This is a genomic window from Citrobacter sp. 50677481, from assembly GCF_001463265.1.
GTDB lineage: Bacteria > Pseudomonadota > Gammaproteobacteria > Enterobacterales > Enterobacteriaceae > Citrobacter_A > Citrobacter_A sedlakii.
The window spans coordinates 172,698-229,652 of record NZ_LNHZ01000027.1 but is presented as its reverse complement, the minus strand read 5'-3'; the positions used below and the strand labels follow the sequence as shown (position 1 = coordinate 229,652).

Annotated in this window: 56 protein-coding genes and 1 riboswitch (2 of these 57 running past the window's edge); of the genes, 27 read left to right on the top strand and 29 right to left on the bottom strand. The window is 54.8% G+C overall.

The genetic code is table 11. From position 1 onward, the window contains the following. The 3 genes in view from APU02_RS06815 to APU02_RS06805 are tightly spaced (at most 50 nt apart) and all read right to left on the bottom strand, a layout consistent with a single transcriptional unit that may run on beyond the window. A protein-coding gene (locus APU02_RS06815) for a fimbria/pilus outer membrane usher protein (protein WP_157845133.1) crosses the window boundary here: on the bottom strand, positions 1–344 show its 5' end (the start). 2,167 nt of this gene lie to the left of the window's left edge; the window shows 344 of its 2,511 coding nt (coding positions 1–344); the start codon lies at positions 342–344; the stop codon falls past the left edge of the window. A gap of 29 nt (positions 345–373) precedes the next feature. Beyond that, complete coding sequence (locus APU02_RS06810; RefSeq protein ID WP_042287655.1) at positions 374–1,051, bottom strand: fimbria/pilus periplasmic chaperone; 678 nt, start codon at positions 1,049–1,051, stop codon at positions 374–376. Between the two features lie 50 nt (positions 1,052–1,101). Then, entirely contained in the window at positions 1,102–1,635 is a 534-nt protein-coding gene (locus APU02_RS06805) for a fimbrial protein (RefSeq protein ID WP_239692852.1), read from the bottom strand. Positions 1,636–1,981: 346 nt separating this feature from the next. Between APU02_RS06805 and APU02_RS06800 the strand changes: the two genes are divergently transcribed. Beyond that, positions 1,982–2,644 carry a winged helix-turn-helix transcriptional regulator gene (locus APU02_RS06800; RefSeq protein ID WP_042287756.1) on the top strand — a complete coding sequence of 221 codons (663 nt, stop codon included), beginning with the start codon at positions 1,982–1,984 and terminating at the stop codon, positions 2,642–2,644. A gap of 76 nt (positions 2,645–2,720) precedes the next feature. Beyond that, the gene (locus APU02_RS06795) at positions 2,721–3,353 is read left to right on the top strand and encodes a winged helix-turn-helix transcriptional regulator (RefSeq protein WP_060569617.1); all 633 of its coding nucleotides are present in this window, start codon (positions 2,721–2,723) and stop codon (positions 3,351–3,353) included. Here the strand turns inward: APU02_RS06795 and dhaR are convergent. Further along, positions 3,350–5,260: a dihydroxyacetone kinase operon transcriptional regulator DhaR gene (dhaR, locus tag APU02_RS06790; RefSeq protein WP_060569616.1), complete on the bottom strand. Its 1,911-nt coding sequence runs from the start codon at positions 5,258–5,260 to the stop codon at positions 3,350–3,352. The genes APU02_RS06795 and dhaR overlap by 4 nt on opposite strands. A gap of 221 nt (positions 5,261–5,481) precedes the next feature. Here dhaR and dhaK point away from each other — a divergent pair, with 221 nt between their 5' ends. From dhaK to dhaM, 3 genes are read left to right on the top strand one after another with little or no spacing between them, the layout of a single operon-like run. Further along, positions 5,482–6,552 carry a dihydroxyacetone kinase subunit DhaK gene (gene dhaK, locus APU02_RS06785; protein ID WP_060569615.1) on the top strand — a complete coding sequence of 357 codons (1,071 nt, stop codon included), beginning with the start codon at positions 5,482–5,484 and terminating at the stop codon, positions 6,550–6,552. 10 nt (positions 6,553–6,562) lie between these two features. After that, positions 6,563–7,195 (top strand): dihydroxyacetone kinase subunit DhaL, encoded by a 633-nt coding sequence (gene dhaL / locus APU02_RS06780; RefSeq protein WP_060569614.1) that lies wholly within the window; start codon positions 6,563–6,565, stop codon positions 7,193–7,195. 10 nt (positions 7,196–7,205) lie between these two features. After that, on the top strand, positions 7,206–8,627 hold the full coding sequence (dhaM, locus tag APU02_RS06775) for a dihydroxyacetone kinase phosphoryl donor subunit DhaM (protein ID WP_060569613.1): 1,422 nt from the start codon (positions 7,206–7,208) through the stop codon (positions 8,625–8,627). Between the two features lie 57 nt (positions 8,628–8,684). Here the strand turns inward: dhaM and APU02_RS06770 are convergent, their stop codons facing one another. After that, on the bottom strand, positions 8,685–10,040 hold the full coding sequence (locus tag APU02_RS06770; RefSeq protein ID WP_042287672.1) for a glycoside-pentoside-hexuronide (GPH):cation symporter: 1,356 nt from the start codon (positions 10,038–10,040) through the stop codon (positions 8,685–8,687). Positions 10,041–10,364: 324 nt separating this feature from the next. Between APU02_RS06770 and APU02_RS06765 the strand changes: the two genes are divergently transcribed. After that, positions 10,365–12,071 carry an alpha,alpha-trehalase gene (locus tag APU02_RS06765; RefSeq protein ID WP_060569612.1) on the top strand — a complete coding sequence of 569 codons (1,707 nt, stop codon included), beginning with the start codon at positions 10,365–10,367 and terminating at the stop codon, positions 12,069–12,071. A 48-nt stretch (positions 12,072–12,119) separates the two neighbouring features. Here the strand turns inward: APU02_RS06765 and APU02_RS06760 are convergent, their stop codons facing one another. From APU02_RS06760 to emtA, 3 genes are all read right to left on the bottom strand, one after another. Then, a complete protein-coding gene (locus APU02_RS06760; RefSeq protein WP_239692854.1) occupies positions 12,120–14,231 on the bottom strand; it encodes a TonB-dependent siderophore receptor in 2,112 nt (703 codons plus the stop codon). A 135-nt stretch (positions 14,232–14,366) separates the two neighbouring features. Then, positions 14,367–14,621: a GlsB/YeaQ/YmgE family stress response membrane protein gene (locus APU02_RS06755; protein WP_042287677.1), complete on the bottom strand. Its 255-nt coding sequence runs from the start codon at positions 14,619–14,621 to the stop codon at positions 14,367–14,369. 188 nt (positions 14,622–14,809) lie between these two features. After that, positions 14,810–15,421, bottom strand: coding sequence for a membrane-bound lytic murein transglycosylase EmtA (gene emtA / locus APU02_RS06750; protein WP_042287680.1), 612 nt, complete (start codon positions 15,419–15,421; stop codon positions 14,810–14,812). Positions 15,422–15,568: 147 nt separating this feature from the next. Between emtA and ldcA the strand changes: the two genes are divergently transcribed. Both ldcA and APU02_RS06740 read left to right on the top strand, forming a co-directional pair. Then, positions 15,569–16,483, top strand: a complete 915-nt coding sequence (gene ldcA / locus APU02_RS06745) for a muramoyltetrapeptide carboxypeptidase (RefSeq protein WP_042287682.1) — start codon at positions 15,569–15,571, stop codon at positions 16,481–16,483. A gap of 95 nt (positions 16,484–16,578) precedes the next feature. After that, a complete protein-coding gene (locus APU02_RS06740) occupies positions 16,579–18,315 on the top strand; it encodes a potassium/proton antiporter (RefSeq protein ID WP_060569611.1) in 1,737 nt (578 codons plus the stop codon). A gap of 50 nt (positions 18,316–18,365) precedes the next feature. Here the strand turns inward: APU02_RS06740 and dadX are convergent, their stop codons facing one another. Together dadX and APU02_RS06730 are read right to left on the bottom strand one after the other, a co-directional pair. After that, entirely contained in the window at positions 18,366–19,436 is a 1,071-nt protein-coding gene (gene dadX, locus APU02_RS06735) for a catabolic alanine racemase DadX (protein WP_060569610.1), read from the bottom strand. A gap of 12 nt (positions 19,437–19,448) precedes the next feature. After that, a complete protein-coding gene (locus APU02_RS06730) occupies positions 19,449–20,747 on the bottom strand; it encodes a D-amino acid dehydrogenase (RefSeq protein WP_042287690.1) in 1,299 nt (432 codons plus the stop codon). A gap of 322 nt (positions 20,748–21,069) precedes the next feature. On the opposite strand from APU02_RS06730, the gene APU02_RS06725 reads away from it, so the two are divergent. Then, positions 21,070–22,602: a SpoVR family protein gene (locus APU02_RS06725; protein ID WP_042287691.1), complete on the top strand. Its 1,533-nt coding sequence runs from the start codon at positions 21,070–21,072 to the stop codon at positions 22,600–22,602. Between the two features lie 81 nt (positions 22,603–22,683). Here the strand turns inward: APU02_RS06725 and fadR are convergent, their stop codons facing one another. Continuing rightward, entirely contained in the window at positions 22,684–23,403 is a 720-nt protein-coding gene (fadR, locus tag APU02_RS06720; RefSeq protein ID WP_042287694.1) for a fatty acid metabolism transcriptional regulator FadR, read from the bottom strand. A 226-nt stretch (positions 23,404–23,629) separates the two neighbouring features. On the opposite strand from fadR, the gene nhaB reads away from it, so the two are divergent. The 3 genes from nhaB to APU02_RS06705 all read left to right on the top strand — a co-directional run bounded on the left by nhaB (position 23,630) and on the right by APU02_RS06705 (position 26,299). After that, the gene (gene nhaB / locus APU02_RS06715) at positions 23,630–25,174 is read left to right on the top strand and encodes a Na(+)/H(+) antiporter NhaB (RefSeq protein ID WP_042287696.1); all 1,545 of its coding nucleotides are present in this window, start codon (positions 23,630–23,632) and stop codon (positions 25,172–25,174) included. A 141-nt stretch (positions 25,175–25,315) separates the two neighbouring features. Further along, entirely contained in the window at positions 25,316–25,846 is a 531-nt protein-coding gene (gene dsbB, locus APU02_RS06710; protein WP_042287698.1) for a disulfide bond formation protein DsbB, read from the top strand. Positions 25,847–25,957: 111 nt separating this feature from the next. Continuing rightward, positions 25,958–26,299: a DUF1971 domain-containing protein gene (locus APU02_RS06705; RefSeq protein ID WP_042287700.1), complete on the top strand. Its 342-nt coding sequence runs from the start codon at positions 25,958–25,960 to the stop codon at positions 26,297–26,299. Between the two features lie 23 nt (positions 26,300–26,322). Here APU02_RS06705 and APU02_RS06700 read toward each other — a convergent pair whose 3' ends face one another. The 3 genes from APU02_RS06700 to APU02_RS06690 all read right to left on the bottom strand — a co-directional run bounded on the left by APU02_RS06700 (position 26,323) and on the right by APU02_RS06690 (position 27,885). After that, positions 26,323–26,769 (bottom strand): YcgN family cysteine cluster protein, encoded by a 447-nt coding sequence (locus tag APU02_RS06700; protein WP_060569797.1) that lies wholly within the window; start codon positions 26,767–26,769, stop codon positions 26,323–26,325. A gap of 93 nt (positions 26,770–26,862) precedes the next feature. Then, complete coding sequence (locus tag APU02_RS06695) at positions 26,863–27,522, bottom strand: fumarylacetoacetate hydrolase family protein (protein WP_042287702.1); 660 nt, start codon at positions 27,520–27,522, stop codon at positions 26,863–26,865. Positions 27,523–27,591: 69 nt separating this feature from the next. Continuing rightward, positions 27,592–27,885, bottom strand: a complete 294-nt coding sequence (locus tag APU02_RS06690) for a YcgL domain-containing protein (RefSeq protein ID WP_042287705.1) — start codon at positions 27,883–27,885, stop codon at positions 27,592–27,594. A gap of 126 nt (positions 27,886–28,011) precedes the next feature. On the opposite strand from APU02_RS06690, the gene minC reads away from it, so the two are divergent. Genes minC through minE form a run of 3 tightly spaced genes read left to right on the top strand, consistent with a single transcriptional unit; the run spans position 28,012 to position 29,825 of the window. Next, positions 28,012–28,719, top strand: coding sequence for a septum site-determining protein MinC (minC, locus tag APU02_RS06685; protein WP_042287708.1), 708 nt, complete (start codon positions 28,012–28,014; stop codon positions 28,717–28,719). 23 nt (positions 28,720–28,742) lie between these two features. After that, a complete protein-coding gene (gene minD, locus APU02_RS06680) occupies positions 28,743–29,555 on the top strand; it encodes a septum site-determining protein MinD (protein WP_042287710.1) in 813 nt (270 codons plus the stop codon). Between the two features lie 3 nt (positions 29,556–29,558). Then, positions 29,559–29,825, top strand: a complete 267-nt coding sequence (minE, locus tag APU02_RS06675; protein ID WP_001185666.1) for a cell division topological specificity factor MinE — start codon at positions 29,559–29,561, stop codon at positions 29,823–29,825. 127 nt (positions 29,826–29,952) lie between these two features. Here the strand turns inward: minE and APU02_RS06670 are convergent, their stop codons facing one another. Continuing rightward, positions 29,953–30,870: a LysR substrate-binding domain-containing protein gene (locus tag APU02_RS06670; RefSeq protein WP_042287762.1), complete on the bottom strand. Its 918-nt coding sequence runs from the start codon at positions 30,868–30,870 to the stop codon at positions 29,953–29,955. Positions 30,871–30,973: 103 nt separating this feature from the next. Between APU02_RS06670 and APU02_RS06665 the strand changes: the two genes are divergently transcribed. Continuing rightward, positions 30,974–32,065, top strand: a complete 1,092-nt coding sequence (locus APU02_RS06665; RefSeq protein ID WP_060569609.1) for a tartrate dehydrogenase — start codon at positions 30,974–30,976, stop codon at positions 32,063–32,065. Positions 32,066–32,109: 44 nt separating this feature from the next. Here the strand turns inward: APU02_RS06665 and rnd are convergent, their stop codons facing one another. The 5 genes from rnd to APU02_RS06640 all read right to left on the bottom strand — a co-directional run bounded on the left by rnd (position 32,110) and on the right by APU02_RS06640 (position 38,520). Further along, complete coding sequence (gene rnd / locus APU02_RS06660; RefSeq protein ID WP_082636786.1) at positions 32,110–33,243, bottom strand: ribonuclease D; 1,134 nt, start codon at positions 33,241–33,243, stop codon at positions 32,110–32,112. A 69-nt stretch (positions 33,244–33,312) separates the two neighbouring features. Continuing rightward, positions 33,313–34,998, bottom strand: coding sequence for a long-chain-fatty-acid--CoA ligase FadD (gene fadD, locus APU02_RS06655; protein ID WP_060569607.1), 1,686 nt, complete (start codon positions 34,996–34,998; stop codon positions 33,313–33,315). Between the two features lie 204 nt (positions 34,999–35,202). Next, positions 35,203–35,784, bottom strand: a complete 582-nt coding sequence (locus APU02_RS06650) for a Slp family lipoprotein (RefSeq protein ID WP_060569606.1) — start codon at positions 35,782–35,784, stop codon at positions 35,203–35,205. Between the two features lie 72 nt (positions 35,785–35,856). Next, on the bottom strand, positions 35,857–36,552 hold the full coding sequence (gene tsaB, locus APU02_RS06645) for a tRNA (adenosine(37)-N6)-threonylcarbamoyltransferase complex dimerization subunit type 1 TsaB (RefSeq protein WP_060569605.1): 696 nt from the start codon (positions 36,550–36,552) through the stop codon (positions 35,857–35,859). A gap of 57 nt (positions 36,553–36,609) precedes the next feature. Next, complete coding sequence (locus APU02_RS06640) at positions 36,610–38,520, bottom strand: ATP-dependent DNA helicase (protein WP_042287723.1); 1,911 nt, start codon at positions 38,518–38,520, stop codon at positions 36,610–36,612. Between the two features lie 128 nt (positions 38,521–38,648). Here APU02_RS06640 and APU02_RS06635 point away from each other — a divergent pair, with 128 nt between their 5' ends. Continuing rightward, positions 38,649–38,993: a RidA family protein gene (locus tag APU02_RS06635; protein ID WP_060569604.1), complete on the top strand. Its 345-nt coding sequence runs from the start codon at positions 38,649–38,651 to the stop codon at positions 38,991–38,993. A 4-nt stretch (positions 38,994–38,997) separates the two neighbouring features. On the opposite strand, the gene APU02_RS06630 is transcribed toward APU02_RS06635, so the two are convergent. Continuing rightward, positions 38,998–39,177, bottom strand: coding sequence for a YoaH family protein (locus tag APU02_RS06630; protein WP_042287725.1), 180 nt, complete (start codon positions 39,175–39,177; stop codon positions 38,998–39,000). Positions 39,178–39,250: 73 nt separating this feature from the next. Here APU02_RS06630 and pabB point away from each other — a divergent pair, with 73 nt between their 5' ends. The 4 genes from pabB (at position 39,251) to APU02_RS06610 (ending at position 45,523) form a co-directional block, all read left to right on the top strand. Next, positions 39,251–40,612: an aminodeoxychorismate synthase component 1 gene (gene pabB, locus APU02_RS06625; protein WP_042287727.1), complete on the top strand. Its 1,362-nt coding sequence runs from the start codon at positions 39,251–39,253 to the stop codon at positions 40,610–40,612. Positions 40,613–40,615: 3 nt separating this feature from the next. After that, complete coding sequence (locus tag APU02_RS06620) at positions 40,616–41,194, top strand: CoA pyrophosphatase (protein WP_042287729.1); 579 nt, start codon at positions 40,616–40,618, stop codon at positions 41,192–41,194. 1,216 nt (positions 41,195–42,410) lie between these two features. Further along, positions 42,411–43,775, top strand: a complete 1,365-nt coding sequence (gene sdaA, locus APU02_RS06615; protein WP_042287775.1) for an L-serine ammonia-lyase — start codon at positions 42,411–42,413, stop codon at positions 43,773–43,775. Between the two features lie 149 nt (positions 43,776–43,924). After that, entirely contained in the window at positions 43,925–45,523 is a 1,599-nt protein-coding gene (locus tag APU02_RS06610; protein WP_060569603.1) for an EAL domain-containing protein, read from the top strand. A gap of 6 nt (positions 45,524–45,529) precedes the next feature. On the opposite strand, the gene yoaE is transcribed toward APU02_RS06610, so the two are convergent. After that, on the bottom strand, positions 45,530–47,089 hold the full coding sequence (yoaE, locus tag APU02_RS06605) for a CNNM family cation transport protein YoaE (protein WP_060569602.1): 1,560 nt from the start codon (positions 47,087–47,089) through the stop codon (positions 45,530–45,532). A gap of 442 nt (positions 47,090–47,531) precedes the next feature. On the opposite strand from yoaE, the gene manX reads away from it, so the two are divergent. The 5 genes from manX to mntP all read left to right on the top strand — a co-directional run bounded on the left by manX (position 47,532) and on the right by mntP (position 51,716). After that, positions 47,532–48,500 (top strand): PTS mannose transporter subunit IIAB, encoded by a 969-nt coding sequence (gene manX / locus APU02_RS06595; RefSeq protein WP_060569601.1) that lies wholly within the window; start codon positions 47,532–47,534, stop codon positions 48,498–48,500. Between the two features lie 57 nt (positions 48,501–48,557). Next, complete coding sequence (locus APU02_RS06590; protein WP_042287787.1) at positions 48,558–49,358, top strand: PTS mannose/fructose/sorbose transporter subunit IIC; 801 nt, start codon at positions 48,558–48,560, stop codon at positions 49,356–49,358. Positions 49,359–49,370: 12 nt separating this feature from the next. Continuing rightward, positions 49,371–50,222, top strand: coding sequence for a PTS mannose transporter subunit IID (locus APU02_RS06585; RefSeq protein ID WP_024132703.1), 852 nt, complete (start codon positions 49,371–49,373; stop codon positions 50,220–50,222). A gap of 57 nt (positions 50,223–50,279) precedes the next feature. After that, positions 50,280–50,738 carry a DUF986 family protein gene (locus APU02_RS06580; protein ID WP_042287791.1) on the top strand — a complete coding sequence of 153 codons (459 nt, stop codon included), beginning with the start codon at positions 50,280–50,282 and terminating at the stop codon, positions 50,736–50,738. A gap of 195 nt (positions 50,739–50,933) precedes the next feature. Next, a riboswitch (yybP-ykoY riboswitch) is annotated at positions 50,934–51,036 on the top strand. Between the two features lie 113 nt (positions 51,037–51,149). After that, the gene (gene mntP / locus APU02_RS06575) at positions 51,150–51,716 is read left to right on the top strand and encodes a manganese efflux pump MntP (protein WP_060569600.1); all 567 of its coding nucleotides are present in this window, start codon (positions 51,150–51,152) and stop codon (positions 51,714–51,716) included. Here mntP and rlmA read toward each other — a convergent pair. The 6 genes from rlmA to mgrB form a co-directional block, all read right to left on the bottom strand. After that, on the bottom strand, positions 51,713–52,522 hold the full coding sequence (gene rlmA / locus APU02_RS06570) for a 23S rRNA (guanine(745)-N(1))-methyltransferase (RefSeq protein WP_060569599.1): 810 nt from the start codon (positions 52,520–52,522) through the stop codon (positions 51,713–51,715). The two genes, mntP and rlmA, sit on opposite strands and share 4 nt — an antisense overlap. Positions 52,523–52,585: 63 nt before the next feature. Further along, positions 52,586–54,331: a peptidoglycan glycosyltransferase FtsI gene (gene ftsI / locus APU02_RS06565; RefSeq protein ID WP_060569796.1), complete on the bottom strand. Its 1,746-nt coding sequence runs from the start codon at positions 54,329–54,331 to the stop codon at positions 52,586–52,588. A 219-nt stretch (positions 54,332–54,550) separates the two neighbouring features. Continuing rightward, entirely contained in the window at positions 54,551–54,760 is a 210-nt protein-coding gene (cspE, locus tag APU02_RS06560) for a transcription antiterminator/RNA stability regulator CspE (protein ID WP_001062678.1), read from the bottom strand. 39 nt (positions 54,761–54,799) lie between these two features. Next, positions 54,800–54,916, bottom strand: coding sequence for a DUF2627 domain-containing protein (locus tag APU02_RS06555; protein WP_042287799.1), 117 nt, complete (start codon positions 54,914–54,916; stop codon positions 54,800–54,802). 655 nt (positions 54,917–55,571) lie between these two features. Further along, entirely contained in the window at positions 55,572–55,859 is a 288-nt protein-coding gene (locus APU02_RS06550; RefSeq protein WP_042287801.1) for a YebO family protein, read from the bottom strand. 74 nt (positions 55,860–55,933) lie between these two features. After that, positions 55,934–56,077, bottom strand: a complete 144-nt coding sequence (gene mgrB, locus APU02_RS06545) for a PhoP/PhoQ regulator MgrB (RefSeq protein WP_042287804.1) — start codon at positions 56,075–56,077, stop codon at positions 55,934–55,936. A 158-nt stretch (positions 56,078–56,235) separates the two neighbouring features. Here mgrB and APU02_RS06540 point away from each other — a divergent pair, with 158 nt between their 5' ends. Further along, on the top strand, positions 56,236–56,475 hold the full coding sequence (locus tag APU02_RS06540; RefSeq protein WP_042287807.1) for a YobH family protein: 240 nt from the start codon (positions 56,236–56,238) through the stop codon (positions 56,473–56,475). 111 nt (positions 56,476–56,586) lie between these two features. Here the strand turns inward: APU02_RS06540 and kdgR are convergent, their stop codons facing one another. Next, positions 56,587–56,955 carry the final stretch of a DNA-binding transcriptional regulator KdgR gene (kdgR, locus tag APU02_RS06535; RefSeq protein ID WP_042287810.1) on the bottom strand. It continues 423 nt past the right edge of the window, so the window shows 369 of its 792 coding nt (coding positions 424–792); its start codon lies beyond the right edge, outside the window; the stop codon is at positions 56,587–56,589.

Here is a 56,955-nt window from a genome sequence, read left to right as displayed (position 1 = left end):
ATTAACCCCGGATAGACGTCAGTTCTCACCCCGTAGCGCTGTAAAATAACGTCGCTCAGGCAGGGTTGAAGGTTTCCGTCATCATCCCTGACAAAGTCGACCTCCCGGGTCTCCCGGAGCTCTCCGTTAAGGAGAATATCGACCCGATAGGTTCCTTCTGCCTGCTGACCCGTTTCAAAACCAGAAAGGTCAATTTCCCCGGATGCGCTTTGGGTTCGTTCAAGTAACGCCGGGTTGAAATAATCTCTTCCCTTCGCCTCATTCAGCACAGCTGAAATCATTAATGAGATAAACATCGCCAGTCGGATCGGGGGAAGGTGATTTCTGTAATTTGCTATCATCATTGACTTTATTCCCCGACAGCCATCCCTGGCTATATTGCAGCGCGATGCGCGTCGCCTGTCCCGCCATAATCGTTAATGATTTTAAAGGTGACGGCGCCGCCACTGACGCCGGACGGCAGCGCGAAACGGGCGGTACTTTCCGGCGCAACGAATGTCACATCGTTCACTTTTTTACCTGCCACGGTAATTTCATTAAAATTAATAAAGTATGCGGAAGGATTTTTTACCTGAATAAACTTTCCGTCCAGCCGCCAGATTAATTTCTCTGCCTGCGCTTCCGGCGTCGACTGACGCAGTTGACCGGGACGATAAATGAGCTTTATTCGTGTCTTTACGGCGATTTGCAACGTATTGTCCTTTCGCGCTGCCGACGGGATTGACTTAATGTTCAACCAGAACAACGATTCTTTATTTTCCGGCAAATTTCCGCTGCGGATAATTCGCATTACGTTTTGCTGACCGTTATCCAGACGATAAAGCGGCGGCGTAATAATAAACGGGGCTTTTGTTCGAGCCGCATCCGGTAATTCAATCCACGATTGAATTAAATACGGGATGGTATCGGGATTACTGACGCTCAAAGAGGCCTCTTTTTTTTCACCATCATAAATAACGCGCGTACCGCCAACGGAAACGCCAGCGTGAGTCATCGAAATACCCATCGCGAAAAACACGGGGAACAGGACGCAACAACGTAATGCATTCATACTAAACCTCTGAAAGGGCCAAATACTGGCCCTTAAACGGCGCAGGTAAATCAGTTATAGTTAACGGTAAAATTGGCGACAGCGTTAGCCGGCCCCGCCATCACAGTGGCGCTGGTGGCGACATAAGCCGCGTAAAAATCCAGATGATTATCCGCGGTACTGGATAATGGATACGAATAGCCGTTCACCTCGTTCAGCCCAAGGTTGCTTTTATCCGCTGTTTTCAGTCGAATTGCCACGCCACTCGCCGCACCCGGATCCGGGTTTATCGCCAGTAAACTGTTGTCAAACGCATCAACTAAGCCATCAAACTTGACCTTTGCCGACGTCACGCTGATCGGACAATTGATCAATCTTAAGGTGAATTTCGTTGTCGATGCCTCATCGCCAACGCTGACAAAAGCCGTTTTGGAAACGCTGCCCATATCCACCATCAGGATATTATTGGAACCAATATCCACGGTACATGCGGTATCGAGAATTTGTCCCATAAAATTAACCGTGCCGTCATAGGCGATGGCATTTGAAATAGTCAAAAGACCTGCGACGGATAACGCCATCACTACGCTATTTTTTTTCATCATTGCTATCCTTAACTTTTGTTTATTTATAATCCGGTTAATTTACCGGTGCGAAAACCGCCTCTTTAGCGAGAACATTTCCGCTATGTCTTTGAAAAATGCCAGGCCATAAGTCAAAACCACGTTATCGGGTTACACGTCATTCCGCTTTCTGCAAGCAGCAACCAAATACGTTGTCATATTGCTTAATGATGATTTTCATATAGCTGCATATATTCGCTCAAGTGATTTTTTGGTGTAATTTTACACTTTATTCCAGATTCACTTATTAATTTGCACTCCCCATAATTACTAAATCAAGCAGTAAGTTACGTTATTCCAATTATGATAATGCCATGGGAGAGCAATGATGCCTGCACGCAAAATAGCTACTGAATCAATTGCATATAAAGACCTGCCGATAAAACCGGTAAAACACATTGAGCGGATAATAGATAAACTTCTGCCGCACGCTAACATATACGAAACAAAACCAAGACAAATAATTAACTATAAGAACAATAACTCCCATCAATGCTTACTCCTGCTGAAAGGAACCATTTCAATATTCAGAACGCGGGATAGCTTTATGTTTAATTCCGAAGTCGCGCCGTTTGTCTTTGGCTTAAGTAATCAACTCTGTGATGCCAGTTATCTTTTTATGCGCAGTGAGGAGTGCTCGCGGGTGGCGGTATTACCCCTGACAAAAGTCAATGAGGTCATTACGAAAGAGAATCTGTGGGAAAGCCTGGCGTCGCTGTTGGTTTACACCGCAGGACGGGTTTACGATCATTGTACGCGTATTACCGCGCCCAGTTCCTACGATATTATTCGCTCACAACTTTATGAGTTAATGAAGGAATCTGTTGAGTTCCGCCGCAACATTACCGCGGCGAACTACATTCAGAGCCGAACCTTTTTGTCACGCAGCAGCATTATGAAAATTCTTGCCGACCTTAAAAAAGGTGGCTATATCATCACGGAACGTGGCGTACTTCTCCAGATACAGCAAAATATTCCCCTGAAATATTAGCCGTAGACTATGCTCGTCAAAGTAAGAACCTGATACCGCAGGTTCTCAAAGCGTTAATCATGACCGGACCGCCATCATGTCGCAGCAATCATCGTTTAATCTTCTCAAGCAGCCTTCCGTTTATGCCCCGGAACTGCTAAAGCAGTTGACGCAGGAGCAGGAATTTCGCTGCTATCCTAAAGGCAGTCGGTTTGTTTTTATTCGCGCGGGCGAGCACTGCTGTCAGTTTATCCGTAGCGGTGTGGTCAGCATTGAAAACCAGGAAAATCACCTGGCGCTCGGCATTGCATCCGCCCCTGTCTCGCTGGGTTTTACCAGCGCCTTATCCGAAAAGCTGCTGCTGCGTGCGCTGGAGCCGTGTGAGGTCGCCACCGTGCCCCTTGATACCGTCATGGCGCGCATTGAGGAGAAACAGCTCTGGGAAATCATGGCGAAGCATATGATCGTCGTGATGAATAAGCTGTTTATACAAAATGAGATGGCGACCGCGCCAACCGCCTATGATCTTCTTTGTAAGCAGTTGCTGGCGCTGAATCAGGAGCCGGACAGTATCCGGGAAAGCGTGGCCGCTTATCAGTTTATTCTCGACAGAACGCATATCTCACGCAGCAGCGTCATGAAAATTCTCTCGGCGCTGAAAAAAGGGGGCTATATCGAACTGAGCCAGGGCAAGCTGATCGCGATTAACCATCTGCCATCACGCTTCTAATCGTTATCACGCAGCGATTTATACTGGCCGACGTCAATGCCATAGACCTTCATTTTTCGCCAAAGCGTCGTCCGGCCAATTTTTAACAGCGCGGACATCTCCTGTACCCGTCCGCCGGTGAGTCTGGCGGCGTGAATAATCGCCTCTTTCCCGGCATCCGCGAACGATAAGCTGGCAGACCGCCGCTCTTCCGCCAGAGGCGCATTTCGCCGTTCATTGAAGACATAGTCCGGCAGGTGGCTGAGGTGAATGCGCCCTTTTTCACTGCGCAGCGCCGTATTCTCAATGACGCTGTTCAGTTCAAAATCATTTCCCGGCCAGTCGCAGGCGACCAGTTGCGCCAGCACGTCATCGTCCATCCTGAGCCGCGTGGAAAAGCGTTTCTCAAGACGGCGTAACCGGTGATCGACCAGCGAAGGAATGCTGCTGCGACGCATCCGCAGCGGCGGAATAGTGATCTCAAAAGCATGTAGCGCATAGTAAAGCTGACGGCTGAAGCGGTTTTGTTCCACCAGCAGCGCCAGATCCGCCGTGGTGGCGGCGATAACCTTCACATCGACCGGCACTACGCGCCTGGCATCGAGACGGGTAATCACGCCCTGTTTGATGACCTGCAGCAGCGCCGACTGCAGTGCCGGGGCGAGGTATTCGATTTTTTCCAGATACAGCGTTCCACCGTTCGCCAGTTCCAGCCGACTCAGGCGTCCTTCGCCCTCCTCACCCGCCGTCGTTGACGCAAAATCCAGTGCCCGTTCGGCATACAGTTGACAGTTTACTGCTATGTACGGCCCTTCCGCCCGCTCGCTGTCATTGTGGATCGCCTGGCTCAGCAACTCCTTACCCACGCCTTCCTCACCGCGCAATAGCACCGGAAAAGCGCCGCGCGCCGCCTGGCGACCAAAGTGGACGAGCCGCTGGGTTTGCGGATCGTTCTGCGCCATTTGCGCAAAGGTATAATTCACTTTGCCCAACTGACTGGTCATGAGCTGGCGCATTTTTTCCACCGGGTGCAACAATAAAATAAAGCCTGCGCCCTGTGCGTCCTGGATCGGTTTCAGGGTGATCACCGCATCCACAAACTGATGCTGGCTTTCGAACGTTGCCTCGACATGATGAAGTGGACGATGTTGCCGGACGGCCCGCACCAGCACTGCGGGCAACGTGAATAACTCCGTCAGGTTTTTCCCCTGGGCTGCCGCTACGTCAAGATGCAGCAACCGCGCCGCCCTTGCGTTGATAAACTGCACGTGGCCCTGGGCATTCCAGGTCATCACGCCATCGTCCATGCTTTCTAACAGACCATTCAGATGGTTAAGGTGACGGTTGGATTCCGCCAGCAGACTGTCGGTGAGCAGAGAATTAGCCACCTCGCGGGCTATCGCCAGCGTGAGCGGCAGATCGGATGAGGTATCGTCGCCCGCCCGGCAAACCAGCGCGATCGAACCGGTAAGACGTCCGTGATTATCAAAAACCGGCGTCGCGCAGACGCACCACGGGCGCAACGCGTGCCGGTAATGATGGGAACCCCGGGTTTTTACCGGCTGCCCAAGCAGAGCGGCCAGAGACAGCGCACAGGTGCCAATAATGCTTTCCGCACAGTAGGTCCCCTCAACAAACCCAAGCGCCGCAAGCTGCTCAAGCGTCCCGGCATCGCCGCAGCAGCTCAACACGCAGGCGCTTTCATCAAGAATAAACAGCCCGCACCGACGCGGCATCATGTACTCCCACGCATCTTCCAGCGCCGCCTGTCCCAGCGTCAGCAGCGCCGCTTTACGCCGGCAAATGGTGTCAAAGGTCAGCCCCTGCGCCCGGTGCGGCCTCGACCAGAAATCAGGGCGCATAATACTGGCACAGCGCAACCATGAAGCGCGCAGAAACGCAGGAATCTCGTCATCAGGTGAAGCCATTGCCGGTTATCTCCAGTCAGGGTGCGCTCGCTCGCATTTTTGCTTGTTTTCCGTCAAATACGTTCCAGAATGAAACATTTCTGCTCAGTTTGGTTCCATTATGAAACATAACACCGATGAATTTTCTTTTTCGCGCGCTGGGGCACAATTGCGCTATCGGCAGCGCGCGGTCGCCGTGATGTTGAACACGTCCTGTCCCTGGAGATAACCCGGAGCAAAAAATGAAAAAGCTAATTAACCGTGTGGAAGACGTACTGAGTGAACAACTGGCGGGTCTGGCGAAAGCCTACCCTACGCTGACCCTGCATCAGGATCCGGTGTATGTCACCCGCGCGGATGCCCCCGTTCAGGGCAAAGTGGCGCTGCTGTCCGGCGGCGGAAGCGGGCATGAGCCGATGCACTGTGGCTATATTGGGCGGGGAATGCTCTCCGGCGCCTGCCCCGGCGAAATATTCACCTCGCCGACGCCGGATAAAATGTTTGAGTGCGCCATGCAGATTGACGGCGGCGAAGGCGTGCTGCTGATTATTAAAAACTACACTGGCGATATCCTCAACTTTGAAACCGCCACCGAACTGCTCCACGACAGCGGCGTGAAGGTCACCACCGTTGTGGTTGACGACGACGTGGCGGTCAAAGACAGCCTGTATACCGCCGGACGTCGCGGCGTCGCCAATACGGTCCTGATAGAAAAGCTGGTCGGCGCGGCGGCAGAGCGCGGCGACTCGCTGGAAGCCTGCGCTGCGCTGGGTCGCAGACTGAATAATCACGGTCATTCGATTGGCGTCGCTCTTGAGGCCTGCACGGTTCCCGCCGCCGGTAAACCATCTTTCACCCTGAACGACAACGAAATGGAGTTCGGCGTGGGTATTCACGGTGAGCCAGGTATCGACCGTCGCGCCTTTTCCTCGCTGGATGAGACCGTGGATCAGATGTTCGATACGCTGCTGGAAAACGGTGCCTATAGCCGTACGCTGCGCCACTGGGATCCACAGCAGGGCGTCTGGCTGGAAGACAAACAAAACAAGCAGCCTTTACAGCGCGGCGACCGGGTAATTGCGCTGGTCAATAATCTCGGCGCGACGCCGCTTTCGGAACTCTACGGCGTCTACAATCGCCTGGAAACGCGCTGCCAGGAGGCAGGAATGATTATCGAGCGCAATCTGATCGGCGCCTACTGCACGTCGCTCGATATGTCCGGCTTTTCCATCACCCTGTTGAAAGTGGACGACGACACCCTCGCATTATGGGACGCCCCGGTTCACACCCCGGCCCTGAACTGGGGAAACTAAGGAGAACGTTATGTCACTGACCAGAACGCAAATCGTCAACTGGCTCTATCGCTGCGGCGACATTTTCAACCAGCAAAGCGATTATCTCACCGGGCTGGATCGCGAAATAGGCGACGCCGACCACGGTCTGAATATGCATCGCGGTTTTAGCAAGGTGGTAGAAAAATTACCCGCTATTGCCGACAAAGATATCGGTTTTATTTTGAAAAATACCGGCATGACGCTGCTTTCCAGCGTCGGCGGCGCCAGCGGCCCGCTGTTTGGTACCTTTTTAATCCGCGCCGCCCAGGTGACACAAGCCCACCAGAGTCTGTCGCTGGAAGAACTTTATCAGATGATGCGCGAAGGCGCAGATGGCGTCATCAGCCGGGGCAAAGCGGAACCGGGGGATAAAACAATGTGCGACGTTTGGCTGCCGGTGGTCGAGTCGTTGCGTCTGGCCTGCGAACAAAATCTGTCCATACCCGCCGCCCTGGACGCCGCCGCCGCGCAGGCGGAAGCCGCCGCGCAAAGTACGATTACGATGCAGGCACGCAAAGGGCGCGCCAGCTATCTGGGCGAGCGCAGCATTGGGCATCAGGATCCTGGCGCAACCTCGGTCATGTTTATTACCCAGATGCTGAGCGCAGCGGCAAAAGAGTAAGGACGGTGTGATGGTAAACCTGGTGATTGTTTCTCATAGCGCCCGGCTGGGTGAAGGGGTCGGCGAGTTAGCGCGGCAAATGTTAATGGGCGAAGATTGTAAGATCGCCATTGCCGCCGGGATCGACGATCCGCAAAACCCTATCGGCACCGACCCGATAAAAGTGATGGCGGCTATCGAGTCTGTTGCCGATGCCGACAACGTGCTGGTGATGATGGATATCGGCAGCGCATTGCTGAGCGCGGAAACAGCGCTGGAACTGCTCGAACCGGCTGTTGCCGCGAAAGTTCGCCTGTGCGCCGCGCCGCTGGTGGAGGGCACGCTGGCGGCCACGGTGAGTGCTGCGGCAGGCGCGGATATCGATAAAGTCGTTGCTGATGCGATGAATGCGCTGGAGGCGAAACGTGAGCAGTTAGGTTTACCTTCCCCAGCCGCCCAGACGCAGGCCGCGCCCTCGCTCGCGCTTGCGGACGGCGAAGCGAAGTCGGTTTCGGTGGTGGTAAAGAATCACAACGGGCTGCATGTGCGTCCGGCGTCGCGGCTGGTTTCGACGCTGTCCGGCTTTAACGCCGCCCTTCTGCTGGAAAAGAACGGCAAATGCGTGACCCCGGACAGCCTGAATCAGATTGCGCTGTTGCAGATACGTTGTAATGACACTATTCGCCTGTTAGCCCGTGGCGAGCAGGCGGATGACGCGCTGGCGGCGTTCAGCCAACTGGCGGCCGCGAATTTTGGCGAGTCGGCAGCAGCGACGGCAATGCAGACTGCGACGGCGGCGGTAACGGGAAAAGCATACCGCTATGCGCCGACGCTGCCCCCCGTCGTTAAAAAGAGCGAATTGAGCGTCACGGCAGAACAGTCACGCCTGCGCAACGCGTTGGATCTCACCCTGCTGGATTTGATGTCACTGGTAACCCGCGTCGAGGCGAGCTGGCCGGGCGATCTGGCGGCGATCTTCTCCAGCCACCATATGCTGCTCGACGACCCGGAGCTGTTTACCCGCGCTTGTGAATTACTGCGAAGCGAGCACTGTACCGCAGAGTACGCATGGCAGCAGGTATTAACGGAGATGAGCGCGCAGTATCGCCAGCTTGATGACGCTTATCTGCGGGCGCGCGATATCGACATTGACGATCTGTTGCAGCGTAGTCTGCGTCATCTGCAACAATGCCCGCTTACGTTGCCTGAGTTTACTGCTCCGGCGATTCTGGTGGCGGACGATCTCTGCCCTTCCACCGTGGTGGCGCTTGACCCTGCGGTGGTGAAAGGCATTTGTCTGCGTGGCGGAAGCCCGCTTGCGCACGGCGCGCTTATCGCCCGTGAAATGGGCATCGCCTGGGTTTGTCAGCAGGGCCATGCGCTGGATGCAGTACAAACCGGCGAGGCGCTGACGCTCGACGTCGCGGGGCAGCGCGTCTTACGACAGAAATGACCCTGCCGGTATCCGGTCCGCAGTGTTCAGTGGGCCGGATACACGCTTACCCTACCGTTAGCCCGCAAACTGACCTTTTTGCAGGTCCTGAACCACAGCATGCATTTTGTCGGCAGTGAGCTGGTAAAACTTAATCGACACCGCGGTGAGTAAATAAAACAGCGCGGGCAACAGCGTAAACAGCATTATCACGCCATCCACGGCGCCGTCCGGCTGGGTGTCGCTGTTGGTGGCGTAACCGTAAAACGCCAGTACCCAACCGATAATCGCACCACCAACCGCAACGCCAAGTTTGATGACAAAAATGTTCGCCGCGACGTTCATTCCGGTGATTCGCCGACGGGTTTTCCATTCACCGTAGTTATTAGCATCAGTGATCATCGACCATTGAATCGCGCCATTGCCGCCCTGAATAATCTGGATCGCCAGATGCGCCAGCAGCGGGACAATCCACCATGCTACCGGCAGGAAATAACAGGCTACGCCGAGCGCGGCGTTGAGAATATTGATCCAGAAAGAGAGCTTAATTTTGCAAAAGCGGGTGCCAAACGGTTTCGCCAGCACCGAACCGAGCATTGATGCAAACATCCCGCCAAGCATAAACCAGGTGATCACATCCGCACCTTTGTTCAGCACCGTGTTAACGTAATACACCACTGCGCCGCCGCGGATCACTACCGCCACCAGCATCATAAAGTTATAGACCGACAAAATACGCCACTGCTCGTTTTGAAAAAGGATTTTCACATCGCGGGCGATGTTCATATTCTCCTCTTTAATCGGCTGAACGCGTTCTTTGGTAGTCAGGAAGCAGATCAAAAACATAACGCAGCCAATCGCGCCAAACAGCGCCATCGCCAGTTGAATACCGCTCGCTCTGTCGCCAGGCGAGAGGTAATCCGCCACCGGCAGAATAAAGGCGGTGCCTAACGCGCCGCCAATCGGCGTAATGGCGAACCGCCAGGATTGCAGCGATAAATTCTCATTGGGATCGGCGGTTAATGCCGCGCCTAACGAGCAGTAAGGAATATTAATGGCGGTATACATTAATGTCATAAATATATAAGCCGCGACGGCATAGGCTATTTTACCGCTGTCGCTAAAATCTGGCGTGGAATAGACCAGTACGCAGCTCACGGCAAAAGGGATACAGATTGCCAGCAGCCACGGACGAAAGCGGCCCCAGCGCGTCGCGGTCGCATCGGCAATTGCGCCCATCACCGGATCGGTAATGGCGTCCAGCAGACGGACCAGCAAAAACATGGTCCCCATTACGGCGGGCGGTAGGCCATAAATATCGGTATAAAAATAGGCCAGAATGGCAACGGAAGAGTCAAAGACAATATGGCTTGCGGCGTCGCCCAGGCTATAACCTATTTTTTCTTTTATGGGTAATTGTTCCACTTCAGACATAATTTATCCTTAATAAAATAATAAAAGCAGCACACAACATCCCGGTGCGTGCATTTCTTCACAGATGCTTTTTTCGGTCTATTATGTTTTTTGATTCATTTCTTATGTTTTTTATCTTCTGTGATCGCTCTTCATAACCTGCGTGCGCTTCGGCTGTTGTTATTATTTTGGTGAATATATTTCCCGCCATTACGTCATACCCGGATAACAAAAATGTCTGTAGCTTCGCAAAATGCGGCTTCAACGACGCGCAGCAGGCGATCCTGAACTACGATTTTCTCATGATAAATGCCGTAATCCGGTACGCACTAAGGAGATTATTCAATGCTTACCCCTGCTGTTCGCCATACAGGCGCGCTATCCTGGGCCATTAAACTGGCGCTGACCGGCACCCTTCTCACCTTTGCCTCATTGTCGGCCAATGCAGAAGAACCGATGACCAACCCGCCGCAGCCGCCCGACATTTTGCTCGGTCCCCTGTTTAATGATGTGCAAAACGCAAAATTGTTTCCCGATCAGAAAACCTTTGCTGACGCCGTACCGAATAACGATCCGCTGACCATCCTTGCGGACTATCGGATGCAGAAAAACCAGTCCAGCTTTGACCTGCGCCACTTCGTCAACGTCAACTTCACCTTACCGAAAGAAGGGGAAAAATATGTCCCGCCAGCGGGGCAGTCGCTGCGCGAACATATTGACGGACTGTGGCCGGTACTGACCCGTTCAACCGAAAGCGCGGGTAAATGGGACTCCCTGCTGCCGCTGCCTGAACCTTATGTGGTGCCCGGCGGGCGCTTTCGCGAGATCTACTACTGGGACAGCTATTTCACCATGCTGGGGCTGGCCGAAAGCGGTCACTGGGACAAAATTGCCGATATGGTGGCGAACTTCGCCTGGGAAATTGACGCCTTCGGGCATATCCCGAACGGTAACCGCACCTATTATCTGAGCCGCTCGCAACCGCCCTTCTTTTCTTTGATGGTCGAATTACTGGCGCAGCATGAAGGCGATGACACGCTGAAAAAATATTTGCCGCAGTTACAAAAAGAGTACAGCTACTGGATGGAAGGCGTCGACACGTTACAGCCAGGCCAACAGCATAAGCGGGTGGTGAAACTGGATGACGGTGCCGTACTCAATCGCTACTGGGACGACCGGGATACGCCGCGCCCCGAATCCTGGGTGGAGGATATCGCCACCGCGAAAAGCAACCCCAATCGTCCGGCCACGGAAATCTACCGCGATCTGCGTTCGGCTGCGGCCTCTGGCTGGGATTTCAGCTCGCGCTGGATGGATGATCCGCAGCAGCTCGGTACGATTCGGACCACCAGCATTGTGCCCGTGGATCTCAACTCCCTGCTTTACAAGATGGAAAAAATCCTCGCCCGCGCGAGCAAAGCAGCAGGCGACGACGCACAGGCCAGTCATTATGATCGGTTAGCGAACGAACGTCAGAAAGCCATCGAACATTACCTGTGGAACGACAAAGAGGGCTGGTACGCCGACTACGATCTTAAGAGCAAACAGGTACGTAATCCGCTTACCGCCGCCGCGCTGTTCCCGCTGTACGTCAATGCCGCCGCGAAAGATCGCGCCCACAAAATGGCCGTCGCTACCCAGGCGCACCTGCTCCAGCCTGGCGGCCTTGCCACTACGTCGGTGAAAAGCGGTCAGCAATGGGATGCGCCAAACGGCTGGGCGCCGCTCCAGTGGGTCGCCACCGAAGGATTGCAGAACTACGGGCAGGAAAAAGTGGCGATGGAGGTGACCTGGCGTTTCCTGACTAATGTTCAGCACACCTACGATCGGGAACAGAAGTTGGTAGAGAAGTATGACGTCAGCAGCACTGGCACCGGCGGTGGCGGCGGTGAATATCCGCTGCAGGATGGGTTTGGCTGGACGAACGGCGTCACGCTGAAAATGCTCGACCTGATCTGTCCGCAGGAAAAACCCTGCGACAGCGTCCCCTCCACCCGGCCTGCCGTTCAGCCGACAAGCGCTGAAAACGCGCAAACACAAGCCACGCCGTAATCATGGCGCGAACCGGCCTGGGGCGCCAGGCCGGTTCGCAGATCTCTGTCAGAAACTGTAGCTGGCGCCAACCTGAACAGTCCGGTCGCGCCCGATCCAACAGTTGGTGCTGTCGTAGCAACTGAAGGTCTCTTTATTAGTGACATTCTGCGCGCTGGCCTTTAGCGTCACGCCGCTGAGCGAAGGTAGCGCTTCGCCCAGGCGGTAAGACATTGCCAGATCGTACTGCGTCGTGCCGCCCAGCTTCCCGGCTGTGTTATCCGGCGAAATCTCCATCGGTCCGGTGTAGCGCGCGCCAGCGCCCAGCGTGAGCCCGCGTAGCGCAGTGCTATCGAAGGTGTAATCGCCCCACAGCGTAAAGGCGTTTTCCGGTACCTGAGTGGGCCGTTTTCCTTCGTAGCTTTCATCTTTCGTATTAATCGCATGGGTGTAGGCGTAGTTGGCGATCAGCGTGACGTTGTCAGCAGGACGACTGATGAGGGACAGCTCAGCGCCTTTTGACTCAATTTCGCCAGTCTGGCGGTAATCCCATGTTGGCGTCGCCGAAAAGACATTTTTCTGACGAATAGTGAATACCGAAGCGGTAAAGGTGGTGGCATAGTCAGCCAGCAGATACTTCACCCCGCCCTCCACCTGTTTGCTGGTGGTCGGCTTCACGTCTTTGGTCGTCAGCGAGCCCTGCGGCGAAATCGGCCTGAAGCCTTCAGAATAGCTGATAAACGGGGATATTCCGTTAGCAAAAGCGTACAGCGCGCCAATACGTTTGGTCACCCGATCCTGGGAGATCCACGTTTTCTCGCCGTTCTGCAGCGCGTCAGTGGTCGTCGAGCGATAGTCATCGTAGCGGATACTGGCCAGCAGGTTTACGCCGCCAAAGACGATCTGGTCCTGGAGATAGTAACCATTTTGTTGGTAAGAAAGACGATTTTTTTGCGCGGTGTACAGGCCGAGATCGTCAGTATGAATCTGGTGGAAATCCGGATGGCGCATGTCAATGCCCGGCGTGGCGCTGGCATAACGATAGAAATAATGGCTGTCGAGTTTCTGGTAGTCGAAACCGGCCAGCAGGTGATGCTGCCAGTCGCCCAACAGCACCGTTTTGGTTAACTGGTTATCAATGTTAACGCTCTTAAGATCTTCATCAGTGGTGTAGGCAAAGCGATCGAGCATCCAGACCGGGTTGACGCCATTGCCGGTGGCATAGACGCTGCGCTGGTGGGTATCGACGTCAAAATACCGCGCTTTCTGGCTGAATCCCCAGCCGCTCTCGAACGCATGTTCGAGATGGTAGCCCAGCATCCACTGACGTTGTTTGAAGCCGCTCCACTTATCGCCTGCAAAGTCCCGACGGTCGGCATAACCGGAGCGCAGATATGCGATAGGCAATGGATTCGACGGCGACAGCGACGGCGTATTTTGTACCAGCGCATCCAGCGTCAGACGCGTTCTGCCGTCCGGCTGCCAGCTCACGGAGGGTGCAAGCAGGTAATCTTCATAGCGCGTGGTATATGGCTGATCGTTCCCTTCCGTCGCTTTCCCGAGCAGGCGATAATTCCAGTCGCTGTCACGGATGTTTCCCGTTGCGTCCAGATACCCTTCTTTCAGGTTGCGCGTACCGGTCATAACACCCAACTCCGTTTTCTGCTCCGCCTGCGGCGTCTTGCCCTGAATATTCACCAGTCCGCCCGGCGAGCCGTTGCCGTACAGCACCGACGCGGGGCCTTTGAGAATATCGACATGTTCAATGAGCAGCGGATCGATGCGCGCTTTAGTGTTGCCCGTGACGTTATACGGCAACTGTAAGCCATTGTAGTACTCTTGATCGACGGTGAAACCGCGGATTTTGTACTCGCTCATGTAGGTCGTATTGCCGCGCATTTCCGTTGACACGCCCGGTGCGTAGCGCAATATCTCGTTAACCGACGTTGCATGGCGCAGCGTGATTTCTTTTTTATCGAGAGTATTAATCACCTGCGGCGTCTTACTTTCAGGCACTGCGGATTTGGTCGCGCTGTTGGTCCAGGCAGGCAGCAAGCTCTCCTGCCCCGACGCGGACACCACGATAGTGGCTTCGTCTGCCTCTGCGGCATAACAGGAAGTGGTCAGAGCCAGTGAGATACAGCCAGAGAGCGCGCGCAAGCGAAAGCGTGAAGGGGTTATCATCATGAGAATCGTTATAATATGAAATAGGAATAGCAATTATTCTCATTTTTATTTGCAAATCAACAACACCCTTTCTACGGTATATTTTTTCGCATAAAACAACGGCTCCCGCAGGAGCCGTTGTGCCGAGGGTTAGTCGCGCCGCACAAGCCGGAAAACGCCCAGCACCACAACGGCGCCCACCACCGCGACGAGGAAACTGTGCAGATTAAAACCGCTGATGCTGCCGCCAATGCCGAACATGGTCGCCAGCCAGCCCCCCACTACCGCCCCCACAATACCGAGTATGCAGGTGAGAATAAACCCGCCGCCGTCGCGCCCCGGCATCAGCAGTTTGGCAATAACACCGGCAATCAGACCGAAAACAATCCAGGCAATGATCCCCATGTTGAGGCCCTCTGTTCAGTGAAACCACACGCAACACCTTCTTGCGCCCGTACGCTAAGTATAGGCAAGTCGTTGATCCACGCCGAACCGGGCAGTGCAATTATTCCTTGTGGTATAGATAAGGGTTGTCTTAGGTTCTACCGCGCCCTGCCGATAACCCGTCGAAATCCCGCAACCTGGGCACATAATTACATCGCGTCCAGCGCGCGTTGTAGCTTCCAGATATAGCGCGGCGCCTGCGGCGCGGGATGGTTATCGACGACATGCTCAAAAAATTCGTCCGCATCCAGATCGTTAATTTTTTCGATCGCCTTTTTACGGTCGGAGGAGAAGGTACGCAGCAGCGCACCCGCGCCGTTCGCATACGAAACCACCAGCGCGTACTGCATCACCTGCGGGTCTTCGATGCCTGCGAGCGGACCGTTTTCCAGAATGCTCAGGTAAGCGGCGCCCATCGAAATGTTACGCTCCGGGTTTTTCAGTTCGCTGGTGGAAGGCTCGCCGCTCCAGCCCATACGGCGGTACACATCGCGCCCGGAGGTGGACGCCTTAAGCTGCATTAGCCCGACGGCGTTGGATTTGCTTACCACACTGGGGTTGCCGCCGGATTCAATGGCGATAATCGCGGTAATCAGCTTCGGGCTGACACCCCAGGCTGCGCCGGCTTTCTCACTGATCGGCATCCACTGCATTGCCCGTTTTACCGGCACTTCCGGGTTCCACGGCGGATTTTTATAATCGGGTTTTGAACTACAGCCAGCAAGCAGCACAATCAAAAAAGCAAACCATCTCAATTTCACGTCATCTGTCCTTATGGCCGACGCATCGGGCGTTTATTCGGCGTCAATACAACAATGCAGGCCGGATAAGCCAGGCGTTATCCGGCAAAACGTTCTACTATAGGCGGCATGATATACATTAGGTTTCTGTTGTAGCAAGGAATTGCCATGTCCCGGTTTCACTTAATTGCCCCTTCGGGCTATTGCATTAATCAGCAAGCGGCTTCACTGGGTATTCAACGTCTGGAACAGGCTGGTCACCAGGTAGAAAATACCGCCGTGGTTGGACGACGTTATCAGCGTTTTGCCGGTACCGAAGCGGAGCGCCTGGCGGATATCACTGAACTGGTTAACCTGACGATGCCTGGTACTATCGTCATGCCGGTGCGCGGCGGGTACGGCGCGAGCCGTCTGCTGGCGCATATCGACTGGCAGGCGCTGGCCGCGCGTCAGCAGCAGGATCCGCTGCTCATATGCGGACACAGCGATTTTACGGCGATCCAGTGCGGTTTGCTGGCGTTGGGTAAGGTCATTACCTTCAGCGGTCCGATGCTGGCAGGCAATTTTGGCGCGCCGGAGCTGGACCGTTTTACGGAAGATCATTTCTGGCGGGCGCTACGTAACGCGGTGTATTCAGTGGCGTGGCGCAGCGAAGGCCCGGCGTGTCATACCGAAGGCACTCTCTGGGGCGGTAACCTGGCGATGCTGATTTCCCTCATCGGCACGCCGTGGATGCCGAAAATTGAAAACGGTATTCTGGTGCTGGAAGATATCAACGAGCACCCCTTCCGCGTTGAGCGTATGCTACTGCAACTCTTTGACGCGGGCATCCTCAACCGTCAGAACGCCATTGTGCTGGGTAGCTTTAGCGGTAGCGCGCCAAATGAGTATGACGCGGGATACGATCTCAACGCCGTCTATGCATTCTTACGCGAACGCCTCGCTATTCCGCTCATCACCGGGCTTGATTTTGGCCACGAACAACGCACCGTGACGCTGCCGCTGGGTGCGCATGCGGTTTTGCGTAATGACGCCAATGGCGCTCAGCTTACGCTGTCCGGTCATCCGGTGTTGAAATCTTAAAAAAAGCGCTGGCGAGGGCTAACTAATCCGCGGGAACGGTCGTTAATATGTTAGGCTTAATGAATAAAAAAGCATAATTGAGGAGAATACGACCGTTGGACGCCACTGCAATAATCAGTCTTTTTATCCTGGGGTCCGTCCTCGTCACCAGCAGTATCTTACTCAGTTCATTTTCGTCAAGTCTCGGTATCCCCATTCTGGTTATTTTCCTCGCCATCGGCATGCTGGCAGGCGTTGATGGCGTGGGCGGTATACCGTTCGACAACTATCCGTTTGCATATATGGTCAGTAACCTGGCGCTGGCGATTATCCTGCTGGATGGCGGGATGCGTACCCAGGCCAGTTCCTTTCGCGTCGCGCTGGGTCCGGCGCTGTCGCTGGCGACCGTCGGCGTGCTGATCACCTCTGGCTTGACCGGCATGATGGCGGCGTGGCTGTTTAAGCTGGACCTGATCGAAGGCTTGCTGATTGGCGCGATTGTCGGCTCTACCGACGCCGCTGCGGTTTTTTCGCTGCTCGGCGGCAAGGGGCTGAACGAACGCGTGGGCTCAACGCTGGAAATCGAATCCGGCAGTAACGACCCGATGGCGGTATTCCTCACCATTACCCTGATTGAGATGATCCAGCAGCATGAGACCGGCCTGAGCTGGATGTTCGCGGTCCATATCATTCAGCAGTTTGGTCTCGGGATCGCGCTTGGCTTAGGCGGCGGCTACCTGCTTCAACAGATGATCAACCGCATCTCCCTGCCCGGCGGACTGTATCCGCTGCTGGCCCTGAGCGGCGGGATCCTGATTTTCGCCTTAACCACCGCGCTGGACGGCAGCGGGATCCTGGCGGTGTACCTGTGCGGCTTTTTGCTGGGCAACCGCCCGATCCGCAACCGTTACGCGATACTGCAAAACTTCGATGGGCTGGCCTGGCTGGCGCAAATTGCCATGTTCCTCGTACTGGGACTGCTCGTTACGCCGTCTGACCTGCTGCCCATAGCCGTCCCGGCGCTGATGCTGTCGGCGTGGATGATTTTCTTTGCCCGTCCCATTTCGGTTTTTGCCGGGTTACTGCCGTTCCGCGGCTTTAACCTGCGCGAGCGGGTATTCATCAGTTGGGTTGGACTGCGCGGCGCGGTTCCCATCATTCTTGCGGTGTTTCCGATGATGGCTGGTCTGGACAACGCGCGCCTGTTTTTCAACGTCGCCTTCTTCGTGGTGCTGATCTCGTTGCTGTTTCAGGGCACCTCGCTCTCGTGGGCGGCGAAAAAAGCGAAGGTCGTGGTGCCGCCCGTGGGTTGGCCGGTTTCCCGGGTGGGGCTGGATATTCATCCGGAAAACCCCTGGGAGCAGTTTGTCTACCAGCTCAGCGCCGACAAATGGTGTGTGGGCGCGGCCCTTCGCGATCTGCATATGCCGCAGGAGACGCGCATTGCAGCGCTGTTCCGCAACAATGAGCTGTTTCACCCAACCGGCAGCACCCGTTTACAGGAAGGCGATGTGCTCTGCGTGATAGGACGCGAACGCGATTTGCCTGCGCTAGGCAAACTGTTCAGCCAGTCACCGCCGGTGGCGCTGGACCAGCGTTTCTTCGGTGATTTCATTCTGGAAGCGAGTGCGAAATTCGCCGATGTGGCGCTGATTTACGGGCTGGAAGACGGAACCGAGTATCGTGACAAACAGCAAACGCTGGGTGAAATTGTCCAGCAGTTGCTCGGCGCCGCGCCAGTCGTGGGCGACCAGGTTGAATTTGCCGGCATGATCTGGACGGTCGCCGAAAAAGAAGATAACGCAGTGCGCAAAGTCGGGGTGCGCGTGGCGGGAGAAGAAGACGAAGAATAACGATGGCGATGCCGGACACGCGTAGCCGTCGCCCGGCATCGTTCAATAAGTTACACCGTCACAACCGGCACGCGCAGCGCCAGAGCGCACATTAGCTCATAACCGACGGTGCCGGCGGCAGCTGCGACGTCGTCAATCTTAATCTCTTTGCCCCAAAGCTCAACCGGCGTGCCAATCCCCGCCTGCGGACAGGGCGTTAAATCCACCGCCAGCATATCCATAGAGACCGTACCCACCGTCATCGTGCGCACGCCGTCAACCAGAACCGGCGTTCCCGTTGGGGCATGGCGCGGATAGCCGTCGGCATACCCCGCCGCGACAATACCGATCCGCTGTTCGTGCTGGGCTGTGAAACGCCCGCCGTAACCAACCCGGTCGCCGGCTTTCAACGTCTGTACGCCGATGATTTCGCTGCAAAGGGACATGACGGGTTTCAGCCCGGTATTGGCGATATCACGCCACTGGCCGGAAGGCGACGCTCCGTACAGAATAATCCCCGGTCGCACCCAGTCGCCGTGGGCTTCCGGATGCCACAAGGTTGCCGCAGAATTCGCCAGCGAACAGCGGCATTCCAGCCCTTCCGTCGCCTGCGCAATCCGCGCCATCGCCTCATTGATGCCGTCAGGGTGTTCAGCATCGGCAAAATGCGACATCAGCGTCATCTCGCCGACGTTCGGCATGGCCCGCAGTTGTTGCCAGACTGTCTGCAACCGTTCCGGTAGAAAACCAAGACGGTTCATCCCCGTATTCACTTTCACGTACACGTCCAGCGGCGCGTTGAGTTTCGCGTTCTGGATTGCCTTCAACTGCCAGTTGCTGTGTACGCACGTTGTCAGCCTCCAGGTATCGTATACGGTCAGATCGTCTGCATGAAAGAAGCCTTCCAGCATCAGGATCGGTCCTTTCCAGCCGCGCTCTCGCAGGGTTATCGCTTCTTCTAAATTGAGCAGCGCAAACCCATCGGTGCCGCCTAACGCATTCCAGATACGTTCAATGCCATGTCCGTAGGCGTTGGCTTTAACCACTGACCAGACGCGGGCGTCCGGTGCAGCCTGACGGACAATACTCAAATTCTGCTTCATCGCCTGCAGGTCAAGGCTGGCCAGTATAGGGCGGGTCATTTCGCATCCTTATCAGTGATGTGCGCCATGAAGTTGCTGTGGCCGGGATGGCGTATACCCCGGGCTGTAACGCGCCACGCTCAAATCCTCATACGGGATCGCGGGCGTGCGGCCAGAGAGGATATCGCTCAGGAGCTGTCCGGAGCCGCAGGCCATGGTCCACCCCAGCGTCCCGTGTCCGGTATTCAGCAGCAGATTTTTAAAGCGGGTTCGCCCCACGACCGGCGTACCATCCGGCGTCATTGGGCGCAGCCCGGTCCAGAATGTGGCCTGTTCAATGCGTCCACCGCGCGGGTAGAGATCGCGCACCACCATCTCCAGCGTTTCCCGACGCGGCTGGAGCAGTTCGGTATTAAAGCCGACGATTTCCGCCATGCCCCCGACACGAATGCGCTGATCGAAACGGGTAATGGCGATTTTGTAGGTTTCATCAAGAATAGTCGAAACAGGCGCGCCGTCCTCTTCCGCCACAGGGATCGTCAGCGAATAGCCTTTCAGCGGATACACCGGAATATCGACAATGCCTTTCAGCATCGCCGTGGAATAGGAGCCAAAGGCCATCACATACGCATCGGCTTTGATGATTTCGTCGCCGCACTTCACGCCATAGATACGCTCGCCTTCACAGAGCAGCTTGTCCACCGGCGTGTTGAAACGGAACGTGACGCCAGCCTGTTCAGCCATTTGCGCCAGTCGCTGGGTAAAAAGCTGGCAGTCGCCCGTTTCGTCGTTCGGCAACCGCAGCCCGCCGGTCAGCTTATGCGCCACTTCCGCCAGCGCCGGTTCCACTTCCGCCAGCCGGGCAGATTCCAGCAACTGGTACGGCACGCCCGCGTCTTCCAGCACCGCGATGTCCCGGGTGGCGTTTTCATACTGCTGTTCGGTGCGGAAGAGTTGTAGCGTCCCGCCCTGACGTCCTTCGTACTGAATGCCGGTTGACGCACGCAGCGCTTTCAGACAGTCGCGGCTGTACTCCGCGAGACGCACCATGCGGCCTTTGTTTTCCATGTAGTGGCGGGTGTCGCAGTTCCGCAGCATTTGCCACATCCATTTAAGTTGAAACGGCGAACCGTCCAGACGCACGGCCAGCGGCGCGTGGCGCTGGAACATCCATTTAATTGCCTTTAAAGGAACGCCTGGCGCCGCCCAGGGGGCGGCATAGCCTGGTGAAATCTGTCCAGCGTTCGCGGCACTGGTTTCCAGCGCCGGACCGGGTTCACGATCGATGACGGTAACCTCGTGCCCGGCCTGACATAAATACCAGGCGCTGGTCACGCCAACGACGCCACTTCCCAGTATGACAACTCGCATAGCCACTCCGTTAACAGTAAAAGAACAATCTTCTAATTACATCTTGATAACCCAGATGAAAATATTATTCAACATATGGCTTTTTTATGGTGACCTGCCTCACAGATAGCCGATTGCAGGGTGATAGCGATTGTTTGGCATCTCCTGCTATGCCGCATTTTTATCCAGCATAAAATAGCGTAGCGATGGCAATTTCTGGCGGGATAACCAGCAGAAATCGCGAAGAAAAGATCGCATCGCCAACACGGTTTTTAACAGGGTGTTCTATGCTTGAAATGAGGTGCTCCACACAGAGAGCGCCGCCAACAATGAGGGTGCGCGAATGGCTACGATTGATTCCATGAACAAGGACACCACACGGTTGAGCGATGGACCCGACTGGACGTTTGATCTGCTGGATGTTTACCTGGCAGAAATAGACCGTGTGGCAAAACTCTACAGACTGGACACCTATCCGCACCAGATTGAGGTCATCACCTCCGAGCAGATGATGGACGCCTATTCCAGCGTCGGGATGCCGATCAATTATCCGCACTGGTCATTTGGCAAAAAGTTTATCGAAACCGAAAGATTGTATAAACACGGGCAGCAGGGTCTGGCCTATGAGATTGTCATTAACTCGAACCCGTGTATCGCTTATCTGATGGAAGAGAACACCATTACCATGCAGGCGCTGGTAATGGCTCACGCCTGCTACGGGCATAACTCTTTCTTCAAAAACAATTATCTGTTCCGCAGTTGGACCGACGCCAGCTCGATTGTTGATTACCTGATTTTTGCCCGCAATTACATCACTCAGTGCGAAGAGCGTTACGGCGTTGATGAGGTGGAAAAATTGCTGGACTCCTGTCATGCGCTGATGAATTACGGGGTTGATCGCTACAAGCGTCCGCAAAAAATCTCTTTGCAGGAGGAGAAAGCCCGTCAGAAAAGCCGTGAAGAATATCTGCAAAGCCAGGTAAACATGCTGTGGCGTACACTGCCGAAGAAAGAGGAAGAAAAAACGGTGGCCGAGGCGCGACGTTATCCGTCGGAGCCGCAGGAGAACTTGCTCTACTTTATGGAGAAGAACGCGCCACTGCTGGAGTCCTGGCAGCGTGAGATCCTGCGTATCGTACGCAAAGTGAGCCAGTATTTCTATCCGCAGAAGCAGACCCAGGTGATGAACGAAGGCTGGGCCACCTTCTGGCACTATACGATCCTGAATCATCTTTATGACGAAGGCAAAGTCACCGAGCGCTTTATGCTGGAATTTTTGCACAGCCACACTAACGTGGTGTTCCAGCCGCCCTATAACAGCCCATGGTACAGCGGCATTAATCCCTATGCGCTGGGCTTTGCGATGTTCCAGGACATCAAGCGCATCTGTCAGTCGCCAACGGAAGAAGATCGCTACTGGTTCCCCGATATGGCGGGATCAGACTGGCTGGAGACGCTGCATTTCGCGATGCGCGACTTTAAAGATGAAAGCTTCATTAGCCAGTTCCTGTCGCCGAAGGTGATGCGTGATTTCCGCTTCTTTACGGTGCTGGACGACGATCGGCATAACTATCTGGAAATCTCTGCGATTCATAACGAGGAAGGCTACCGTGAAATCCGCAATCGCCTGTCGTCACAATATAACCTGAGCAATCTTGAGCCAAATATCCAGGTGTGGAATGTCGATCTGCGCGGCGATCGCTCTCTGACGCTACGCTACATTCCGCACAACCGCGCGCCGCTGGACAAGGGTCGTAAAGAGGTGCTGAAGCACGTGCATCGGCTATGGGGATTTGACGTGACGCTGGAACAGCAGAACGAAGACGGCAGCGTTGAGCTACTGGAACGCTGCCCGGCGAGAGTGAACAGTTTGTAATCGCCCTGTCGCCCGCAGGGGAAACCGCCGGGTTGGATAAACGCAAAAAACCTCTCTGCAGAGAGGTTTTTCTTTTATGTCCTATCGCCCCTGAATCGCGAGATCGCCCGGCAGGTTTTTCTGCATCCGGTGCCAGATCTCGCCGCTGTCGTGACCGTAGCGGCGTACCGTTTCATACACCTGATCGTGCGCGCCTTGCAGGCAGAGTTGCGACAGCTTGTGATAGAACCCCAACGCCAGGCTGCGCGCTTCCGGATTAGCGAAATAGTGACGCCCGATACGGGTGTACAGCCCTTTCATGCCGTTGAGGATCAGGCCGTAAATCGGGTTGCCGGAGGCAAACGCCAGGCCGCGGAAAATGTTGTAATCAAGTTCCGCAAAGGCGTCGGCGTGGTCGGCAACTTCCTGCGCTGTCGCCAGCACTTCCTGAGCTTTGTCAGGATGCTGACGAAATGCGGTGCGGATAAAGATCGTTGAGATGTTGGTTCGCACCGACAGCAGATTATCAATCAGTTGCGGAACGCTTTCATGATCGAGACGCGCCAGGGTTTCAAGAATGTTCAGCCCGGACGTTTCCCAGAAATTATTCACCTTCGTCGGTTTGCCGTGCTGAATGGTCAACCAACCATCACGCGCCAGACGCTGAAGCACTTCACGCAAAGTGGTACGCGTCACCCCGATCAGCTCGGAGAGTTCACGTTCAGCAGGCAGAATAGTGCCCGGGGGGAAGCGGTTATTCCAGATACTTTCAATGATGTACTCTTCCGCGAAACCCGCCGGGCTCTGCGCCTTAATGACCATAGTGAGATTTCCATTACACAGCAAAACATAGTTACACTCATCATACCAGACGGGTTACAACCCCGATAGCGCAGGCAACAAAGAAAAAGGGGATCAAGGCTTCATTTTCCGGATAACGCCGCGCCGGTATATAAGGTTAAGGACTTGCCTGGTTTACCGCTGACCGCTAAGCTTTGCGGCTAAACATAAAAACATCATTTCATTTAATTAGGTAAGGGAAACCGCCATGGAGATCTCCTGGGGTCGCGCATTCTGGCGCAACTTTTTAGGCCAGTCGCCAGACTGGTACAAACTCGCTCTACTGATATTTCTGATCGTTAACCCGCTGATTTTCATGATCAACCCCTTTGTAGCGGGATGGTTGCTAGTGGCGGAATTTATCTTCACGCTGGCCATGGCGCTGAAATGCTACCCGCTGCTGCCGGGCGGACTGCTGGCGATTGAAGCGGTGATGATCGGCATGACCAGCGCCGCCCATGTGCGCGAAGAAGTCGCGGCCAATCTGGAAGTCCTGCTGCTGCTGATGTTTATGGTGGCGGGCATCTACTTTATGAAGCAGTTACTGCTGTTTATTTTTACCCGCCTGCTGTTGAGTATTCGCTCCAAAACCATGCTATCGCTAGCCTTCTGCATTGCCGCCGCCTTTCTTTCGGCTTTCCTTGATGCGCTTACCGTGGTTGCCGTCGTGATCAGCGTTGCCGTTGGCTTTTACGGTATTTATCACCGTGTAGCCTCCGCGCGCGGTGAAGATAACGATATTCTGGACGACAGCCATATCGATCAGCATTACAAAACGGTGCTGGAGCAGTTCCGCGGCTTTTTACGCAGCCTGATGATGCACGCAGGCGTTGGGACCGCGCTTGGCGGCGTGATGACCATGGTGGGCGAACCGCAGAACCTGATTATTGCAAAAGCCGCCGGCTGGCATTTTGGCGACTTCTTTCTGCGCATGTCGCCTGTCACCCTCCCCGTGCTGATTTGCGGCCTGCTGACCTGCGTATTGGTAGAGAAAATGCGCTGGTTTGGTTATGGCGAAACGCTGCCGGAAAAAGTGCGTGAAGTCTTGCAGCAGTTTGACGATCAAAACCGCCATCAGCGCACCCGTCAGGACCGACTGAAACTGGTGGTGCAGGCGATTATCGGCGTCTGGCTGGTGGTTGCCCTGGCGCTGCATCTGGCGGAAGTGGGGCTGATTGGCCTGTCGGTCATTATTTTAGCGACCTCGCTAACCGGCGTTACTGACGAGCACGCCATCGGCAAAGCGTTTACCGAGTCACTGCCCTTTACCGCCCTGCTGACCGTGTTTTTCTCGATTGTCGCCGTGATCATTGACCAGCATCTGTTTACGCCTATCATCCAGTATGTCCTGCAGGCGTCGGAGCATGCCCAGTTAACGCTGTTTTATCTGTTTAACGGGCTGCTCTCTTCGATCTCCGATAACGTCTTCGTCGGCACGATTTACATCAACGAAGCCAAAGCGGCGATGGAAAGCGGCGCGATCTCACTGCAACAGTTTGAACTGCTGGCGGTGGCCATTAATACCGGCACCAACCTGCCGTCCGTCGCCACACCAAATGGCCAGGCGGCCTTCCTGTTCCTGTTGACTTCTGCCCTTGCGCCATTGATTCGCCTCTCTTATGGTCGGATGGTGTGGATGGCGCTGCCTTATACCGTTGTTCTGACGCTGGTGGGTCTGCTGTGCGTGGAGTTCACTCTCGCCCCGTACACTGAATGGATGACCCGGATCGGCCTTTTAGCTACACTTCCATAACAACTTACCGGGCATTTCACTGCCCGGTTTGCCTTTTTGCGTGATAATTATCCAATTACACAATATTTCATTTTCTCCTGGTGGCGCAGTTATTGAATTGGTTTACACTGCCGTGTCTACGCATATTGCAGGGAAATAACTATGTTGCGATTTTTGAACCAGTGCTCACGGGGTCGGGGCGCATGGTTACTGATGGCATTGACTGCCCTGGCGCTCGAACTGGTCGCGCTGTGGTTTCAGCATGTCATGCTACTTAAACCGTGTGTGTTGTGCATTTACGAACGCTGCGCGCTGTTTGGCATCATGGGCGCCGGGTTAGTCGGCGCCATCGCGCCGAAAACGCCGTTACGCTATGTCGCGCTGGTGATTTGGATCTACAGCGCCATCCGCGGCGTTCAACTGGCATGGGAACACACCATGATTCAGTTACATCCTTCCCCCTTCATGACCTGTGATTTTATGGCGCGCTTCCCGGGCTGGCTGCCGCTGGATAAATGGTTGCCGCAAGTGTTTGTTGCCTCTGGCGACTGTGCGGAACGTCAGTGGGAATTTTTAAGCCTCGAAATGCCGCAGTGGTTGTTGGGCATTTTTGCCGCTTATCTGGTGGTGGCGATTCTGGTGTTAATCGCGCAGCCGTTTAAGCCGAAAAGACGCGATCTGTTTGGTCGTTAATCCGCAACGCTCCCACCCGGGGGCGTTTTTTTTGCCGGAAAATCATTGCGTGCGACGCTTTATAAGATGTATATTAAATGCATCTTATAAAGCCCACCAGGGGGAGTCCTTATGTCACATCTACGCATCCCGGCAAACTGGAAAATCAAACGTTCAACCCCATTTTTCACCAAAGATAACGTCCCCGCAGCGCTTCTCTCCCACCACAACACTGCCGCCGGCGTTTTCGGTCAATTGTGTGTCATGGAAGGGACGGTCACCTATTACGGTTTCGCTAACGAAGAAGCAAAAGAACCGGAAGTGAAAGTGGTGATCAACGCCGGCCAGTTCGCCACCAGCCCACCGCAGTACTGGCACCGGGTCGAGTTGAGCGATGACGCTCAGTTTAATATCAACTTCTGGGTCGATGAAGATCACGAAGGCGAGCAGATGTATCAGGCGAAAAACGCATAACATCCGCTCTCAGCATGGGCGGCTCAGTCCGCCCATTCAGGTTTATTCAGAATATGGTCCTGCCAGTCGCGGACTTCTGACTCTTTTACCGCAATATGGCGCACCGAGATGCGTTCGCCGTGCATCGCCGCTTTTGACCCCGTCAGCAGAGGGTGCCACGCGGGTAACCCTTTCCCTTCCGCCAGTAAACGATACGCACAGGTCATCGGCAGCCATTCAAAAGTCGGCAAATTATCACGCGTGAGTTTAATGCAGTCAGGCTCGTATTCGAAACGGCGTTCGTAGTTGCGACACTGGCAGGTTTTGATGTTTAACTGTCGGCAGGCGACATTGGTAAAATAGATTTCGTCAGTGTCTTCGTCCATCAGCTTATGCAGACAGCACTGACCACAGCCATCACAGAGCGACTCCCATTCGGCATCGGTCATTTCATCCAGGGTTTTACTTTGCCAGAAAGGTAAATCGCTCATCAGGGTATCCGCCATTGCTGTAAAGCTGCACCTTATAACCAGTCTGGCACGCTGATGCAAGTTTTGCCGCCCAAAAAAGGCGGCAAAGGGCTTTTACAGAACGCGAGTCGTAAGGGAATGGCCGTTGAAATGAATCTCCAGCTCGTCGCCGCTGGCAAGCGGCCCGACGCCTTCCGGGGTACCGGTCAATACAACGTCTCCGGCCTTAAGGGTAAAGAATTTACTCATATACGCAATCAGCGGCACGATTTTGTGGATCATGTCGGCGGTCGTGCCCTGCTGGCGAACCTCGCCGTTTACCGTCAGGCTAAGCGGCGTATCCTGCGGATCGCCGTTAAATTCAGCAGCCGGAATAAACCCCGACAACGGGCAGGAATTATCGAAGCCTTTGGCTTTTTCCCATGGCTGCCCCGCCTTCTTCATTTTGCCCTGTATGTCGCGCAGCGTCAGATCGAGCGCCACACCGTAACCGGCAATGGCTTTACGCACATGATCTTCCGTCGCCTGGCGTAACGTAGCGCCAATCAGAACCGCCAGTTCGACTTCATGATGCACCGCGCCCATCGCCGTTGGAATCGCCAACGGCTGGCGCAGATCGCAAAGCGCTGTTTCCGGTTTGATAAACAGCACCGGCTCATCCGGCGTCGCGCTTCCCATCTCTTTAATATGCTTTGCGTAGTTGCTGCCTACGCAAACCACTTTGCTTGCCGGGAAGTCGAGCAGCGCGCCCTGCCAGTTATGATGTTGATACATGCTTTTCCCCTAATCTGTCATCCTGGATGGTCAGTAATGGCACCGGCAAGGCTTAACGCCGGATACCGTTTATTTATCCGTTTCTGGAGCGTGCTGCGAGGAGGCTGAAAGATGTTGCTTCAATAAATCTTCCGGCGGCGGAGGCAATTGTAAATAATATCCCTGCTCCGCTAAGGCTTGCTTTACTTTATCCAGATCGGCGTTGACTAACTTCTTACGACCATCCAGCGGCAATATCATTGCCAGTTTTGGCTGGCCAAATCCTTTCATCAGCTCTTCAGGTACGCGTGAAAAATCGTCTTTTTTTTCGACATATAAATAGGTCTGGTCACGTCGGGTACTTCTGTAGATCACACAAAACATACATTTTACTCTGAATTAAACGGTTGGCGACTTGCCTCAATATAATAGTGACTATAACATGCCTTCTGGACTTCGGAATATCATCCCATATCGGGGATGATAAATAGCAAATTGAGTAAGGCCAGGATGTCAAACACGCCCATCGAACTTAAAGGCAGTAGCTTCACCTTATCAGTGGTTCATTTGCATGAAGCCGAACCCGAGGTTATTCGTCAGGCGTTAGAAGACAAAATCGCTCAGGCTCCCGCTTTTTTAAAACACGCCCCGGTGGTGATTAACGTCAGCGGTCTGGACGCGCCGGTAAACTGGCCGGTTCTGCAGGAGGTGGTGACCTCCACAGGACTGCGGATTATCGGGGTCAGCGGCTGCAAAGACGCCCGTTTAAAAGCGGAAATCGACCAGATGGGCCTTCCCTTATTGACTGAAGGGAAAGAAAAAGCCGCGCGTTCCGCGCCAGCTGAACCCGTCGCCCCTGTCGCCCCGGCGCAAAACGCTGGTTCCGTCACAAAAACGCGATTTATTGATGTGCCGGTTCGTTCCGGTCAGCGCATTTATGCACCACAATGTGATCTGATTGTTACAAGTCACGTCAGCGCTGGCGCAGAGCTTATCGCTGACGGTAATATTCATGTCTACGGCATGATGAGAGGCCGTGCGCTGGCGGGCGCAAGCGGCGATCGGGAAGCGCAAATTTTTTGTACCCATCTGACGGCAGAACTGGTCTCTATCGCAGGTGTTTACTGGCTGAGTGATAAAATCCCAGCAGAATTTTATGGCAAAGCGGCCCGTTTGCAGTTAGCAGACAACGCTTTGACAGTTCAACCGTTGAATTGATCCCTTTTTAACAAGGAATTTCTATGGCACGCATTATTGTAGTTACTTCGGGTAAAGGGGGCGTTGGCAAAACCACCTCCAGCGCGGCCATCGCTACTGGTTTGGCCCAGAAGGGAAAGAAAACTGTCGTTATTGATTTTGATATCGGCCTGCGTAACCTCGATCTTATCATGGGGTGTGAACGCCGGGTCGTTTACGATTTCGTCAACGTCATTCAGGGCGATGCGACGCTGAATCAGGCGTTAATCAAGGACAAACGTACTGAAAACCTCTTTATTCTTCCTGCCTCTCAGACGCGCGATAAAGACGCCCTGACCCGCGAAGGCGTCGCGAAAGTCCTCGACGATCTGAAAGCGATGGATTTCGACTTCATTGTCTGCGACTCCCCGGCGGGGATTGAAACCGGCGCGCTGATGGCGCTCTACTTCGCCGATGAAGCGATCATCACCACGAACCCGGAAGTCTCCTCGGTTCGTGACTCCGACCGCATTCTGGGGATTCTGGCGTCGAAATCCCGCCGCGCCGAAAATGGCGAAGAACCGATCAAAGAACATCTGCTGCTGACGCGCTACAACCCGGGCCGGGTGAATAAAGGCGATATGCTCAGCATGGAAGATGTGCTGGAAATCCTGCGCATTAAGCTTGTCGGGGTGATCCCGGAAGATCAGTCTGTACTGCGCGCCTCTAACCAGGGCGAGCCGGTCATTCTGGATATCAATGCAGACGCGGGTAAAGCGTATGCCGATACGGTAGATCGTCTGTTGGGAGAAGAACGTCCTTTCCGCTTCATTGAAGAAGAGAAGAAAGGTTTCCTCAAACGCCTGTTCGGAGGATAAGTTATGGCATTACTGGATTTTTTTCTCTCGCGGAAAAAGAGTACAGCCAACATCGCGAAAGAGCGATTACAGATTATTGTCGCAGAGCGTCGTCGTAGCGACGCCGAGCCGCATTATTTACCGCAGTTACGCAAAGATATTCTTGAGGTCATTTGTAAATACGTACAAATCGATCCTGAAATGGTCACCGTTCAGCTTGAACAAAAAGACGGCGACATTTCTATTCTCGAACTTAACGTGACATTGCCAGAAGCGGAAGAGTCGAAATAACGCTTTCGCTCAGAAAAATCCTGGAAAAAAAGGCGGAACTTTCTGCCTTTTTTTATTTGTATAAGAAAATCGTAATAAACATTTTTTCTGCTCAAAATATTGGTTATTTATACAGTATGACCTGAATTCATTTCACGGAAAATGTCGGATAGCGGTCGGCGAAATAATCCCGCAAAAACTCAACCGTAATTCGTACCTTCGCGGAGTTCGCCAGCCGGGAGACATAAACGGCCCAGATGTTTGCTGGTTGATAATACTCCGGCAGAACCTGCACCAGTTGACCGCTGGCAATATTGTCACAGACATCCCACCATGAGCGTAACGCAATCCCCTGGCCGTCCAGGCACCACTGGTGAACGATCTCCCCATGGTTCGACGACAGCGCGCCTGTCACTTTGATGGCATGTTGCCCCTCTTTATTTTGGAGTTGCCAAACGCCAAATGGGTGATCGCGCTCTTTTATTACCAGACAGGAACAGGCGGACAGCTCCGTCAGTTGCTTTGGCGTGCCGTGCTGCGCTAAAAATGACGGCGAGGCGCAAAGAATACGATAGTTCGTACCCAGTTTGCGGGCGATAAGATTCGGCGCGATATCATCGCCAATGCGAATATCCAGATCGACGCCTTCATTTGCCAGATCCACCAGCCGATCTTCGACATCAAAGCGCAATTCCAACTGGGGATACTGCTTCGCCAGTGCTGAAAGCGCGGGCGCTACCACGCGTCGGCCAAAGCCAAAGCTACTGATGATCCGCAGCATCCCTTGCGGCACCTGACGTACGTCAGAAAGCTCGTCCATCATCTGATCCACATCATACAAAATACGCTGCGCCCAGGCGTAGATGCGCTCGCCCTCTTCGGTCATGCTCACCCGCCGGGTGGTGCGATGTAGCAGAACCACGTTGAGCGTATGTTCCAGTAGGGCGATACGTTTGCTGACGAAGGCAGGCGATACGCCCAGCTCCTGCGCCACCGCGGCAAATCCCGAACGCCGGGCAACCTGCATAAAGACGCGTAAGTCATTTAACAACGGCAGATTATTCATGATCTGTGTTTTATGTTTCACCAGTTGGTCTCATTAACTGCCGTTCAGTCAATTATAGGATAGCGGTGAAGTCAATTTTCTGAGCCGATAAGTGAGATCTGAAATGAACAAAACCTGTCGCATTGCCGCCATCCCCGGAGACGGCATTGGTAAAGAGGTTCTGCCGGAAGGGCTACGGGTGTTAAAGGCCGCCAGCGAGCGCTGGGGGCTGTCTCTGAGTATTGAAACCTTTGAATGGGCCAGCTGTGAGTACTACCAGCAACACGGCAAGATGATGCCGGATGACTGGCACGCACAGTTGTCATCGTTTGATGCCATCTATTTTGGCGCGGTTGGCTGGCCGGACACCGTGCCGGATCATATCTCCCTGTGGGGATCGCTACTGAAGTTCCGCCGTGAATTCGATCAGTACGTTAACCTGCGACCGGTACGCCTCTTTCCGGGAGTGCCCTGCCCGCTCGCGGGCAAGCAGCCTGGCGATATTGATTTCTACGTGGTGCGAGAAAATACTGAAGGCGAATATTCGGCGTTGGGTGGACGGGTTAATCCGGGCACCGAACATGAACTGGTGATCCAGGAGTCGGTGTTTACCCGCCGCGGCGTGGATCGCATTTTGCGCTATGCGTTCGAACTGGCGCAAAGTCGCCCGCGTAAAACGCTGACCTCCGCCACCAAATCTAACGGGCTGGCGATCAGTATGCCATTCTGGGATGAACGCGTGGAAGCAATGGCGCAGCACTTTCCCGCTATTCGCTGGGATAAGCAGCACATCGATATTCTGTGCGCCCGGTTTGTCATGCAGCCGGAACGCTTTGACGTAGTGGTCGCCTCAAACCTGTTTGGCGATATTCTGTCTGACCTCGGTCCGGCGTGTACGGGTACCATTGGCATCGCGCCTTCCGCCAACCTGAACCCGGAGCGCACTTTCCCCTCCCTGTTCGAACCGGTCCACGGTTCCGCGCCGGACATATACGGCCAGAACATTGCCAACCCGGTCGCCACTATCTGGGCAGGCGCGATGATGCTCGATTTCCTTGGGGAAGGCGATGCGCGCTATACCGCTGCCCATGACGGTATCCTGGCGGCGATCGAGCAAGTGATTGCCAGCGGACCGAAAACGCCTGATATGAAGGGGAACGCCTCAACCCGGCAGGTAGGCGAGGCTGTCTGCGAACGGATACGGTCCATGCAGTAAGCGAAGGCCGTACATGGCGGATGTCCAGCCGGAGCGGGCTGACATTAGCCCTGACGCGGATACTCCGCCAGCAGCGCATGAAGCTGCGCGGCCATCAACTCGCCGCGCCAACCGGAGATCAATTCTGGCTCGCCGTTTTGCGGTTTGAGCTGCCAGTGCCAGTTAAGCAACTGGTTGATCTGGCGGCGTGACGCCAGCAGTTCGGCGCTGACGTTATGCCCGGCGCTCACTCCGGCAATCAGCGCTTTAATATCTTTAAACGCTTTCCGATAGCCAGGCATGTCGATCAGATTAAGCAGCGGCGCTGGCAGCGCCTCCTCGGGTAACGCCTGCGCTTTGGCAACCAGCGCGAGCAGCGTCTTGCCATGGAAGCGAATTTCACTGCCGGAAAGCCCGAGGCTATCGAGTTCCCCCATGCTGCCGGGCATATAGCGCGCCACCGACCACAGATGTTCTTCACGCACCACGAAGTTCACCGCCAGATCGCGCTCGCGCGCCTTTCGCAACCGCCAGTCGGCAAGCAGTTGCAGACAGGCCAACTGGCGGGTACGCAGTTGCCAGGCATTGGTGATATCACGCCACGCCTCTTCCGGCGCCAGAATATCCTGACGACGTTGCTGCATCAGACGGCATTCGTCCAGCGCTGCGGGCAGCCAACCAGCAGCTTCGGTTTCCGCCATCAGTTTTCCGGCGATCGGCAACAGATACCATACGTCCGCCGCCGCATATTCACACTGGCGTTCCGTCAGTGGACGCGCCAGCCAGTCGGTCCGCGACTCGCTCTTGTCGAGCGCCACGCCGCTAAACTCTTCGACCATTGAGGCAAAACCCCACGACAGCGGGCGACCGCAGAAAGCCGCCAGAATTTGCGTGTCGATCAGCGGCTGCGGCAGCTCGCCAAAGGCATTCAGAAACACTTCCAGATCTTCACTGCCTGCGTGCAGATATTTCGTGATAGCAGTATCGCGTAAAATCGCCTTCAGCGGCGACCAGTCGGTGATGCCATGCGGATCGATTAGCGCAACATGTTCGCCGTCGAACAACTGGATAAGCCCTAACTGCGGGTAATAGGTGCGCGTACGAACGAATTCGGTATCAAGGGCGATGGCAGGAAACGCGCGAACCGCCTCACAGAGGGTCGCCAGCGCGTCGTCAGTGGTGATCATTTGGTAATTCAAATTGCTTTCTCTTTGTTTTACGCCAAAAAAAACGCCGGATTATCCGGCGCTTGACGTGTTGCTTAACGCTCAGCCTTTATTGTCTACTTTGGCGCGGGCTTCGTCACGCAATTCTCGACGTAAAATTTTTCCGACATTGGATTTTGGCAATTCATCGCGGAACTCCACCAGCTTCGGCACCTTATAGCCGGTTAACTGGCGGCGGCAGAAAGTCACCAGCGCCTCGTCCGTTAATGACGGATCTTTTTTCACCACGAAAATCTTCACCGCTTCGCCGCTGCTGCCGGACGGCACGCCGACGGCCGCGACCTCCAGGACTCCCGGATGCTGCATCACAACATCTTCGATCTCGTTTGGATAAACGTTGAAACCTGAGACCAGAATCATGTCTTTCTTACGGTCGACAATGCGCAAAAAACCCTCATCGTCCATCACCGCGATATCACCCGTATGCAGCCAGCCGTCCTTGATGATCTCGTCGGTCGCATCCGGACGCTGCCAGTAACCGAGCATCACCTGCGGACCTTTGACGCACAGTTCGCCGGGCTGATCCGGCGGCACTTCGTTATCATCATCGTCCACCAGCTTAGCTTCGGTAGACGGCACCGGCAACCCAATGCTGCCGCTGTGATAGTCAATATCATGCGGGTTCACGCTGACCAGCGGCGCGCATTCGGTCAGGCCATAGCCTTCCAGCAGATACTGCCCGGTCAGTTTCACCCAGCGTTCAGCTACCGCCTGCTGCACCGGCATACCCCCGCCGGCGGAAAGATGCAGGGAGGAGAAATCCAGTTGCTGGAACTCTTTATTATTCAGCAACGCGTTAAACAGGGTGTTCACGCCGGTCATGGCGGTAAACGGGTACTTTGCCAACTCTTTCACCAGCCCCGGAATATCGCGCGGGTTGGTAATCAGCAGGTTCTGTCCGCCCAGTTCGATAAACAGCAGGCAGTTCATGGTCAACGCGAATATGTGGTACAGCGGCAGTGCGGTCACCACCAGCTCTTTCCCCGGATGCAGGAGCGGTCCATAGGTCGCTTTCACCTGCTCAAGGTTAGCCAGCATATTGCGATGGGTGAGCATCGCGCCTTTCGCCACGCCGGTCGTGCCGCCGGTATATTGCAGGAAAGCCAAATCCTCAGACACCACTTCCGGCTTCACGTACTGCATGCGGTAGCCCGCATGTAGCGCGCTGCGAAACGAGATGGCATCCGGCAGATGGTACTTTGGCACCAGACGTTTGATGTATTTGACCACAAAGTTCACCAGCGTCCCTTTCGCCGTCGACAGCTGGTCGCCCATGCGGGTCAGAATAACGTGTTGAACCTGAGTTTTCTCAACCACTTTTTCCAGGGTGTGGGCGAAGTTCGAGACAATGACGATCGCCGCCGCGCCGCTGTCGTTGAGCTGATGCTCCAGCTCGCGCGGCGTGTATAGCGGGTTGACGTTCACCACGATCATCCCGGCACGCAGAATGCCAAACAGCGCGACGGGATACTGCAACAGGTTTGGCATCATTAGCGCGACGCGATCGCCCTTTTTCAGACCCAGCCCTTCCTGCAAATAGGCCGCAAACGCCCTGCTCCGCTCTTCCAGCTTGCGGAAGGTCATCACCTCCCCCATATTAACGAACGCGGGCTGATCGGCGTAACGCGCGACAGCATGTTCAAACAGTTCTACCAGGGATTGATAACGGTCAGGATTGATCTCCGCAGGCACATCCGCGGGATAACGGTTTAACCAAACCTTCTTCACTGCATCACCTCTAAAATGAGTGTTCGTCGTCATCGCAACCCCATATAATAAACAAGTCGTTAACATAATATTAACTCAGCGTACCAGTTTATTAATTACTCAACGAAAAGGTTGCGAAGCGCGTCACTATTTATTTTTCTTATGACATGACTAACGCAGAAACAGCGGACGTGCCGCTGTTTCTTTTACTGATAATACAAAGGGTTACTCTGTGACTATCGTCTGAACCTGAGCAGGCCCAGGGTTATACCACCCCCAGCCGCCGTAGCCATAGGGCCAGCCTCGTCCGCCATAGAACCAGGGGTCGATAGGCTGCGGCGGCATGACGACCTGTTGAGCGATACGCCAGCGCTTGTAGCCCGTCACGTCCATGGTCATGAAGTTATACGGCGTGTTGCCGACTTTCCCCGCCACGCTGCCGGTGATCGGCCCGACGACCGTCACTAACTGACCGCGAAAATCGACCGGATCAAGAAAGCCGTTCACGTTAGCATAAATACGTCCGCGTGACGGCTCGCCAAGGATCGGGCGCGCGCCGCTGTCCAGCGGGACGGTAGCGATTTCCAGTCGGGTTTTGCCCTGCTGGTTTTGTATATCCACCACCTTACCGCCAAATCGCGCTTCCTGACCAACGTACAGCTGCGGGGCATTCATCACCCGCATCAGATCGTCCTGCGGCGTCGGGCTGGTGCCTTTGATGGCATCCGGAACGGTCACACACCCGCTGAGCATCAGCACGATCGCGCCCGCCAGCAGATTTTTAACAACTTGTTTTTGAACCGCCATACTGCGACTCCTTTTCTCAGCGCACTGCCCCGAAGTTCCAGTGCATTTCCAGGGCATACATACTACTGAGATTCATTCTTTGCCCGGAAGTTTCTTCCAGGCCACGTTGTTACGTAAATAAACCGGTTCGGCATGTTCAACAGCGACCGTTTTTCCTGCCGCCAACAATTGGCGGGCAACAGGAAGCATGTCTTCCGCTGCGGGCAGCAAAATGCCGCCGTCACGCAGCGCCAGAGCGCTCTGTTTACCGAGATCGGGCCACGCAGGCCAGCCGGTTCCCACGGTAACCCATTCGCCGTCGAGCTGCTGCAGCCGTCCTTCCACCTGCTCCGGTTTGAGCACCGCTTCCGTTTCTTCGCCGTGCCAGAGGCCGTTTTCGTCACGCTGATACTCAGCCCAGTAGACTTCGCCCATGCGCGCGTCAATGGCCGCCAGTACGCGGGTTGCGCCGCTTTTGCGCCAGGCGCCCTGCGCCATTGTCGCCAGCGTGGAGACGCCAATCATCGGCAGTTCCGCCCCCAGGGCCAGCCCCTGCGCAATGCCAATACCAATACGCACGCCGGTAAAACTGCCCGGCCCGCGTCCAAAGGCCAGCGCGTCAAGTTCAGTGAGTGAAAGGCCGCTTCGGGTCAGGATGTCCTGCACCATGGGCAGGATACGTTGCGTATGTTCGCGTGGACAAAGCTCAAAATGAGCCGTGAGGGAACCGTCGTTCCACAGAGCGACAGAACAGGCTTCTGTGGCGGTATCGATAGCCAGAATTCGCATGGGTTTTCGTGCTTAGATCAATAAAATGGCCCGCATCTTACCATACTCCAGCGTAAATTACTCCGCTGAAGGCATAGCGAGAAAACGGACCGCGCGGGCGATATCCCGGGTACGCGGCGCGGGCGGCAGACTGGCCAGAAACGTCGCGCCATAGGGGCGCATTACCAGCCGGTTGTCGCAAATCACCAGCACGCCGCGATCGTCGGCATCGCGGATCAGGCGGCCTACGCCCTGTTTCAGGGTGATCACCGCATCGGGTAATTGCACCTCGTCAAACGGATCGCCGCCACGCAGTCGACAGTCTTCCATTCGCGCTTTCAGCAGCGGATCGTCCGGCGAGGTAAACGGCAGCTTATCGATAATCACCAACGACAGCGTATCGCCGCGCACATCCACCCCTTCCCAGAAACTGCTGGTCGCCACCAGCAGGGCATTACCGGCGCTGACGAACTGCTGTAACAGCTGGCCTTTACTGGTTTCGCCTTGCAGCAGTACCGGCAGCGTCATGGTCGCGCGAAACTGCTCCGCCAGGTCGCGCATCATGGCGTGAGAAGTACAGAGCATAAAACAGCGCCCATTATTGGCTTCGATGATCGGTCTTAACATTGCCGCCAGTTGGCGCGCCGCGCCTGGCTGGTTGGTTTGCGGCAGATTGCGCGGCACGCACAGCAATGCCTGACGGCTGTAGTCAAATGGGCTGGGCAGCAGCATCGATTCCGCCTGCTCAATACCCAGACGTGCGGTAAAATGGTGGAGGTCGTCGTTCACCGACAGCGTGGCGGAGGTGAAGATCCAACTCCCCGGCTTCTGCTCCATCACCTCTTTGAATTTGTCCGCCACGGTCAACGGGGTCAGCGCAAGGGTAAAATTGCGCGACGTGCATTCGTACCAATAGCTGTAACCGGGTTGATTGATCTCTTTCAGCCGCTTCAGGCGCGCCCGGTAGAGGGTGGCGCGCTCAAAGGCGGCGTCAAGCAGCGCCGAGCGGCCAAGCGACAGCTTCGCCACGTCATAACATAACTCGAGGGTGTCATCGAGCAGTAAAAAGGCACGCTGCACGCGCGGATCTGCCAGCAATTCGCGCAGATTGCCGCGATACCCCGGTTCGCCCAGCTGCAGGCGAAAATCCTGCGCGCTTTGCGCCAGACGGTCGGCACATTTTTGCAACTGCTGGGTGTCTTTCAGCTCGGTACGATAGGCAATGGTAATATCTTTCGCCAGATCCATCAGTTGGCGACTGGAAAGCGATTGTCCGAAATACTGGCTGGCAATGTCCGGAAGCTGGTGGGCTTCGTCGAAAATCATCACTTCCGCCTCCGGGATCAGTTCGCCGAAACCGCTCTCTTTGACCACCATGTCAGCGAGAAACAGATGATGGTTCACCACCACGACATCCGCCTCCATCGCTTTTTTACGCGCTTTTACCACGAAGCAGTCTTTATACAGAGGACAGTCGCTACCGAGGCAGTTATCGTTAGTGCTGGTAACCAACGGCCAGGCCTGGGAATCTTCGGCTACGCTGACGCAGGTACTGATATCGCCATCTACGGTCTGGTTCGACCAGGAGCGCAGCAGGATCACATCGCTTAAGGTCTGCACCGGCAGGTCTCCCCCCGCCAGCGCCTGTTGCTCCAGGCGTTCGAGGCAAAGATAGTTTGAACGCCCTTTCAGCAGAGCCAGTTTGCCGCTGTACTGTAGCGCTTTTGCTACCGTCGGCAGATCGCGGCTGTACAGCTGATCCTGCAAGGCCTTCGACCCCGTAGAGATAATCACTTTCTTTTTCGCGCGCAATGCTGGCGCGAGGTAGGCGTAGGTTTTCCCCGTCCCCGTCCCGGCTTCCACCACCAGCGGCTGCGCACGTTTAATGGCCTGTGTGACGGCTACCGCCATCTGTCGCTGTGGTTCGCGCGGTTTAAAACCCGGTATCGCTTTAGCCAGCTGACCTTCTGGTGCAAAATCGTCCGTCACACTACCCCCTGTTAATTTGAACAGGGATTATGTCAGGCCGGAGAGTCTTACGCCAGTTGAAGAAATGTCGACGCCCTGACAATATGGCAGTTTGCCCGCGTATGCAGAACGTTAAAGAGGAAGAATGTATGACGATTATTCGTATTGATGCCGAAGACCGCTGGTCCGACGTGGTGATCCACAACAACACGCTGTACTACACCGGCGTGCCGTCGAATCTGGACGCCGATGCGTTTGAACAGACGGCCAATACGCTGGCTCAGATCGACGCCGCGCTGGCGCAGCAGGGCAGCAGCAAGTCACGTATTCTTGATGCAACCATTTTCCTGGCGGATAAAAGCGATTTTGCGGCGATGAACAAAGCCTGGGACGCCTGGGTCGTTGCCGGACACGCTCCGGTGCGCTGCACGGTGCAGGCTGGATTAATGAACCCGAAATATAAAGTTGAGATAAAGATTATCGCGGCGGTCTGAGTCGCTATTCGTCTTCATCGTCAAAACGCGCCACGATCCGTTCGCCGGTATGCGTGGCGCGTAGCTCTTCCGCCACCAGCGCAATCGCCTGACCGCTGCTCATGCCCTGGGACATCAGTTCCTGGATTCGTTCAACCGCTTTCTGCTGCTGCTCGTGGCTGAGTGAAGGTAAACCTGCAAACATCGTCAACTCCTGCTAAATTGTCTGCGCTAATTATTTCATGCAACCCGTCACATAGCCAGTACAGTCAGGATCAATGAAGACGTTATCTCCCGCGATTATTACGCTCCCCTGGCGTCAGGACGCCGCCGAATACTATTTTGCCCCGCTAAGCCATTTACCCTGGGCGATGCTGCTGCATTCCGGCCATGCGAATCATCCGCACAGCCGTTTTGATATCGTGGTGGCCGATCCATGCTGTACGCTCACCACCCACGGCGACGCAACCCAAATCCGCGACGCGAATGGCGTTCGCGACAGCCACGACGATCCGCTGGCGTTACTGCAAACGGCGCTGGATACGCTGCAGCTTCATCCGTCGCCTAATGACGCGCTTCCGTTTCAGGGCGGCGCGCTGGGATTATTCGGCTACGACCTTGGGCGACGTTTTGAGTCATTGCCGTCTATTGCGCAGCAGGATATCCCTCTTGCGGAAATGGCGATTGGCATTTACGACTGGACGCTGATTGTCGATCATCACCGCCACACGGTGACGCTGCTCAGCCATACCGACGTACAGGCACGCTACGACTGGCTGAAAAGCCAGCGTTCCCCCGCCCGGACGCCGTTTGCGCTGACCTCTGGCTGGCAGTCGAATATGAGCCGCGAACAGTATGGGGAAAAATTCCGTCAGGTGCAGGCGTACCTGCACAGCGGCGATTGTTATCAGGTGAATCTGGCGCAGCGTTTTCAGGCGGCGTATCAGGGGGATGAATGGCTGGCCTTTACGCAGCTTAATCAGGCCAACCGCGCGCCGTTCAGCGCCTTTATACGTCTTGACGAAGGGGCGATTCTGAGCCTGTCGCCGGAACGCTTTATGTTGCTGGATAAGGGCGAAATCCAGACCCGGCCGATCAAGGGAACCCTGCCACGACTGTCGGACGCGCAGGCCGACCGCCAACAGGCGCAAAGACTGGCGCATTCGGCAAAAGATCGCGCCGAAAATCTGATGATCGTCGACCTGATGCGTAATGACATCGGCCGCGTGGCGATTCCCGGCACGGTGAAAGTGCCGGAACTGTTTGTCGTTGAACCGTTTCCGGCGGTACATCACCTGGTCAGCACCATCACCGCGCAACTGCCCGCGACGCGCCACGCCACGGATCTCCTTCGCGCTGCGTTCCCGGGCGGCTCCATTACCGGCGCGCCAAAAGTGCGGGCGATGGAGATTATCGATGAACTGGAACCCCATCGCCGCAACGCCTGGTGCGGCAGCATCGGCTACCTGAGCGTGTGCGGCAATATGGACACCAGCATTACTATTCGCACCCTCACAGCGGTTAACGGTCAGCTATACTGCTCTGCCGGAGGCGGCATTGTGGCCGATAGCGAGGAACAGGCGGAATATCAGGAAACGTTTGATAAAGTGAACCGTATTTTGCATCAACTGGAGAACTAACCCGTGGAAAACACAGGCCTGACGCTGGATGATTTTTTATCACGCTTCCAACTTTTGCGACCGCAGATCAATCGTGCGTCGCTCAATCAGCGCCAGGCTGCGGTTCTCATTCCGGTGGTGCGTCGTCCTCAGCCCGGGCTGCTACTGACCCAGCGTTCCGTGCATCTGCGCAAGCATGCCGGACAGGTGGCCTTTCCCGGCGGCGCGGTAGACAGTACTGATGTGTCGCTTATCGCCGCCGCTCTGCGTGAAGCGCAGGAAGAGGTGGCTATTCCGCCGGAAGTGGTGGAAGTGATTGGCGTTTTGCCGCCCGTGGATAGCGTCACCGGGTACCAGGTGACGCCAGTGGTGGGCGTGATCCCGCCAAACCTACCTTATCGCGCCAGTGAGGATGAGGTATCCGCTGTGTTTGAAATGCCGCTGGCACAGGCGCTGCATCTGGGGCGTTACCATCCGTTGGACGTTTACCGTCGAGGCGATTCTCACCGCGTATGGCTGTCATGGTATGAGCATTATTTCGTCTGGGGTATGACCGCGGGCATCATTCGTGAACTGGCATTGCAGATTGGCGTGAAGCCGTAGGGTTATGGCGCAAGGCCAAACGGAAAATATAGCCTGCGATCTGAAAAGGATATCTGTCACACCGGCAACAGGTTGCATGATGAGATATCCTGCGATCTGAACAGGATATCTGTCACACCGGCAACAGGTTGCATGATGAGACATCCTGCGATCTGAAAAGGATATCTGTCACACCGGCAACAGGTTGCATGATGAGACATCCTGCGATCTGAAAAGGATATCTGTCACACCGGCAACAGGTTGCATGGAGAGACATTCTGCGATCTGAACAGGGTATCTGTCACACCGGCAACAGGTTGCGTTCACCATACGGGCAGTGCTTCTCTGAACTTTCAGCACCCGTGAACGCGCAAGGGAGGCTCACCGCCGCCTCCCTTGCAACCCAGTCTCCCGGCAGGGAAAATCGCCACTGCGTGGTGCATTCGCCTTTTGCCGTCTGCCTGTCGGGTCGGGGGCGAGCCTGCCTCCCCGCAGGCCGCCCCCTCCGCCCGCTTCCCTGCGGGCGGCCCCGGTCAGCCGTCAACGGCTCATCGATTTTCACGCCGGACCGGATCATCGCTGCCACGCTCTGCTTTTCAGGGAGATGAGTTTCGCTGTGATGAGCAGCTGGCGCTGTACCCTAACAGGTTTACGGTTCTGGTTGATGCTGTTATCCCCTGCCCGCCGCTGTGGAGGTCAGGTGTGGATGGTCCGGCTGAAAATTGCCGACGTGTTTCCGTAAGGCCGGGGGAAGCCGCAGGGAGGCGGCTTCAGGGGGTGCGCAGCAGGGACGCTGCGTCACCCCCGACCCGACAGCCTGAAGGAATAAGCGGAGGGCACCGCGAAGCGGCAATTTTCCGACCGGGAGCCGGGATTGTTAAGGGCGTGGCGGAGAACGCCCTTAACACGTTCGCGGGAGACGGACGCCCTGAGAGGCACAGAACATGGGGCGAACGGAACCTTTCTGCGGGGTTACATGGAGAGATATCCTGTAATCTGAAAAGGGTATCTGTTACACCGGCAGGGAAATTACCCCCCTCTAGTCCCGCAAGCTATACTTATCTTTACGCGCAAACAACACAACCTGAAACTCCCGTCACAACATTAGTAAAAACGCGGTTACTCATTAGTTTAATTCATGTGAATAGTTAAGCTGATGCCGACGTTCCCTCTTACACTATGCGCAGTTATTACATCGTTTCTGGAAGTTTCCAGTCACCCTGTCAGGAGTATTATCGTGATTAGTCTATTCGACATGTTTAAGGTGGGGATTGGTCCCTCATCTTCCCATACTGTAGGGCCTATGAAGGCGGGTAAACAGTTCGTCGATGACCTGGTCGAAAAAGGATTACTGGATAGCGTTACCCGTGTTGCCGTCGACGTGTATGGTTCACTGTCGCTCACGGGTAAAGGTCACCACACCGATATCGCCATTATTATGGGCCTGGCAGGCAACGAACCTGCCACCGTAGATATTGACAGCATTCCGGGTTTCATTCGCGATGTTGAAAATCGCGGTCGCCTGCTGCTGGCGCAAGGCCAGCATGAAGTCGACTTCCCGCAAAATGACGGGATGCGTTTTCACAATGGCAACCTGCCGCTGCATGAAAACGGCATGCAGATCCACGCCTACAGCGGGGATAACGTTGTCTACAGCAAAACGTATTATTCTATCGGCGGGGGATTTATCGTCGATGAAGAACATTTCGGTCAGGACGCCGCCGGTGAAGTCAGTGTGCCGTATCCGTTCAAATCGGCTACCGAGCTGCTGGGCTTTTGCAACAGCACCGGTCTGTCGCTTTCAGGGCTGGCCATGCAAAACGAACTGGCGCTGCACAGCAAGAAAGAGATCGAAGACTATTTTGGTCACGTCTGGCAGACCATGCAGGCCTGTATCGATCGCGGGATGAACACCGAAGGCGTGCTGCCGGGGCCGTTACGCGTACCGCGCCGTGCTTCCGCGCTGCGCCGGATGCTGGTTTCCAGCGATAAGCTGTCCAGCGATCCGATGAACGTGATTGACTGGGTGAACATGTTTGCTCTCGCGGTCAACGAAGAAAACGCTGCCGGTGGGCGCGTGGTTACCGCGCCGACAAACGGGGCGTGCGGGATCGTGCCTGCTGTGCTGGCCTATTACGATCACTTTATTGAATCCGTTAGCCCGGATATCTATACCCGCTACTTCCTGGCGGCCGGGGCGATCGGCGCGCTGTATAAAATGAACGCCTCCATTTCCGGCGCGGAAGTGGGCTGTCAGGGTGAAGTCGGCGTGGCGTGTTCAATGGCTGCCGCAGGCCTGGCGGAACTGCTGGGCGCCAGTCCGGAGCAGGTATGCGTTGCCGCGGAAATCGGCATGGAGCATAACCTGGGGCTGACCTGCGATCCAGTTGCCGGTCAAGTTCAGGTTCCGTGCATCGAGCGGAACGCCATTGCCTCGGTCAAAGCGATCAATGCTGCGCGGATGGCCATGCGCCGTACCAGCGCGCCCCGCGTCTCGCTGGATAAAGTCATCGAAACGATGTACGAAACCGGTAAAGACATGAACGCGAAATACCGGGAAACCTCTCGCGGCGGTCTGGCGATCAAAGTGCAGTGTGACTAAGCCCGCCCACTCACACGCATAATTTTCCTTTCGCCCATCTGCCACGGATGGGCGAAATTTTTTGCCCTCTCTCGTCGGCCCGCATTTTCCCCACTACACTTGCTCTGTTACGGTTGGCTTTTCTGGCCGACGGTTTTCGGGTGGCCTGCATGCAGACAGCACAACGGATCATAAAAAAATATCGCCGCAGACGTTTTATTCTTTGCACGCTTTGTGCGCTGGCGACACTCATTCTGACGCTGAGCGTTCGATTTATTTCGGAGCGGAATTTAAATCAGCAGCGCACCGCCACCTTTGCCTCCCGCGCGGTGGCCTCACTGGATGAGATCCTCCGTCCCCTGCAAAACGGACGCGACAATCTACTACCTTTAATTGGGCTTCCCTGCGCCTCGGCGCACCTGCCTTTACGTAAAGAAGTCGCCCGGCTGCAAACGGTACGGGCTATCGCGCTGGTGCGAAACGGCGTGCTGTATTGCTCCAGCGTGCTTGGCCTGCGCGATGTCCCAATCCGCCAGCTTCAGCCCGATCTCCCAGCTGCGGATGCCAGGCTGTTGCTTTCCACAGACGCGGTACTTATTGCTGGCACCCCTATTCTGATCCAGTGGTATCCCGCTTCGCCCGATGGCAAAGACGGTCTGCTGGAGGTGATAAACATCGACCTGCTCATCTCTTTATTGCTGGAGCCGCGAAAACCGCAAATTACCCACGCCAGTCTGACGGTCGGCAACCGCCATCTCCTTTACGGTAAGGGTGTCGTCGCTACTCTGCCTCCTCTCGATGGAGATGAGCGCTATCAACGTCACTCGCAGCACTTTCCCTTTACCATCAGCGTCACCGGCCCGGGTGCAGAGGCGCTGGCGTTGAGGACGTTACCGACCCAGTTGCCGCTGGCCCTCCTGCTAAGCCTGCTGGTGGGGTATCTCATGTGGCTGGTCACCGCCAACCGGGTGAGTTTCTCCTGGGAAATTAACCTCGCCATCGCCCAGCGGGAGTTTGAACTGTTCTGCCAGCCGCTACTGGACGCGCACACGCAGCAGTGTACAGGGGTGGAAATCTTGCTGCGCTGGAATAACCCGCGTCAGGGCTGGATCTCACCGGACGTGTTTATTCCTATCGCGGAAGAACATCATCTCATCGCGCCGTTGACCCGGTATGTGATAGCGGAAACCATTCGGCAACGGCATTTTTTCCCGATGAGCCACCAGTTTCATATCGGCATCAACGTTGCCGCCAGCCACTTTCATAAGGGTGAGCTACTGAGGGATCTGGACCAGTACTGGTTCAGCGCACAGCCTGTGCAGCAACTGGTTATTGAACTAACGGAACGCGATGCCCTGCGGGATGTGGACTATCGTACCGTTCGCGAAATGCAGCGCCAGCATATCAAACTGGCGATCGATGATTTCGGCACCGGTAATAGCTCGCTGTCATGGCTGGAAAAGCTGCGCCCGGACGTGCTGAAAATTGATAAGTCGTTCACCCATGCCATTGGCACCGACGCCGTTAACTCGACGGTGACCGACATTATTATCGCCCTCGGGCAACGACTGAACATTGAACTGGTCGCGGAAGGAGTGGAAACGCAGGAACAGGCGCAGTATTTGCGCCGTCATGGCGTGCATTTGCTGCAAGGCTATCTTTATGCGAAACCCATGCCGCTGCGTGATTTTCCGCAGTGGCTGGCGGGAAGCCTGCCGCCTCCCGCCAGGCATAACGGGCGCATGACGCCCGTGATACCGCTGCGCTAGAGGCGATTACTCCTCTTCATCGTGCGCAGGCTGCTCTTTAACAATTCGCACCAGATCCACGCGATAGTCGTTAGCGTCGACAATGGTAATGCTGAGCGGGGCGACCTCAACCACCTCTCCAACATGGGGGATGTGTCCCTTCGCAGCAATCACCAGACCGGCCACCGTCGCGATATCTTCATCCTCATTAACCAAATTGTCCACCGCCAGCGCCTGTTGCAACGCGTGGAGATCGGTGCCGCCTTTCACTAACCAGCCGTTACCGTCAGCGGTGATTTCCGGCGTTTCGTCAGCATCCGGGAACTCTCCGGCGATAGCTTCCAGCACGTCCAGCGGCGTCACCAGCCCCTGTACGACGCCAAACTCGTTGGTGACGATCACAAAACTGCCGCGGGCGCGGCGCAGTACGCCGAGCAGGTTGATAGGATCCAGCGTTTCCGGGACCACTATCGCAGGCGAAGCCGAGGCGATCGCCGCCACGTCAACGCCCTCTTCCAGCGCCACCAACAATTCTTTCGCCCGCACGATACCAATGATCTCATCCAGTTCGCCACGGCACACCGGGAACAGGCTATGCGGCGAAGAAAGCAGTTGCTCGCGAATTTCACTCACGCTCAGGTTCGCGTCCACCCAACTGATTTCCCCGCGCGGCGTCATGATACCGCGCAGCGAGCGCTGGGCCAGGGTCAGGACGCCGTTAATCATATAGCGTTCTTCTTCCGCAAATGCGCCTTCCGGAATGGGCACCGCTGTCTGGCTGTCCGGCTCATGGGCCACGGCAGCCTGGCGTTTACCGCCCATCAAACGCAGGATGGCGTCGGCGGTACGGGCGCGCAGCGGTAGCGTTGACTGATGGCGAATGAAGTTGCGACGCGCAATCTGATTAAACACCTCAATGATGATCGAGAAACCAATCGCCGCGTACAGATACCCTTTCGGTATATGGAAACCAAAACCTTCCGCCACGAGGCTCAGACCGATCATCAGCAGGAAGCTGAGACAGAGCACCACCACCGTTGGGTGCTGGTTGACGAAACGGGTCAGCGGCTTCGACGCCAGCAGCATTACCGCCATGGCGATCACCACGGCCGCCATCATCACCGGCAGATGGTTCACCATACCGACCGCGGTAATCACCGCATCAAGTGAGAACACGGCGTCAAGAATAACGATCTGCGTGACCACCACCCAGAAACTGGCGTAGCCTTTTCCATGCCCTGAATCGTGCTCACGGTTTTCCAGCCGTTCATGCAGTTCTGTTGTCGCCTTGAACAGCAGGAATATCCCCCCCAGCAGCATAATCAGGTCGCGGCCAGAGAAGGTGAAATCCATAACGGAGAACAGCGGTTTGGTCAGGGTCACCATCCAGGAAATGATGGACAGTAGCGCCAGGCGCATAATCAGCGCGAGCGATAAACCGATAAGGCGCGCTTTGTCACGCTGCTTTGGCGGCAGCTTATCCGCAAGAATTGCAATAAAGACCAGGTTATCGATACCCAGAACAATTTCAAGAACGACGAGCGTGAGCAAACCCGCCCAAATTGAAGGGTCCATTAAGAATTCCATGACAAGCTCCTGCTTAAGGAATGGTTAACAGGCGATACGGCAATATGCAGACGAAAAGTGTGACACGAAATGCCAGACTGGCAGGCGCGTTGCGGCCTGAAAGTGAAATGACGTCGGTGACGATCCATATAGCGGGCTGGTGCCCTATACTCCTGATAAGTTAAACGGACGTTAAACATAACAGAGAGAATGTATTTTTGGCAAAGATTTACCTTCCTTTGCAAAGAAATGTAACGGGGATATTTTACTCTACGAAATTTCTCATCGGCGAAAGCTAAATTACGGATCTTCATCACATAAAATATTTTTTTCGATATCTAAAATAATTCACGAAACTCATTGCTTTTTCATTGTAACCCTTATCTGAATCGATTCGATTGCGGACGACGATTCAAATACATCTTACTGAATGATGTGTTAACGATAATAAAGGAGGTAGCAAGTGACCATTGCTATTGTGATAGGCACACATGGTTGGGCTGCAGAGCAGTTACTCAAAACAGCAGAGATGTTGTTAGGCGAGCAGGAAAACGTCGGCTGGATCGATTTCGTTCCTGGTGAAAACGCCGAGACACTGATCGAAAAGTACAACGCTCAGCTAGCAAAACTCGACACCAGCAGCGGCGTGCTGTTTCTCGTCGATACGTGGGGTGGCAGTCCGTTTAACGCTGCCAGCCGCATTGTCGTCGACAAAGAGCATTACGAAGTGATCGCTGGCGTCAATATTCCTATGCTGGTTGAAACCTTTATGGCGCGAGACGACAACCCGAGCTTTGACGAGCTGGTGCAGCTTGCTGTCGAAACCGGTCGCGAAGGCGTGAAAGCGCTGAAAGCGAAACCGGTTGAAACGGCGGCGCCTGCGCCTGTCGCCGCTGCGCCTAAAGCGGCGGCCCCCGCGAAGCCGATGGGACCAAATGATTATATGGTGATTGGCCTTGCGCGCATCGATGACCGTTTAATCCACGGTCAGGTGGCGACCCGCTGGACAAAAGAAACGAACGTGACCCGCATTATCGTCGTCAGCGACGAAGTGGCTGCGGATACCGTGCGTAAAACACTGTTAACCCAGGTCGCACCGCCCGGCGTGACGGCCCATGTGGTTGACGTCGCCAAGATGATTCGCGTTTACAACAACCCGAAATATGCCGGCGAGCGTGTGATGCTGCTGTTCACTAATCCGACCGACGTCGAACGCATTGTGGAAGGCGGCGTGAAGATCACCTCTGTCAACATTGGCGGTATGGCTTTCCGTCAGGGTAAAACCCAGGTGAACAACGCAATCTCCGTCGATGCGAAAGACATCGAAGCCTTCAATAAACTCAACGCGCGCGGTATTGAACTTGAAGCGCGGAAAGTTTCCACCGATCCAAAACTGAAAATGATGGATTTGATCGCCAAAGTGGGCAAGTAACCACCGGCATTTAATTAGCTTTCACACATATGTCTGTATAGCAATAGGAGAAGTACAATGGAGATTACCACTCTTCAGATTGTGCTGGTGTTCATCGTCGCATGTATCGCGGGTATGGAGTCGGTACTTGATGAATTTCAGTTCCACCGCCCACTGGTGGCCTGTACGCTCATTGGCGCCGTTCTCGGGGATATGAAAACCGGTATTATCATCGGTGGTACCCTGGAAATGATCGCGCTGGGCTGGATGAACATCGGTGCTGCGGTCGCACCGGATGCCGCACTGGCCTCTATTATCTCGACCGTTCTGGTTATCGCGGGTCATCAAAGCATTGGCGCCGGTATTGCGCTGGCGATCCCGCTGGCCGCGGCAGGCCAGGTGCTGACCATTATCGTTCGTACCATCACTGTCGCATTCCAGCACGCTGCGGATAAAGCCGCGGAAAGCGGCAACCTGACGGCGCTCTCCTGGCTACACGTTTCCTCCCTGTTCCTGCAGGCGATGCGTATCGCTATCCCGGCGGTGATCGTGGCGATCTCCGTAGGCACCAGCGAAGTTCAGGGCATGCTGAACGCGATTCCGGAAGTGGTGACAGGCGGTCTGAACATCGCCGGCGGTATGATTGTGGTCGTCGGTTACGCGATGGTCATCAATATGATGCGCGCAGGCTATTTGATGCCGTTCTTCTACCTCGGCTTCGTCACTGCGGCGTTTACTAACTTCAACCTGGTTGCTCTGGGTGTGATTGGCGCGGTCATGGCCATCCTCTACATTCAGTTGAGCCCGAAATATAACCGTGTCGCAGGTGCGCCAGTACAGGCCGCGGGTAACAACGATCTCGATAACGAACTGGACTAACAGGTGAACGAAATGGTTGATATGACTAAAACTACCACCGAGAAAAAACTCACTCAGAGTGACATTCGTGGCGTGTTCATCCGTTCTAACCTGTTTCAGGGTTCATGGAACTTCGAACGTATGCAGGCGCTGGGTTTCTGCTTCTCCATGGTACCGGCCATTCGCCGTCTGTATCCGGAGAACAACGATGCGCGTAAGCAGGCCATCAAACGTCACCTGGAATTCTTTAATACCCATCCGTACGTTGCCGCACCGGTTCTCGGCGTAACGCTGGCGATGGAAGAACAGCGCGCCAACGGCGCAGAGATTGACGATGGCGCGATCAACGGTATCAAAGTCGGTCTGATGGGACCGCTGGCGGGCGTCGGCGACCCGATTTTCTGGGGTACCGTACGTCCGGTATTCGCGGCATTAGGCGCCGGGATCGCGATGAGCGGTAGCCTGCTTGGTCCGCTGCTGTTCTTCATTCTGTTTAACCTGGTGCGCCTGGCGACCCGCTACTACGGCGTGGCCTACGGTTACCGTAAAGGCGTCGATATCGTTAAGGATATGGGCGGCGGCTTCCTGCAAAAACTGACTGAGGGGGCGTCAATCCTCGGCCTGTTTGTCATGGGGGCGTTGGTGAACAAGTGGACGCACGTCAATATTCCACTGGTGGTTTCCACCATCACCGGTCAGGACGGACAGACCCGCGTCACCACTGTTCAGACCATCCTCGACCAGTTGATGCCGGGCCTGGTGCCGCTGCTGCTGACCTTCGCCTGTATGTGGCTGCTGCGTAAGAAAGTTAACCCGCTGTGGATTATCGTTGGCTTCTTCGTCATCGGTATCGCAGGTTACGCCGTCGGCCTGCTGGGCCAGTAAGACTGTTGTACACTACCGGGGCCAAACGGCCCCGTTTTTATTTTCTCTGGAGGACAGATGTCGATCACGGACCTGGTGCTGGTTTTCTTTATCGCCGCGTTACTGGCATACGCGATTTACGATCAGTTCATCATGCCCCGCCGCAACGGCCCCACTCTGCTTGCTATCCCCCTGCTGCGTCGGGGACGCGTGGACAGCGTTATTTTCATCGGTTTACTCGCCATTCTGATCTATAACAACGTCACCAGCCATGGGGCAATTCTGACCACCTGGTTATTATGTGCGCTGGCGTTGATGGGCTTTTATATTTTCTGGATCCGTGCGCCCAGGATCATCTTCAAGCAGCAAGGCTTTTTCTTCGCCAATGTGTGGATAGAATATAACCGGATTAAAGAGATGAATTTATCGGAAGATGGCGTTCTGGTGATGCAATTAGAGCAACGGCGCTTACTCATTCGCGTTCGGAATATCGATGACCTCGAAAAAATATATAAACTTCTTGTTTCTTCTCAGTGAGTTACAGTTATAGCCTGAGCAATGTTTTACTGTTTTTTCGGTAACCTAAACATAGCTCAGGCTATATATCCGCTTCGAAAATGTTATTTATTTTAACGTTTTTTCAATAATTAAAGCCAAATGAAAATCGTTTGCAATTAGAAGTCAAATAATATTTTCCCGCAGTTGTTTTATATTCTCAAAATATGTTAAGGTTGCGCCGTCATTGGGGAGTAGCCGATTTCCAGACTCCGGAAATGTACGTGTCAACATACTCGTTGCAAAACGTGGCGCGTACGGACTCATCGTCAGTTGAGTCAGGCGAGACCATAGGCGCATCAACTGCTGTGCAGGCCACAGAACGTTGTTCCGGCATGCATGTTTACTGGGGGCAGTGGTGTGTTTTATGGAAACCCCGGTCAGGACGCTGTCATGAATATCACCGCCACAATTATTCTCGCTTTCGGTATGTCAATGGATGCATTTGCCGCATCCATTGGTAAAGGCGCCACGCTGCACAAACCTAAATTTTCTGAAGCCCTGCGCACGGGACTGATTTTCGGCGCGGTCGAAACCCTGACGCCGCTGATCGGCTGGGGGCTGGGGATGCTGGCAAGTAAGTTCGTGCTGGAGTGGAACCACTGGATCGCCTTTATCCTGCTGGTTTTTCTTGGCGGCAGGATGATGATTGAAGGCATTCGCGGCGGTAACGACGAGGATGAAGAACCCTTGCGCCGTCATGGCTTCTGGTTGTTGGTGACCACCGCCATCGCTACCAGCCTCGACGCGATGGCTGTTGGGGTAGGTCTGGCGTTCCTGCAGGTCAATATCATTGCCACCGCGCTGGCTATCGGCTGCGCGACCCTGATCATGTCAACGACGGGTATGATGGTCGGCCGTTTTATCGGTCCCCTGCTCGGTAAACGGGCCGAAATACTTGGCGGGTTGGTCCTGATTGGCATTGGCGTCCAGATCCTCTGGACGCACTTTCACGGTTAAGCCGCGCGTTGCCAGATGTGCAGACTAAAGTCCGTCTGGCAATCAAAGGTCTCTCTGTCGGCCAGCGCCGTCCACACTTCCGCTTTCGCTCGCCATGCGAATGGGGTCATCTGCAACAACGCCACCGCTGCCTGCCCACTCAGGGACATGGGGTAAGCGAGAGAAACCGACTCGACTAAAGTGAATCCTTCCAGCTGTTCCGCATGCGGCGCATGAAGACGCACGTCATTATAGATCAGCCCTTTCAGCTCCATTAAATGACGTGGCCCTGGCGTGGCGGTGATCACCCATCCGCCAGGTTTAACCACCCGCGCCAGTTCGGCGGCCTTACACGGTGCGTAAATCCTGACAATGGCGTTCAGGCTGGCGTCGGCAAACGGCAGGCGATGGCTGGATGCCACACAAAACGTGACCTGCGGATAGCGTTTTGCGGCGGCTTTAATGGCCACCTTCGCGACGTCCAGTCCATAAAGGGTAGCCGCAGGGAGAGCGTCAGCAAAGGCATGGGTGTAGTACCCCTCCCCGCAGCCGATATCCAGAATCGACGGGGCCGGAACGTCCAGACGCCCACAGAGTTGCGCCACCACGGCGTCACGCAGCGGTTGATAATGCCCCGCGTCCAGAAAGGCGCGTCGCGCCTGCATCATTTCGGCACTGTCACCCGGATCGCGTGAACGTTTGTGTTGTACCGGCAGTAGATTCACATACCCCTCTTTCGCCACGTCAAACTGATGACGCTGTGGACAGAGATAGCTGTTCTTCACCTGCTTAAGGGGCAGGTGACATAGGGGGCAGGAAAACGACATAGTAACTCCGGCAGGCTGCTAAAGGGCGCAAGTGTAGCGCGATTTGCGCCCCGGGAGAATATGTCACCACGTGGTCTCAGGCGCCTGCGCGCCATGCATTACCAGCAGATGACTGGAATCGGCAGGCATGCCGTCCGGTTTTACATTTTCCAGACGCAGCACATCCCCCATTATCTGGCTGAAAACGGGCGCGGACACCGCACCGCCATAATACGAACCGTTTTGCGGATCGTTGATCACCACCACCAGCGCAAATTTCGGCGCGCTTGCTGGCGCGACACCGGCGGTATAGGCCACATATTTATCAACATATTTCCCGTCAGCGCCAATCTTCTTGGCGGTACCGGTTTTCACCGCCACCCGGTAATCCCGCACGGCGGCCTTCGTCCCGCCGCCTCCCGGCAAGGCGACGCTTTCCATCATATGCTCTACCTGCTTAACCAGCGCTTGAGGCATTACCCGTTTCCCCATCACCGGCGGGTCTATGCGGGTAATAGAGAGTGGTCGGTAGATACCGAAACTGCCAATCGTGGCGTAAACGTGCGCCAGTTGTAACGGTGTGACCATCAGCCCGTAGCCAAAGGCAAACGTCGCCCGATCGAGATCGCTCCAGTAGCGGCGCTGCGGCATCAGCCCGCGACTTTCGCCGGTAAGTCCCAGCCCTGTCGGTTGACCGAAGCCAAAGTTTTTATAGGTATCGATCAGCCTCTGAACCGGCATCGCCAATGACAAATGCGACACGCCGGTATCACTCGACTTCTGTAAAATACCGGTCAGCGTAAGCTCCGGGTAAAATCCTACGTCGCGTATGCGATGTCCATCGAGGGTAAACGGATGGGTATCAATGACGCTGTCCGGCTGCACTATGCCCTGCTGCAACGCCGTCATAATGACCAGCGGCTTCACCGTCGACCCCGGCTCAAAGGTGTCGCTGATGGCACGATTACGGAAATCATCCAGCACCGCGCCGTCACGATTGTTCGGGTTAAAGTCCGGGTAGTTCGCCATCGCCAGCACCTCGCCGGTGGCAATGCTCACTAAAATAGCGGCCCCCGACTCCGCTTTGTTCCAGGTGACGGCGTTATCCAGCGCGTCTTCCGTTACGGTTTGCAACCGCTCATCGATACTGAGCTGCAAATTGTGCGCCGGGACTGGACTGACTTCAGTAATGTTCTCAATCACATGACCAAACTTATCTTTTCGCACCAGGCGCGACCCCGGTTTGCCCATCAGCTGCGCGTTAAAACTTTTCTCCACGCCTTCGATGCCCTGGCCGTCGATATTGGTAAAGCCGATGAGATTCGCCGCGACGTGACCTGCGGGATAAAAACGACGGGATTCTTCGCGCAAATTGATCCCTGGCAGATTAAGCTTATCGATCCACTGCGCCTGCTGCGGCGAGACCTGACGGGCGAGATAAAGAAAGCGGCTGGACGGATCGCGATTGACCCGGGCCGCCAGCGTACTCAGCGAAAGATGCAGCGTTTTTGCCAGCGCCTGCCAGCGTTCGTTATATCCTACCCCACCCTTGCCGATCAGCATTTTCGGATCTACCCAGACGGCGTTGACCGGAACGCTGACCGCCAGCGGACGACCTTCCCGGTCGGTTATCATCCCGCGCGGCGAAGCCGTGGTCACATGGCGTAACGAACGCATATCTTCTTGTTTTACCAGCGTGTCGGGCGTCACAATTTGTAGCCATGCCACCCGTCCCAGCAGCAGCCCAAGACTGAGCAATATGGCGAGACAGAGGAGCGCGAAGCGCGCTGGCGTGAAGTTTCTCGCCGCCCCTTCATTTTTCTTTTTCACCTGTACTCCGGCTTTCATTCTTTTCAGGTGATTGATTTAACGAGAAATCCGGCAGGAAAGCGGGGGGAACAATGCTAATAATGTCGCGGCTTTGCAACAAACCACTAACGGATGAGGGTTTTGAAATATTTTGAAGGATTATGAATTAAAAAGCCCCGCATTCGCGAGGCTTTAAATCTGAGTGTGATGCGCGCGAGCGCTTCAAATCAGTGGTGTCGATCAGATAGCGGTTACGTTAACAGCAGCCGGGCCTTTCTGGCCGTCCTGAATTTCGAACTCAACGTTCTGGCCTTCAGCCAGAGTTTTGAAGCCATTACCCTGGATAGCGGAGAAGTGTACAAACACATCTTTGCTGCCGTCTGCCGGAGTAATAAAGCCAAAACCTTTAGACTCGTTGAACCACTTAACTTGACCTTTAATCTTTGCCATTTGCAAAATTCCTTAGAGTGTTTTCTTTGCCCGCAGGCATTACCTAGATGAAACTGAGACATTACTGCATGAGGCACTAATATAAGGTTCGGCAGAGAAGCGGTATTCAACGACAACGTGTTTACTCAGGACTTCTTTACTGAAAATGCCACACATAAACAGAACTGTACCTCGTTTAACCCAAAACGTGTTATCACATACAACGTTAATTATGGCAAGCCATTTTTAAACGTGTCTCGATCCGTCGCACAAATCTCACGAGACGATAAGGTGTATCTGCACAGTTATGCGTCAACACGCGTATCGTTATATTCCCGCGGCGTTCCAGCACCTTCGCCGGATCGGTTGCGCAACAAGGACTTGTTAACCATAGACCAGGAGTTTCAGAACCGCCAGCTTATCCCCGATCATTTTGTTGGTTTACGGCGTTTTCACAAATTCTGCTTTGTTATGCATAAATTGTTTCAACGCAAAAATGTCGGGTTGCATAAATTCCAAAACATTTTACCCTGCCGGGTTTTCTTCTCTTCTTATGCACTAATTTAATGAAAGAATGATGACAATGCACAAAAAAAGGGAGAGAAACGTTTCGATAAAAATAAAACCGATCGTTATCACATAACGAAAACCAACACGTTATTCCCGGTTAAGAAAATATAATACCGAGACAGCGCACGATAACAGTTTAATAGAACGAGGAAAAAGGGATATAACGAAGCGGTGAGGAATGCACAAATAAAGTGCGCCTGCAAAAGCGACATGCAGGAGTGACGCGATGGCAGGCAACGTCACTCCCGTTCTTACCGCTGGATTAACGCTCTGCAACAAGACGGATGATGCCATCATCCTCTTTTGCGTCGTTCACTGCTTTTGGCGCTTCCGTGGTTTTCTCCGGTTCGTTGGCTTCACAGAGGCGGCGCAGCAATGCATTTTGCCGCTTCTGTTGTTCCAGTAACGCTTCAAGCAGTTCTATCTGCTCGTTTGTTCGAGAACTGGCGCGGTTAACGAAGAACCACAGCACCAGACCGACAACCAGAACCCCCACCGATACAATCAATGACGCAAAATTGAGCACGCCAGAATTTACAACTTCGTTCATTTCACCACCTCACAATAGACGCGCTATTCTACCACCGCGCCAGAGGAAGGAAATCAACGGATGCGAAAATGGCATCACCAGGGGATAAATTTATTGATGGCGCAAATTCCATTGAAGAATTGAACATCCTGATCGCACATGAGGTTGAACACCTGAGCCCACAGCAGCAGGCACACGAGTACAACAACAACCAGAATGACCCATCGAAACTTTTTCACTCCACTCTCCGCTTCAACACCTTATGGCGCTAAATTACCATGCGCTACTTAAACCGGGGCTAACTGTAGCGACAATAGCATCTTTTAGGAATCATTCACTTGTTTCAATAGTTGTAGCCGTTAAGCTCAGTCTCACCAACAAAAGAAAAGAGGTCATAATGCGTTTGATTGTTCGCGCTATTGTTTTGCTTGCGCTGGTCTGGATTGGCCTGTTACTGAGTGGGTATGGTGTGCTGATCGGCAGCCAGGAGAATGCAGCCGGATTGGGCCTGCAGTGTAAATACTTAACGGCCCGTGGCACGGCGACTGCGCAGTATATTCATTCTGATAGCGGCATCATTGGTTTAACGAACTGCCCGCTGCTACGCAAAAGCGCAGTGGTGGTGGATAATAATTAATCTTCTGCCGAAGCGGGAGAGGAAGCAAATAAGAAATACAGGAACGATTTGCCCCTGTATTTCTTGTCACGTCTCGCGTTGCGTTAACGCGTCATCTCAATCCGTAGATTGTCAAAACGGATAGTCGTTATAGCCCATTTGTTCAGAGATTTTACGTGCGGCGGTATGCAGCATTTCAACATATTCGTGCAAGCGTTCTTCAGAGAAACGTAGGGTCGGGAAAGAAATGCTGAGACCGGCGATCACTACGCCAAAACGGTCGAATACCGGCACCCCGATGCAGCGCAATCCCTCTTCCTGTTCTTCATTGTCTTCGCCGTAGCCCTGCTCGCGCACCTTATCCAGCAGCGGCAGCAACGCTTCCGTGGTGGTGATGGTGCGTTCGGTGCTGCGTTTATACTCAACGCCGTCAAGAATTTGCTTCACTTCCTCACGGTCGCGCCAGGCCAGCAGGACTTTACCAATCGCGGTACTGTACAG

What these genes read in the sequence shown, in the direction of transcription:
- dhaM (WP_060569613.1), top strand. Translation starts at nt 7,206, where the DNA reads ATGGTAAACCTGGTGATTGTTTCTCATAGCGCCCGGCTGGGTGAAGGG.
- APU02_RS06665 (WP_060569609.1), top strand. Translation starts at nt 30,974, where the DNA reads ATGAACAAAACCTGTCGCATTGCCGCCATCCCCGGAGACGGCATTGGT.
- yoaE (WP_060569602.1), bottom strand. Translation starts at nt 47,089, where the DNA reads ATGGAATTCTTAATGGACCCTTCAATTTGGGCGGGTTTGCTCACGCTC.
- APU02_RS06670 (WP_042287762.1), bottom strand. Translation starts at nt 30,870, where the DNA reads ATGAATAATCTGCCGTTGTTAAATGACTTACGCGTCTTTATGCAGGTT.
- ldcA (WP_042287682.1), top strand. Translation starts at nt 15,569, where the DNA reads ATGTCCCGGTTTCACTTAATTGCCCCTTCGGGCTATTGCATTAATCAG.
- nhaB (WP_042287696.1), top strand. Translation starts at nt 23,630, where the DNA reads ATGGAGATCTCCTGGGGTCGCGCATTCTGGCGCAACTTTTTAGGCCAG.
- APU02_RS06695 (WP_042287702.1), bottom strand. Translation starts at nt 27,522, where the DNA reads ATGTATCAACATCATAACTGGCAGGGCGCGCTGCTCGACTTCCCGGCA.
- dhaL (WP_060569614.1), top strand. Translation starts at nt 6,563, where the DNA reads ATGTCACTGACCAGAACGCAAATCGTCAACTGGCTCTATCGCTGCGGC.
- rlmA (WP_060569599.1), bottom strand. Translation starts at nt 52,522, where the DNA reads ATGTCGTTTTCCTGCCCCCTATGTCACCTGCCCCTTAAGCAGGTGAAG.
- APU02_RS06800 (WP_042287756.1), top strand. Translation starts at nt 1,982, where the DNA reads ATGCCTGCACGCAAAATAGCTACTGAATCAATTGCATATAAAGACCTG.
- APU02_RS06630 (WP_042287725.1), bottom strand. Translation starts at nt 39,177, where the DNA reads ATGTTTGCAGGTTTACCTTCACTCAGCCACGAGCAGCAGCAGAAAGCG.
- minD (WP_042287710.1), top strand. Translation starts at nt 28,743, where the DNA reads ATGGCACGCATTATTGTAGTTACTTCGGGTAAAGGGGGCGTTGGCAAA.
- APU02_RS06590 (WP_042287787.1), top strand. Translation starts at nt 48,558, where the DNA reads ATGGAGATTACCACTCTTCAGATTGTGCTGGTGTTCATCGTCGCATGT.
- APU02_RS06700 (WP_060569797.1), bottom strand. Translation starts at nt 26,769, where the DNA reads ATGAGCGATTTACCTTTCTGGCAAAGTAAAACCCTGGATGAAATGACC.
- APU02_RS06580 (WP_042287791.1), top strand. Translation starts at nt 50,280, where the DNA reads ATGTCGATCACGGACCTGGTGCTGGTTTTCTTTATCGCCGCGTTACTG.
- APU02_RS06755 (WP_042287677.1), bottom strand. Translation starts at nt 14,621, where the DNA reads ATGGGGATCATTGCCTGGATTGTTTTCGGTCTGATTGCCGGTGTTATT.
- APU02_RS06810 (WP_042287655.1), bottom strand. Translation starts at nt 1,051, where the DNA reads ATGAATGCATTACGTTGTTGCGTCCTGTTCCCCGTGTTTTTCGCGATG.
- APU02_RS06635 (WP_060569604.1), top strand. Translation starts at nt 38,649, where the DNA reads ATGACGATTATTCGTATTGATGCCGAAGACCGCTGGTCCGACGTGGTG.
- APU02_RS06555 (WP_042287799.1), bottom strand. Translation starts at nt 54,916, where the DNA reads ATGTGTGGCATTTTCAGTAAAGAAGTCCTGAGTAAACACGTTGTCGTT.
- pabB (WP_042287727.1), top strand. Translation starts at nt 39,251, where the DNA reads ATGAAGACGTTATCTCCCGCGATTATTACGCTCCCCTGGCGTCAGGAC.
- cspE (WP_001062678.1), bottom strand. Translation starts at nt 54,760, where the DNA reads ATGGCAAAGATTAAAGGTCAAGTTAAGTGGTTCAACGAGTCTAAAGGT.
- APU02_RS06770 (WP_042287672.1), bottom strand. Translation starts at nt 10,040, where the DNA reads ATGTCTGAAGTGGAACAATTACCCATAAAAGAAAAAATAGGTTATAGC.
- APU02_RS06650 (WP_060569606.1), bottom strand. Translation starts at nt 35,784, where the DNA reads ATGGCGGTTCAAAAACAAGTTGTTAAAAATCTGCTGGCGGGCGCGATC.
- minE (WP_001185666.1), top strand. Translation starts at nt 29,559, where the DNA reads ATGGCATTACTGGATTTTTTTCTCTCGCGGAAAAAGAGTACAGCCAAC.
- mntP (WP_060569600.1), top strand. Translation starts at nt 51,150, where the DNA reads ATGAATATCACCGCCACAATTATTCTCGCTTTCGGTATGTCAATGGAT.
- APU02_RS06705 (WP_042287700.1), top strand. Translation starts at nt 25,958, where the DNA reads ATGTCACATCTACGCATCCCGGCAAACTGGAAAATCAAACGTTCAACC.
- tsaB (WP_060569605.1), bottom strand. Translation starts at nt 36,552, where the DNA reads ATGCGAATTCTGGCTATCGATACCGCCACAGAAGCCTGTTCTGTCGCT.
- APU02_RS06610 (WP_060569603.1), top strand. Translation starts at nt 43,925, where the DNA reads ATGCAGACAGCACAACGGATCATAAAAAAATATCGCCGCAGACGTTTT.
- dhaK (WP_060569615.1), top strand. Translation starts at nt 5,482, where the DNA reads ATGAAAAAGCTAATTAACCGTGTGGAAGACGTACTGAGTGAACAACTG.
- minC (WP_042287708.1), top strand. Translation starts at nt 28,012, where the DNA reads ATGTCAAACACGCCCATCGAACTTAAAGGCAGTAGCTTCACCTTATCA.
- dhaR (WP_060569616.1), bottom strand. Translation starts at nt 5,260, where the DNA reads ATGGCTTCACCTGATGACGAGATTCCTGCGTTTCTGCGCGCTTCATGG.
- APU02_RS06795 (WP_060569617.1), top strand. Translation starts at nt 2,721, where the DNA reads ATGTCGCAGCAATCATCGTTTAATCTTCTCAAGCAGCCTTCCGTTTAT.
- APU02_RS06725 (WP_042287691.1), top strand. Translation starts at nt 21,070, where the DNA reads ATGGCTACGATTGATTCCATGAACAAGGACACCACACGGTTGAGCGAT.
- APU02_RS06540 (WP_042287807.1), top strand. Translation starts at nt 56,236, where the DNA reads ATGCGTTTGATTGTTCGCGCTATTGTTTTGCTTGCGCTGGTCTGGATT.
- APU02_RS06730 (WP_042287690.1), bottom strand. Translation starts at nt 20,747, where the DNA reads ATGCGAGTTGTCATACTGGGAAGTGGCGTCGTTGGCGTGACCAGCGCC.
- APU02_RS06585 (WP_024132703.1), top strand. Translation starts at nt 49,371, where the DNA reads ATGGTTGATATGACTAAAACTACCACCGAGAAAAAACTCACTCAGAGT.
- APU02_RS06805 (WP_239692852.1), bottom strand. Translation starts at nt 1,635, where the DNA reads ATGATGAAAAAAAATAGCGTAGTGATGGCGTTATCCGTCGCAGGTCTT.
- fadR (WP_042287694.1), bottom strand. Translation starts at nt 23,403, where the DNA reads ATGGTCATTAAGGCGCAGAGCCCGGCGGGTTTCGCGGAAGAGTACATC.
- APU02_RS06765 (WP_060569612.1), top strand. Translation starts at nt 10,365, where the DNA reads ATGCTTACCCCTGCTGTTCGCCATACAGGCGCGCTATCCTGGGCCATT.
- APU02_RS06690 (WP_042287705.1), bottom strand. Translation starts at nt 27,885, where the DNA reads ATGTTTTGTGTGATCTACAGAAGTACCCGACGTGACCAGACCTATTTA.
- dadX (WP_060569610.1), bottom strand. Translation starts at nt 19,436, where the DNA reads ATGACCCGCCCTATACTGGCCAGCCTTGACCTGCAGGCGATGAAGCAG.
- APU02_RS06550 (WP_042287801.1), bottom strand. Translation starts at nt 55,859, where the DNA reads ATGAACGAAGTTGTAAATTCTGGCGTGCTCAATTTTGCGTCATTGATT.
- dsbB (WP_042287698.1), top strand. Translation starts at nt 25,316, where the DNA reads ATGTTGCGATTTTTGAACCAGTGCTCACGGGGTCGGGGCGCATGGTTA.